Raw genomic sequence first — 57671 nt, forward strand, 5'->3', positions numbered from 1 at the left:
TGTCTTTTACTCAAAACTTTGTTCATCTTTTTTGAGCTTTTTTAGACTCAGACCCTTACTATATCAGGATTTCATCGTTATTTACCTATAGCTCTAACGAAATTAATTAATTAAACTTATCAACCTAAGTACGGAAGACCCCAATAATTTTGTTGAATGTATTGTTGCTTAGTGGGGTGGTGCGTTAGCGATAGCGTAACGCACCCTACAAATGTCAAACAAACAATTCTGGGACTCTACTTTTTAATTCGGCGTTTAATCTGGGTAACTCTTCCCGCATTTTTAAATACCAGTCTCGACGTTGACGGTAATGTTGGGAAAGTAAGCGATTGTTTTTTACCCAATTGTATGCGTTTTGGGCAATGTTTTGTCGCCATTGGGTGTCGGAAATTAACTTTCTCAATTTGTCTTCAAATTCGGCGACAGAACGATAAATTAATCCGGTTTCTCCTTCAATAATTGAAGCTTCATAAACTGTTGGACTTGCTAAAACTGCTACTCCATGTCCGGCACATTCAATGAATTTGAGGTCGGATTTCATGCTGTTAAATCTGGTGGGGTTTAAGGGTAAGATGGCAATGTCACAAGTATGAAGAAGTTCTTGATACCGTTCGTAAGCACAGAAAGATTCAAATTTTTTGTGTGGTGTTTCTAAGGCATCAAAAAACTTTTGATCGTAGATGACTTGTACGCGAATACGATCGCCAAATTGCCCCAACACCCCATTGATCGCAGGCATAATTTCCGCCCAATCTTCTTCCCGATTCAAAGCACCAAAAAACAAAGTAACTGGCGCATCTACTTCATAATTTATGGCTGGCGGTAGATAAGCTAATTGATTCTGAAAAACCCCTACATTCGGATTTATTCCGCGCAAAAACTCTGCCAAAGGTTCGGTAGAAGTTTGTACACAATGACAAGCTTTGTAACTGAAAAATTGATTCTCTCCATGAACAGGCCAACGTAGCGGATCGTCGTCGATTTCTGCAACAATTAAGTATCCTCGGCGCAGCAATTCTTGCAATTTGGGAACATCAGTTGGACTTTGTAAATATGCTCTTTGCCAAATAAAAACTTTATCTTCTTCTGGTTTACCAGCGCCCAGATTAGCTGTTTTTACTGTAGCTAATGTTCGCACTCCGGGAATTGTAGCACTTAATTGGTCTGGTTCTAAAACTCGGACGCGATCGCACGCCAAAGGAGCCATTAAAATAGTTTGAATTAGCAAAGGTTTAGATGCAATCGGAGTTTTAGTGCTTCGCACTACATATTGTAAAGCTCCTGTTCTCTGAGCAAAATCGGTTGATTCCAAACCCAAACTATTAATAACTGGAGCCATTATTTGCTGGAACTTCTGAAAACTTTCCCCTTGTTGTCCTCTAGGTTGCACATCGTAAATTTGCAATCCCACATCAGCAAATAATTGCTTAATTGTATCCAAAGCAAAAAATCGTAAGTGAGTTTTATCTAACAAACCTTCATCTTCATAAGCCCAATTTCCGCGCAATAATCTTAGGATTAAACTCCAATGTTGTACGTTAGGAATACAAGCTAAAACTTGACCATCTGCTTTCAACCATTTTAAATGATTGCCCAGCACTGCCCAAGGATTAACCAGATGTTCTAACACATCGCCGTACACCAAACAATCTGCTATACCTTCGCCAATTTCATCGGCTATATTTAAGTTTTCTACACTTCCTATGATTACACGATCTAATCTTGTCGCTGCAATTTTCGCCGCCGTTTCATTTAACTCAATGCCAATATATTTACAATGAGGATTAATTCTTTTATACTGTTCTCCTAAAGCTCCTGCCCCACAACCAACTTCTATAATTACTTTGGCATCAGCTGGCAAAAGTCGGAGTAAATCAGGGTTAGCTCGATTGTAATAATCAGGTATGGATGCAGAACTAACAATTGTTGGTTGAATAGCTAAATTTGATGGCGCACTAACTTTAATTTCCTCAACTGCACTTTTGTTCCCTTGTTCCTCTGCGGGGATTTTTAACAATTTTTGAGTCCAAGCATTGCCGTAATGTTCAACTTCTAAAAAGTTCGCCTGTTGCGGAATAGATTTATAAATGCGAAAAGTCCGCATGATTCCCAGAGTAGCCGCACTTTCTAAAGGGCTAAAGAAACTGGAATCGCGATCGAGAAAATGCGGTTGCTGTACCCAATAATTCATTTGGGGGACATTGAGAAAATAACAACCAGAATGCGGGTTAGTAGCACGGCGAAAAATCACAGGTTGTCCCAGAATTTGCGCCTGCAATTCCGGTTGGTCTGACAAATTTTGAAAATTAGCAGTTAGCAATGGTGACAAATTACCATCTATGTAAATCTTTTTGCTGTTTCCTGGGGGAGAAAGTTCGTAACGATTTGGTTGGAGTAAGGCATTATCTCCCACTTGTTTGTTAAACCAATTAAGTTTGACAAATAACCAAGGGTCATGCAAAATTATGTCGTCTTCTAAAAAGCAAAAATAATCATAAGCACCAAGGCAATCACGCAGTAATGCTTGACACTCAAAACCAAGTAACATCGGTTCCGCATTGGTGCGGTAATGTTTGTATAAGTCGGCAGGTAAGGAAAGTTGGTCGAGGAGGTGCTGATTTTTAGTAGTACAAATCACAATATCTATGTTGTTTACTTGGGATTGATTCGCTGGTTTTGCTGCACCTTGAGCAATATCAAAGCTAGCTTGTGATTTACCAAACAATTTGTGTAGAGAAGAGATACAAGCGGTAAGTGCTTGTATCCGAGGTTGAGGATCTTTACCCTGTGAACCGTACCGACTGCCATCGCTAGGTTGGAAAAAGTGGGAAATCGTAAACAGAATTCGCATGAAATTTTGTTAAGTTCGTTTGAAGCCTGGATAATTGCAAATAAATTGTAAAGAATTTTCCGCTAAATTTGGCAATTATCCAAAATCAAGATGTCCTGTGGAAAGTTTAGCGAAATCCTAGAATGGGATCGGATAGGGGCTTGGTTTAACTTGCTGCGGGCTGTAACTTGGCAAAAAATTGTTAAAAATTTACTTACCGAGTCGCAGGTAGTCGAGTTAGGATCGTATAAAGGTGAGAGTAACGTAGTGATCGCAGCCGTTTTACCTGCAAAAGAGCTCAAACCAAGGCATCTGCTAAGTTTGATTCAGACTGTGTAGACTTAGTTCTTGTGGATGCTACCCACATGATGAATCTGTCAAAGCCGATTTGCTTAACTGGTATCCCAAAATCAATTTGGGCAGATTTCTGGATCTGCGATCGCGATCGATTAGCACGATCGGGAGTTTTCGCTGTTAAAAGGGTTGGTAAGGAGGGTACTTTAATAGCAAAATCATTTATGGATACACTAACAGCCAAGGAAAAAGTATAACTCGGAAATGATGACAACACTATTTAAAGCAGGCGAGGAAAAAATTCAACCTACAGAGATGCTGGAAATGATGACTCGTTACCAGCTAATGCCGCAATTTTTGCGAGGGTTGATTATCGATAGAGCGATCGCAGACATTCCATATACTGAGGAAGAAATGCTCTCAGCAGTTTCTCAAATTGAAGCTCAGTATCAACTCAATACCCCAGAAGCTAAAGCAGCTTGGCTGCAAAACCAAGGAATCACAGATGAACAGTTAAAAGAATTATCAGTGCGCCCCCTGCGAGTGGAAAAATTCAAACAAGCCAATTGGGGAAACAAGGTAGAAAATTATTTTCTCACCCGCAAGCCCTATCTCGACCAAGTAGTTTACTCCCTGATTCGGACTAAAGATTTGGGTTTGGCAAACGAAATTTATTTCCGCATTCAAGAAGGCGAACAATCCTTTGCGGAATTAGCGGAAAAATACTCCCAAGGGCCTGAAGCTAAAACTGGAGGCTTGCTGGGGCCAGTTCCTATTAAACAACCCCATCCCCTGATCGGTCAATTACTAGCCGTCAGCCAACCCGGTCAACTTTGGCCGCCTAGAGCTTTGGCAGAATGGTTTGTGATTATTAGACTAGAAAAAAATATGCCTGCCCAACTCGACGATGCGATGCGTCGCCGCTTAGTAGACGAGATGTTTGAGAACTGGCTTGGGGAACAAATTCAAGAAATGGGGGGGTTGCAAGTAGTAGATAATCACAAGGAAACAGGAGAAACAGAAGAAAATCAAGAAATTTCAGACGATCCAAACCCCAGTTCCCCTAACTAGTGAGGCATAAAAGTCATAGTAGGGGCGAAGCATTTCGGTACATATATTTGGCGATAACCAACAAATTATTGCCGGAATGCGATAGCCCCTACAAATCAAAAACAACAGTTTGTGACCGCGCCGAGTATAACTCAAAAGGCAAAACTTTCTTGCCGCCTTCTGCCTTTCCTGAATCAAATATGCCGCTTTAGGCAAATAGACCCATGAGTGCATAATATTAGCAAAAAAACCCAATCAAAAATCTAAAACCGAAAATCTAAAATTCATACCATGACCCAAGCAGTTTCTCGATCGCAAATTCAAACATTTCTCGCCCAGACAGAACCGTTTAATCAACTGTCCCAAACCAGATTACAAAACCTATCTGCCGAATGCCAATTATTGCGGTATCGCATTGGGCAACCAATTATACAAAAAGAAGTACCAGCTACTCAAGTAGCAATAGTTTACATGGGACAAGTGCGGGTGTTAGCCTATGACCAACGGGTTCAAACCCCCGTCAGCTTGTACATGGCAGGGCCAGGGAAAGTGCTAGGTTGGGCGGCACTAGTGCGAGGGGAAGGATGTGAGACAGCGATCGCATCAGACGAAGTGATCTGCATCACCATTCCCAGTTCAGTATTTTCATCCTTCATCAATCAAGAACCAATCCTGCGCCAAGCTTATCGCGAACAACCAAGCATCAGCGAAGTATTTGAACTGCTAAGTTTAGAATTACAACGTCGGGCGATAGCCACAGTAAACCTGAAAGAACTTACCGCAGAAGTTTTTCCCCACGCCAAAGTTGTCAACCTCCCCAACGGTCAAGCTACCTTGCCAGAGTTCGATCGCGATATGTTGTGGATGGTTAGCAGTGGCATGATAGGCGCATTCTCCAACGGTAGCCGTTTTCCCATCCAGGAAGTAGGCAGTTGGGTACCCGTCAAAGGCAAACAAGGCGGTAGGTTATTGGGAGTACCCATTTCTGCCTTACCACAGGCAGCAAAAACAACACAAATAATAGAAGCAGCCAGAGAAACACAGACAGAGGCACAACCAACAGATTCCCACTCACCAGCTACCAGTCCCCACTCACCCTACGATCAAATCCCCTACGCCTCGGAAACACCCGCCAAAACTGAACCAGTCATAGTCTCAGAACGTCCCTTTCAATTTTTTAAAGGACGTGGCCCAGTGGAAGCGCCCTTAGCTTGCTTTAAAATGCTAGCTAAGTATTTGGGCGTGACTTTCCGGCGAGACATCATCCATAAAATTATTGATAACCAAAATAAAACCAAAGGCGGACTAACACTCATGACCTGTGGTGGTATAGCCGAAATGATGGGCATTAGCGCCCAGTTAGTTCAAGTCCAAGCCGCCGCCGTTCCCAGGTTAAGAGCACCAGCATTGATTCAATGGCAAGATAGCTTTGCCATACTCTACAAAATTAGTGAAAAAGAATTGGTGCTGGCAGTTCCCGAAGCAGGAATCCGCCGCCGCACTCCCAGAGAATTTGCCGAAACTTGGGGCGCAGAAGGACAAGTATTATTACTACAATCCCGTCCCGAAGGACAAAGGGAAAAATTCAGTCTGCGCTGGTTTTTACCTGCAATTAAAAAACATAAAAAAGTCCTGATAGAAGTATTTATCGCTTCTTTCTTGGTACAACTGTTTGCTTTGGCGAATCCTTTAGCCACTCAGGTAATTATTGACCAAGTAATTAAGGATCGCAGCGATAGCATTCTGCATAGTGTGGGGTTATTGCTGTTAGTCGTGGCAGTTTTTGAAGCATTACTGACATATATCAGGACGACTTTATTTGTTGATACTACCAACCGAATTGATATAAGTTTGGGTTCAGAAGTAATTGACCACATGTTGAAATTACCTCTGCACTACTTTGATAACCGTCGGGTAGGGGAACTAGCCGGACGGGTAAACGAGTTGGAAAATATTCGACAATTCTTAACAGGAACGGCGTTAACTGTGGTGTTAGATGCGCTGTTCTCAGTGTTTTACATTGCCTTCATGTTGGTGTACAGCGTACCACTGACTTTGGTAGCTTTATCAACAATTCCGTTATTTGCCATTTTGACTTTAACAGTTGCACCGATCGTCCAACGTCAATTACGCACCAAAGCCGAACGCCACGCCGACACTCAATCATATTTAGTGGAAGTGTTATCGGGGATTCAAACCGTTAAAGCCCAAACAATTGAGTTAAAATCCCGGTGGAATTGGCAAGAAAAATACGCCCGTTATGTGTCAGCAGGGTTTAAAACCGTATTAACTTTTAGTACCGCCAGTTCTCTTTCTGGCTTCTTTAATAAATTGTCTGGGTTATTGCTGTTGTGGGTAGGTGCTGCGATGGTAATTGCTAACCCACCGCAATTGACTTTAGGACAATTGATCGCTTTCCGCATCATTGCAGGGTATGTCACCAGTCCTTTGTTACGTTTAGTGCAGTTGTGGCAAAACTTCCAAGAAACAGCCTTGTCTATTGAACGACTCAGCGACATCTTGGATGCTCATCCCGAAGCGGATGAATCTAACACTACTAATATTGCCATGCCACCAATTCAAGGCGGTGTCACCTACGATAATTTGTCGTTCCGGTTTAATCCTAATGGCCCATTGCAACTGGTGAATGTTAATTTAGATTTTGAACCAGGAACTTTTGTGGGCATTGTGGGTCAAAGTGGTTCCGGTAAGAGCACTTTGATGAAATTGCTGCAACGGCTGTATGAGCCAACAGCGGGCAGAATTCTGGTAGATGGTTACGATATTGCTAAAGTGGAGTTGTATTCCTTACGTCGTCAGATAGGGATGGTGTTGCAGGATACGTTGTTGTTTAATGGCACAATCCGGGAAAACATTTGTTTAACTAACCCAGAAGCAACGGATGAGGAAATTATCGAAGCAGCTAAAATTGCTGTTGCCCATGATTTTATTATGTCTTTGTCTAATGGGTATAACACAGTAGTCGGTGAACGGGGTTCCTCGCTTTCCGGGGGACAAAGACAAAGGTTAGCTATAGCACGGACTGTGTTGCAAAACCCCAGAATGCTAATTCTGGACGAAGCTACCAGCGCCCTCGACTACCACTCGGAACGCTTAGTTTGTGAAAACTTAAAAACGGCATTTAAAGATCGCACAGTCTTCTTTATTACTCACCGCTTGAGTACTGTCAGAAGTGCAGATTTAATACTCATGATGGATCAAGGTGCAGTTGCTGAACAGGGAACTCACAAAGAACTGATGGCGCTGAAAGGACGTTACTATTGCCTCTACCAGCAACAGGAATCAGAAATAATGTAAGTCGAATGTCATTAGTCATTCGTTATTACCAAGAACCAATGACTAATGACAAGTGACAAATGACTATCAAAAAATTCCAAATCTAAAATTTAAAATTCACAAGGAGACTAATAGCAAATGACCAATAAACAAACAACCGAACATCATGGCAACGGTAATGGCAATGGCAATGGTAATGGCAATGGTAATGGTAATGGTAATGGGAATGGTAATGGCAAGCATAATGTTGCTACTCAAGTGAAGGAAATGGAGACAGTTTGGGAACCGAAAGCACAACCAATAATTAGAACTCCTTTACCTTTTCGCCCAGATGACCAACCTGTTATTTTAGAAAGACCATCTTGGTGGTCACACGCTTTTGTGTGGATGATTATTGGTGTGACTGGTGCGGGTTTATTGTGGGCTGGTTTTGCACCGCTGGATCAAAGTGTGCCAGCACAGGGTAAGTTGGAAGCAGAGGGAGCAGCTAAAGAATTACGTGCGCCTAATGGTGGGGTAGTTAGAGAGATTTTGGTTAAAGATGGCGATCGCGTCACAAAAGGTCAAGTATTATTAGTACTGGACTCCTTAGCACCCAAAGCCGACTTAGATGCCCTACTCAGACAACGGGAAATGTTGCTCCGGGAAAATCAGTTTTACAATGGACAATTTAATGGACAATTAGCTAGCTCGAATATCACCAACTCTAGCTCCGAATTCCAAGAATTATTAAAGTCAAAAGCAGCTTTGCTATCAGAAAATGAATACCTCACAGCATTGGCAAATGGCAGAGGTACACCAACAAGAGCCAACGGTGATGCGTTTTCCACTAACCAACAAGAACTTTTAGCAGCTAGTCGCGCTGAATCTCAATCTCGTGAGGAAGCAGCTAGATTGCAAATTCAAGGATTACAAGCACAATTAGCTCAGGTGCAAACTCAATTGAATGCAGCCCAGTCACAAATTCCTAAGCTTAATGAGCAAATCCAAACTTCGAGAGAGCGGGTACAGGCGGCGCAAAGGCAATTAGCAACGGCTCAACAGCAGTTACCAAATGCAGAAAATCGGGTGAAAAATGCTAGGGAGTTGTTGGCTTCAGATGAAGCATTAATGGAAAAAATTAGACCTGTGGTACAGTCGGGGGCTTTGTCGGATTTGCAAGGTAGACGGCAAATGCAACAGATATTAACTCGCAAAAATGAAGTAGTAAGTAGTGAAGCGGAAGTGCTATCACGCAAGGATCAAATTGATAGCATTTCTGGGGAAATTGCTGAGCGGCAAAATGAAATTACCCTGCGGGAAACTGAATTAATGAGAACGGAGGCGGAAGCTAAGCGTTTGAGAGAAGAGCAACAACGCATAAATGCAGAAATTGACAGAGCGAACAAACAATGGCAAAATGCTGTTGCTTTTTCCGAAAAAGACGTGCGGACAAAAATTGCTGACAACCACAAACGAATCGCAGAAATTGATAGTCAGTTAGCTAGATTACGCTTGGAAAATAAGAAAAAGCTAGATGAAATTGAGGCACAAGTTGCTAAGGCAAGACAAGCTGTAGAATTCCAAGAAATTAAAGCACCTGTGGATGGTGTAGTATTTAATTTGAAACCCACAGGCCCCGGATATGTGGTGCGACAAATAGACACGGAACCTGTGCTGTCAATTGTTCCTGACGATCAATTGGTGGCAAAAGTTTACCTCACAAACCGGGATATCGGACAGGTTGTTGATAGATTGACTAAGGAGAAAGATGGTTTAACAGTAGAGGTGAATGTGGAGTCTCTCCCATCTACTGAATTTGGTACTTTGCAAGGGAAATTGACTTCTGCTTCTCTGGGATCAGATGTTTTACCACCTACTCAAGAACGTCCTTTCTATTCATTCCCTGCCACAATTAAGTTAACAAATCAAATGTTAAAAATTAATGGCAAGGAATTTCGCGTCCAGTCCGGTATGGCGGTGAATGCTAGCATTAAGGTGCGGAAGAGAACTTTACTGTCTATCTTTACTGAGTTGTTCCAAAAACAAGTTGATAATTTGGAAACTGTGCGTTAAAGGTTATGGGGGAGATGCGATCGCACAATCTCTGCCGCTGTATTTCTTTAGATTATGGAATTTAATCATCAGTGGACTATAGTTAAACTTTGCTCCGCTGATGATTCTTTGTTTAGTTACAAGTTTGATTACCAGATTAGTTAACTCTTTTAAGTGTAAAATGGTTAATTAATCGAATTAAGGTTGCTGAAAATGACAGAAAATATCCGTAAGTATTGGAAGATATGGATGCTAGGGATATTTCCATTAGCATATTGTCTCCTAGCTTTTTTACCAATACCTCAAGGAATACAAATAGGGCTAGATCCATCTTGGCGATATGCTCTTAGTCGTGCCTCAGAAGATCAACTGATTTTTGGACGAGATATTGTATTTACTTATGGTCGGCTAGGATATTTAATTACTGGTGCGGCGACAAATTCCAACTTTTTTCATATACTATCTTTTAAAGTTTTAGTATACTTTGTATTATGGACTTTAGTAATTATAAAAATTTTTAAAGAACCCAGATTTTTGGGAAAACTCCTAATTATTTGCAGCCTGTTATCTGCATATTTATTTTCATATATATTTCTCCTCGATCCCAGCTATCAAATTTTATACATAATCATAATTATGCTGTCATTTTATGACAGTAAATCAATTAGACAGTGGTCTTGGGGATTAGGAATAGTTGCTAGTATTTGCCTGAGTATTAAGTTAAATTTAGGGGTAGTTGTACTAGGTTCTCTATTTTTCTTGCTCTTGGGTGATATTTATTTAAGTATAAAAGCAAAAAAACCAAATATTAATACTATATTATTGTCTTTTTTAGATTCAGCTTTAATCACTATTTCTGGACAATTTGTAATTGGCAAACCTGACTCTATAGAGGGAATAAAAAAAATAGTGATTTGTCTGTTGCTCTCAGCAATTAGCGGTATATTTACTTGGTGGTGTGTAAAGATTGGCAGTAAAGATTTAGAAAAAACTCAGGCAGTCAAGCTAAAAAACATCATATTAAATCCCAAAATTGCAGGCTGGTGCATATTTTATCTAGTCTACAGTTTGGCGTTAATATTTATGTTATTTTATTTTTCTCATCCATTAATAGACTATTTGAAGGGGAGTTTAGAAATTTCTTCTGGCTACTCTGAAGCAATGACTGTAGTCAGCCCTTTAAAAAGAGAACTCATAATTGGAATTTCTGAAGTTATTTTAGTGTTGACAGTTTTAATTTTAATAGCACGGGAAAGTTCTTTAGTTTTTTCTCTTTGTTTAGCATTTATTCTCTGGATGACTTTTAAACATGGGTTTATTCGTCAGGATGGGCATACTCTTTTCTTAATAAGTTCCACGCCTCTGATAGTTGCTATATCTCTTACTAAAGCTAAAAAAATTAGTACTATTAGAAAAGGGGCTGTAGTCTACATATATCTGTTGGTCATTATGCTGATATATGGCTTCACTTCCACACCTTTTGGACATAAAGAATTTGCTCAAGGTACTAATAGGCTTGCGGCGTTGAATCCCTCGCAGGTAGCTGGTAATGTGTTAGCTTTCGCTAACTTAGGCAAACTGCGAGAAGAAGTTGATGCAAGAAATCAGGTTAACTTGTCTAAAGTAGAACTACCAGAAAGTATAAGAAAGGTAGTAAAAAATCAAGAGATAGATATTATTCCTTGGGAAATATCTTTAGTAGAAGCTAACCAACTTAATTGGAAACCAAGACCTGTATTTCAGTCCTATAATGCTTATACGACCTATCTCGATAACTTAAATTGGAACAGCTTATCAAGAAATCCCAGAGACTACATTTTTTATAATTTTGAAAGTATTGATAAGAGGCATCCTTTTTTTGACGAACCGAAAAGTTTTTTCTATGTTTTTTGTAATTACAAACCAGCGGATAATGTTCCTCAATTGATAGATCTGCCGGGGTTATCAAAATTGATCGTATTGACCAAGCTGAATTCCAGTAGGTGTTCTCCAAGTACTCAAACAAAAAATTTATCGGTTCGTTGGAATAGCGATCGGAAAATAGAAGTGGGTGATGGACAGGTGGTTCGTTTAGCCGTTAAATTTAAACATTCTGTTTTTGGTAAAATTTATAAAACTTTTTATAGAAACCCACCTGTAATGCTCAGTGTAACTGATGAAAATGGGGGTAAGCGTAGTTATAGAATTGTGCCAGGAAATGCCCAAAATGGAATATTGATCGGTCACTTACCCAAAGATAGTAATGATGCTTTATTGTTTTTGAAAGGACAGCTACCTATTGCCATAACGTCAATCAAATTTACTACACTTAACTCTTTAGTGTATAAACCAGATATAGATCTAAGTTTTACTTCATATAATATTGCTGAGTATAAGCTAAAAAAAGCTAAGGATTTTCCAACTAATGTGGTTTTTGTGAATGACACTACTAAAGTGTATGGATTTATGGATAGTCCATCGACAATAAACACCAATTTGAGACTCAAGCGACGTACAAGTGTAGTAGCAAATGGATGGGCTATCTTGCCAGAGGGTTCGGCTCTCCCGACAAAGGTGCTACTATCTTATGGCAATGAAAATACTTTTTTTGCTAGTGCGCCTGTAAATTTGCCCAGTCCTGATGTAGCTAAGGCTTTCAAGTCAAGTCGGTATAGTCAAGTTAGATGGAGTGTGAGATTTTCAGCCAAATCTCTGCCAATGGGAGAATCAGTCATCAAAGCTTGGGTGTATGATTCTCAAAAAAATCAGGTTTTTCAGTTGATCGGTGAGCCAAAAATAGTAGTAGAGTATTGAGACAAATTGCTTTGAATGACTGGAAAGCGTTAGAGATGAATAAGCGTCCCGAAATATGGTATTTGACTGGTTTGATTTTAACAATCATCCCGGCTTTCTTAATAGGAATATTAATTTACCAAAATAGTGTCAATATTCCATTTTGGGATGATTGGGAGATTAGCTTATTGTTAAATAAAGTTTATCCTGAGTTCAGATTAACTTTTGAAGATCTAATTTCCCAGCAAAATGAAGCTAGATATGTGTTTCCCAGATTTATTTTTATAGGGTTGACTTATTTTAATAATTGGAACTGGGATATCACCCATCAAATGTGGGTTAGTGTAGTATTAGCTTGCCTAGTTTCAATTAATGTATTTCGATTAATTAAATGGACAATAGGTGAAAGTTTATTTCAGGTAATATTCCTGACGATTCTCTGTAATTTATTAATTTTTTCACCAGTACAATATGAAAATTGGTTATGGGGACATCAATTAATTGTATTCATGCCAATTGCCTGTGTTACCAGTTGTTTAGTAGCAATTTATTCAGGGATAAACAGGAAAGCTAAGTTAGTAATATGTCTGATTTTATGTACGGTTAGTACTTATTCTTTTGGTAATGGAATGTTGAGTTGGATACTTGTATTTCCGGCTTTGGCTATTTCAAAAAATTGGCGATCGCCAGATATTATTCCAGAAAAATGGTTGTATATTCCTTGGATTGCTACCTTTACAGCTAATATGGCTGTATATTTTTATAATTACCAAAAACCACCGGGGATGCCTGGTATTAGTTATGGTCTATTGCATCCAAATGAAGCATTACTATACTTACTCTCTTTTTTAGGAGCTCCTTTGGCTTGGGGAACAGTTAAGTATGATGGGAACGTTGCAGTTTTAATTAGAAATAATATTTGGATAGGAACGATATTAATAATTTTATTGTTGGGAGTTTTTAGCTATTTTATTAAGCAGCGAAAAGACCCGACGGTAATTTATAGGATGACAGGTTGGCTAACAATTGGTTTTTATTGTGTAACTAGTGGATTAATTACTTCTTTAGGTAGGTCAGGTTTCGGGTTAGATACTTCTATTGCTTTTAGATACATGACTTTCTCTGTGTATCTTCCTTTGGCTTTAATCAATCTGGTTGCGATCGTCTATGATGATGCCAGAACAAAAGGGTTTTTGCTCTCAAAAAGCAAAAGAATTGCTCAAGCCGGAATTTTGATATTATTAGCCGGGTTTTTCTACTTTTACATTATCACTGCGGAACTTACAATTCCACGAATGTATACGACTAGACTCGATCGCTTACAAGCCAAAGCCTGCTATATTTTTCTCAATGTAACACCGGAAGAAAAGTGCATTAAAGAAAAAGTTTACCCCAATTTTGAAGGGCTAAAAAAGAGAGCTAAATTAGTTGATTTTCTGGGAATAATAGATGCAAAATTTATTAATAGTAAGAGGATACAAGATATTCATGGAACAGATAAGGCGGCTAATCAAGCATGGGGATATGGGTGGTTTGAGCAAGTAAATAAGGTAGATAATAATAATTATTTTGCTCGAGGATGGGCAATTTTACCAGAAAAAAAAGAACCCGCAGATGCGGTAATCTTAACTTATGAAAAAAGTCCGGGCGAAGACATAATATTTGCTGTGTTTGATAAGAGGGTAGAAAGACCAGATGTGGTTAAAGCTGTGAAGACAACTACTTATTTGATGTCTGGCTGGCAAAAAACTTTTCTGGCTAGTAGATTGCCAAAAGGGTTAGTGAAAATAAATGCCTGGGCATTTGACACTGAGAAAGCAAAAGCTTATAAAGTAGGTGGCACTCATCTGGTGAAAAATTAACTAGGCTGAAAATCAAGATGGCAGTTAGCTTTAGTATTAATCTAGCTATCTTGACCAAGTTATTCCTAAATTTAGCTTAAAGCCAAATACTTAAATTAAGATATGTGGACGCTGTTGGTTTAATCGCTGCTTTAGGTAATCAGCTAGCATTAAAAAGTTTTTATGAAGATGGAAAGTTAGATATTGTCAATGCGACAAGAAACAAAGTATACTTGATGGCTGGATGGGAAAAATCATTCCCGGCCAATAAATTACCAAAAGGCTTGGTAAATATTGAAGCTACGGCTTTTAATGGTGAAACAGGAAAAGCTTTTCCTCTAGGTAGTCAACAAATTAACAATGTATGAAAACTACTGCTACTGAAATACCTGATGTATTGCTGATTGAACCAAAAGTTTTTGGAGATAGCCGAGGTTTTTTCTTTGAAAGTTTCAACCAGCAGGCTTTTTCCGAAAAAACTGGTGTAGAAGTTAATTTCGTCCAAGATAATCACTCGCGTTCTAGTAAAAATGTGCTGCGGGGTTTGCATTATCAAATTGAACAAGCACAGGGAAAATTAGTCCGGGTAGTGTCGGGCGAAATTTTTGATGTGGCGGTGGATGTTAGAAAAAATTCACCGACTTTTGGACAATGGGTGGGTTATTTGTTAAGTGCGGAAAACAAGCAGCAGTTGTGGATTCCGGCTGGTTTTGCTCATGGTTTTTTGGTAGTCTCAGAAACAGCGGAAGTTTTATACAAAGCTACCGATTATTATGCACCACAGCATGAAAGGTCTATTTTATGGAACGATCCAGATTTAGCGATCGCATGGCCTCTAGATTCTGAACCGATTTTATCTGCAAAAGACATAGCTGGCAAACCCTTTAAAGACGCAGAAGTATACCCATGAAACGTATTTTAGTCACTGGAGTTAACGGTCAATTAGGAGAAGAATTAAGCGGTATTCTTCCCACTATTGGCGAAGTTATCGGAGTCGGAAGGGCAGAATTAGATTTAACTCAACCAGAGGCGATTCGTCAGGTAATTAATGAAGCGAAACCTGATGTAATAGTGAATTCTGCGGCATACACCGCTGTTGATAAAGCTGAAAGTGAACCAGAATTAGCGAATGCGATTAATGCGATCGCGCCTGGTATCATAGCAGAAGAATGTGAAAAGTTAGCAATTCCCTTAATTCACGTTTCCACTGATTACGTTTTTGATGGTAGCAAAGGTTCGCCTTATCAGGATACAGATCCAACTAATCCCTTGAGTGTTTACGGGAAAACTAAACTCGCTGGGGAAATCGCCATTCAAAACAGTTGCCAAAATTATATTATTGTGCGAACTGCTTGGGTTTATGGCGTAGGTGGCAAAGGTAACTTTGTCAAAACTATGCTGAGATTAGGGAAAGATAGACCAGAAATTCGGGTAGTTGCAGATCAAATTGGTAGTCCAACTTATACGTTAGATTTAGCCAATGCAATCACTCAATTAATTACCCTGTTTCAGCCAGAAATTGCGGGAATATATAGCTATACAAATAGTGGCGTTGCTAGTTGGTATGACTTTGCAGTTGCTATATTTGAGGAAGCAAAACTATTAGGATGGGATTTGCAAATTCAGCGAGTAGTTCCGATTACTACACCTGAATATCCCACTCCCGCGACTCGTCCTGCATATTCGGTGCTTGCTGGTGAGAAAATATCAAAAGTATTGGGAACTTTTGCCCCTCACTGGCGGCAAGGATTGAGAAAAATGTTAACTGAACTATACGCTCAATAAATTATGAAAGCACTAATTCTGTCCGGTGGTAAAGGAACAAGACTTAGACCTCTCACTTACACAGGTGCAAAACAACTTGTTCCAGTGGCAAATAAACCAATTCTTTGGTATGGAATCGAAGGAATCGTAGCAGCGGGAATTACAGATATTGGGATTATTATTAGCCCGGAAACTGGGGAAGAGGTAAAAGCGAAGACGGGAAATGGCGATCGCTTTGGTGCTAACATTACTTATATTTTACAAGAGCAACCTGCTGGTTTAGCTCATGCGGTAAAAATTGCCCAGCCATTTTTAGGAGATTCACCCTTTATTATGTATTTGGGTGACAACTTAATTCAAAGTGAGTTAAATCTGTTTCTCGATCGGTTTAAAGATAAACAAACAGATGCTTTAATTTTGTTGCGACAAGTTCCTAATCCCACCGCTTTTGGGGTGGCGCAAGTTGATGAAAATGGGCGAGTTCTGCATTTAGTAGAAAAACCGAAAGTTCCGCCTTCTAATTTAGCATTGGTGGGAATCTACTTTTTTGCTAACACAATTCATGATGCGATCGCTAATATTCAACCCTCCGCCCGGGGCGAATTAGAAATTACCGATGCCATTCAATACTTAATTAGCCAACAGAAACAAGTCGAAGCTTGTCAATTAGAAGGTTGGTGGTTAGATACCGGGAAAAAAGACGATTTACTCGAAGCAAACCGGATTATTCTGGATACAACTTGCCTGACTGCATCTGTTTTGGGTGAAGTAGATGAGAAAAGTCAAGTAATTGGTAGAGTGCAAATTGGCGCTGGTACTAAATTAGTTAATTGTACCGTTCGGGGGCCTGTGACGATCGGCAGCGATTGTTATTTAGAAAATTGTTTTGTTGGCCCTTACAGCAGCATTGGCAATAATGTTAACCTAATCGATGTAGAAATCGACCATAGTGTAATTTTACAAGGTGCAAAAGTAATCGAAATTCATCAACGAATTGTTGATAGTGTAATTGGACAACGAGTGCAATTAGTTGCTGCACCACAACGTCCAAAAGCCTTAAGATTTATGATCGGTGATGACAGTCAAATTGAGTTGACATGATCTACCTTTTGGCAATTAACTATTATTCCAGCCAGTTAATTGCCAAGTTAATTAACTCAATTTCTCCTAACCAAGTTGTTGAATACCAAATTATTATTGTCAACAATTCTCCAGATGAGCAATCTATTCAGGATTTAAAAACTGACAAAGTTGTGATTCTGGAATCAGGAGAAAATCTGGGTTTTGGCAAAGCTTGTAACTTAGGATTAAATTGGATTTATCAGCAAAATCAAAAAGCGATCGTTTGGCTGATAAATCCAGATGCTTATTTATTACCCGAAGCATTAGAAAAAGTTCCAGCACTTTTCCAAAACCATCCCGAACTCTCTATTTTGGGTACAATTATTTACACCACAACTGGCGAAATTTGGTTTGCTGGCGGTGAATTTATCCCTAAGAATGGTGCGATTATTCCTAAAACAATTGACAATCAAAATTCAAATATTCCGTATTTAAAAACCGATTGGGTTAGCGGTTGTAGCTTATTAATTAATCTCCAAAAATTTCCTGTTTGTCCGCAATTTGATCCAGAATATTTTCTCTATTACGAAGACTTTGATTTTTGCCAACGCTATGCCAAACAAGGACATTTAATTGCCATTACTAATCAGATTGGTGTAGTTCATCAACCTTCAGCAATTACAGGCAAAAATGCGTTTTTAAAATTCCAGCATAGTACTTACAGCTATTTGCTGACTATGGAAAAATATACAAGTAAAATAGTCCTATTATTAAGATTGGTTCGTTTGCTTTTAAATGCGATATACTTAATTCCACTCAAACCAAAAGTCGCCTTGGGGAAATTGGTTGGAATATCGCTTTATTTAAGGAGAGTGTTTTAACTTGTCAACCGAACTACTAATAAACTTAGCATTTTTAATGGCTAAACCAACGGGGATTAGTACCTACGCCTTTAATCTTTTTCCCCATTTAAAACCCCTCAATCCGACTTTGTTATCTAGCCGAAATATCCCAGATTATAACTGTTATCCAGTACCGTCGAACTTAACACCGGAACAAGGAACCAAAGGTAACTTTTCCCGCATTTTATGGACAGAATTGCAACTGCCAAAAATTTATCATAAATTGCAAGCTAAACTATTATTTTCGCCTTTACCAGAAGCACCAATTTATGCTGGTTGTCGATATGTTGTGACAGTTCATGATTTAATTCCGTTGCGCTTTCCCAGACGATTTTCGCCTTTAACTAATTACTATCGTTATCTTTTACCTTTGGTATTACAACAAGCACAACATATTATTTGTGATTCTGTTTCCACTGCTAACGATGTAATGAAATTTTTCCAAATCCCAGAACGGAAAGTTACACCTGTTTTGTTAGCCTATAATGAAGCGCACTTTCGATTTTTAGATTTGCCAAAGCGCAATTATTTTTTATATATTGGTAGACATGACCCTTATAAAAATATTAACCGCTTAATTACAGCTTTTGCTAACTTACCTAATAAAAATGACTATGAATTGTGGATAGCTGGTTCTGTTGATGAACGCTTTACTCCCACATTGAAAGCAGCAGTAACCCAGTTAGGAATCAGTAATCAAGTCAAGTTTTTAGAATACGTTGCTTATAGTGAATTACCGACAATAATTAATCAAGCAATTGCCTTAGTTTTTCCAAGTCTTTGGGAAGGTTTTGGACTTCCGGTATTAGAAGCAATGGCTTGTGGAACTCCAGTAATTACTTCCAATGTTTCATCTTTACCAGAAGCAGCGGGGGATGCGGCGATTTTAGTTAATCCTTATAATGTGGGAGAAATTACGGAAGCAATGCAAAGTTTGGCGAATGATGAAAGTTTGCGGATGCGTTTGCGGGAAGCTGGTTTTTTGAGATGCAAGTTATTTAGTTGGGAGAAAACGGGAGAAGCTACGGCGGCGGTGTTGCGAAATTTTCTTTAAAATTATTATGGGTGGGTTGTTAATCGGTAAGATTGATATTATCAAGCATAGCTACTCTGATAAAGTGAACTGCCAAACATATTTAATATGCAAAAACAGACCTTTGATTTTGAGACGGCAACTATTTCTGTTGTCAAAAAAGGTGAAGAAATTACTCACGAAATAAAACGCAGTCGTCAACAAGCAGAATTTTTTACTGAAGACTTGGGGAATGGGGTAATTTTGGAAATGGTTGCGATTCCTGGTGGCACATTCCTGATGGGTTCGCCAACTGATGAACCAGAATCGTTAAATGATGAAAAGCCACAGCATTCCGTGACGATAAAACCCTTTTTTATGGGTAAGTTTCCGGTTACGCAAGCTCAATGGCAAACAGTCGCAGGTTTTCCCAAAGTCAAAGTCGATCTCGATCCTGACCCATCTGAATTCAAAGGTGCAAATCGTCCGGTAGAGCAAGTCTCCTGGTATCAAGCGGTGGAGTTTTGCGATCGACTGTCCCAGAAAACCGGGCGAAATTATCGGTTGCCCAGTGAGGCAGAGTGGGAATATGCCTGTCGTGCGGGAACTACAACGCCTTTTCATTTTGGCGAAACGATTATAACCGATTTAGCCAATTACGACGGCAACCATGTCTACGCTTCAGGTTCTCAGGGAATTTATCGAGATCAAACTATAGAAGTTGGCAGTTTTCCCGCTAATGCTTTTGGGCTTTACGATATGCACGGCAATGTTTGGGAATGGTGTGCTGACCATTGGCATGAAAATTATGAAGGCGCACCGTTAGATGGGAGTGTATGGTTAGTTAGTGCTGAAAGCTTATTTAGGCGGCTGCGGGGTGGTTCGTGGGTCAACAATCCTGGAAACTGCCGATCGGCTTGTCGCAACCACTTCCTTCCGGTCTACGATAACGACATCAATATCGGTTTTCGGATTGTCTGTGGTGCGGAGTGGACTTAGTACCCCTTTATACTTTTACCCTTTTCCCTCTTTTCTTTTCCCTGCGGGAAGCACTTAAAAAATTTTTTTGAACATAAAACCTTTTAGGCACAAGTTTACGATCCCCCATTATCCCCCTTACAAAGGGGGACTTTGAAGCTGATTTGAATCTTGAATCCGGTTCCCCCCTTGTGTTTTGGGGGGTTAGGGGGGATCTAATCTCTGGCAAAAATCAGAGAATTTGAATATATTTCCCCCCTTATTAAGGGGGGTTAGGGGGGATCAAACCCTCAATTTCCTCACACACCGCCTCAAAATTATTCAACACCTGATCGTTGGTAAATCTCACCACTTTTAACCCATATCCTTGTAATATTTGTGTTCTTTCACGGTCATATTCCTGACCTTCATCAGTAAAATGGCTTTCTCCATCAACTTCAATTACTAACTTCAATGCAGCGCAGTAAAAATCAACAATGAAGTTATCAATTGGTCGCTGACGCAAAACTCGAAATTTAAAGGTTCTGAGGTAATTTTGCCAAAGCTTTTTTCTGCGGGTGTTGAGTTTTTACGAAGTTCTTTTGCTCTTGCTATTAGTTGACGGTTGTAGGGTAGGTGAAAATCGGTGTTATTGAGGTTTTGGTGATGTGATGATGGCATTTGATCCCCCCTAGCCCCCCTTAATAAGGGGGGGACAGGAATTTTGTTTATATGTTGAGTGATTTACCTTAAAGTTTTTTATTGTCGCTATATTATAATGAATTTTTACGGTTTTTGTTGTGGTAAAGGCTGGTTTTTTTTATACCATTCAGAGAAGTTTTCGCCGCGAAATTGGAAGCGGAAAATTACTTTGCGATCGCTAGGATCATCTACTTTTTGTTTTGCTTCCATTTCGCCACGACCTGCTGCCATAACTTTTGTTCTTAATTGTGATTTTGTGGGAAAATTCAGTTCATTGGAAAAGATGAATTTAGCGACAGAGAGCGATCGCATTAAGCTAAGTTCCAAGTTGGTATCATCATCTCCTTTTGAGCTAGTATGCCCTTCAATAACCACTCTTGCAATTTCTTTTTCAAAGTCTTTTTTGGAAAAAATGACACGACTGTAAACTGGAATAAATCGTTTGAGAAATATCTTTCCTGCGGGTTTTAGTTCCGCGCTATTTTCATCAAAAAGAATCTTATCCTGAATGCTTACATCGCCCGTTTCTGGGTTAACCTTTACATTAATGTTATTGCCTTTCATTTGCTCAACAACTGTACCAACTACAACTCGACGCGGTTCTTCTTTGTCTTTTAGTTGGACAAGAACTGTAACGAATAAAAGGGCAAAAATCATTAATAATCCTGACATTAAATCGCCAATTGATAGCAAAACGCTCGATTCTTCTTCGTCTAACTCTGGTTGATGATTTAATTCATTTAAATTAAACATAATTAATGTGTACCGTTGTTATTTTTCTGATTGTCAAAAATTTCTAGATAACGGTTTTGAAATTCTTTAAGTAAATCTCGTTCTATTTGTGCTTGAGTTTGCAGAGATTGTTCTAGTTCTTCACGAATGCCTATAAAAGTATTAACTGTTTGTTTGGCAATTTTAGTCAGCGCATCACGTTGTACACGCATTGCTTCAGAAGTTTGTTCTCCTAATTGTTGAAGATTGTTATTCTGTTCGGTAAAAATTTCATGAATGTTGTTTTGAAATTCCTGAACTAATTGCTGTTGGATTTCCAAGTGAGTGTTGAGAGATTTTTCCAACTCTTCCCGAATTTCTATGAAAGTAGCGGATGTTTTTTCTACATTAGCTCCTAAATCAGTGGCAAATTGCTGAAGTTTACTCAGAGTTTCGACTTGAAAATGCTCAATGGTAACGATCGACTCTGATAAACTCCGAGAAATGCCCCCTAATTCATTTTTCAGATCCATAACAGCTGCCGAAGCTTGTTTTGTGAGATAGGCGCTATTACTTAATTCAGTAATAATTGGTTTAATTAACTGTTCTCGTTGTTCCTCGATTAAGTGTTTCAATATTTCTTGACCTTGATCTGCCTTAATTTCTCGTAATGCTGTTAGTTCGACTTGAATTTCTTGAAATACAGGTTTGATGACGTTTCCTACTTCTTGTCCGATCGCTTTCGGGCTAAGTTGGCGCTGAATTTCTATCAGTTCCGCAAATTTAGTTCCCATTGTTTCCGCAGCATTAGCAAGTGCTTGAGAAGCTTGCAAATTTGCTTCAGGATTCATTCTCTCAAGCAGTCGCATCGGTGTTTCTAATATGGTAATTCTGTCTAATTCTTTTTTCAGGTTATCTCGATACTTTTTACGCATCCACTCTAAACAAGCTAAGACTAGTGTGAAAATGCTGGAAGCTCCCAATCCCATTAGTGAGGTAGAAAAAGCTGTTTTCATTCCTTCAAGTAGTTGAACACTTGACTTTAGTAAGTGTCCGCTATTTTCACCAATATCGCTTAAAGAAATGCCACTTAATCCTACTTGAATGCCGTAAAAGGTTCCCAAAACTCCGATCGCAATCAGTAAGCTTTGAATAAAACGCAAAGAACTGCGAGAAACTGGCTTTTCTAGAATTCCTGGATACTGTAAAAGTACAAAGCACCCGGACTTTATTTGTGCTTGAAAAGTATCTTCTAGTTCTCTCCCGACTAGATGTTTACTCAACCAGTTAAATATTTTTATTCGCCTATCTTTAGGAATGTTCTTAACATCTAAGTTAACTGTTTCTCTGCTAATTCCTTTGTTTTTTACTTCTTTTAAATATGCGATCGCTTCCCCTGTAATACTAATTTTCAATTTCTTTATGTACGTTACAGTAGAATAAAACTCAATTAAACAGGCAAACATCAACAGCAGCAAAGTTACCCAATGAAAGATACTGTTCTGCCAAATTACTCCTAAAAAGTTGCTAATCACTGATATTCTCCTCAGTTTGGTTACACTTTTATCAACTGCTTTAACTCTTCATCCGATAGCATTTCTTGAGCTACCCGCACTGGCAAATGTTCGGCATTCCAGCGATTGCCTATTGGTTGCCGAAGTCGCAAACTGTAAAGTGGTTCTTCGCTTTCGGTTGCTGTGTCTAATTCCAAATAAACTCGCTCTGGTGCATTGCGGAGTAGGCGCACCTGCAAGCGATTTTTTAAGTCTTTTAGGGAATTAGCCAAATTAGGAGAAAGTTCTCTTGATACTTTCCAAGCTTGATTAATTGCAGCAATTTCTGTGATTAACTCCTCAAAATTTGAAGTTAAAGTTTCCATATTTGGCTATTTGATATTAGTGATATTTTTGGGCAGATATTGATAGATAACCTCTCCTTACGGTTTGACGTATCTACTAGCAGACAACAGTCAAAGAATGTTATTTATTACCATCTGCACTTTATTATTATTTTATTTTTTATTTCTTTTCGCATCAGTGTTACTACTTAAATTAGTTTATTTTGAAACAGAATAAAATTGTTTTAATATTCTACCCTGCCACCTGCCACCCTGCGGCATCAATAGGTGCGTGAACTCTGATTCGGAACATAATAAAGTAATTAATGTAGAGACGTTGTATACAACGTCTCTACAATCTTAAAATTATGTTTATCCCAACACTTCATCTACACTAATAATAATTTCAGGAAAAGCGAGAATAGATAAATTTTCTCCTCGGACAAACCTTTGGATATTCTGATAACCATTGGGCGAAGGTTCCCGATACACTTCAATACATTGTTCATTAATATCTACTAACCAAACTTCTACAATTCCATTTTCGGCATACAGAGGTATTTTGATTTCTCTGTCGCTTTCCACCGTCGTATCTGCCACTTCCACTAATAACAGAATATCCTGTGGTTTGGGATGTCCTGACTCATAGAAATCAGCTTTTCGACGCAATAATGATATATCTGGTTGTGGTTCAGAAGTATCATTTAATTCTACTGGATTTTGGACTCCTACTGTTACCAACTGTGCCAAACGTAAAATAAATAACTCATTTAAACGACTGACATGGGCTGAATGTCTTCTATTAATTGGTGTCATTTCAACAATTTCTCCTCGAATCAATTCTACTCGATCGTCTTCTGTCAAAATCCCAGCTTCAATCATTTGGTGATACTGTGTTACTGTAAATTTTCGTCTTAGTAATTGCACAGACATTGCTACCTCCAAATCTTGCTGTTATGCAATTTATTCTAGAACTTCTAACACTACTTTGGGTGAAAGTTTATCTTTAAACCAGACAATTTTAGCGGGAGTATTACTGACTTTAACTCCGGCTTTTTCTAAATTCAATCTTTCCGAAACTGCCAAAATTAAATTATCACATTCAGCTTTTCTCGCTTGGGCAAATTTCTTTTGTAAATACTCAGGTCGCCAGTAACCAACTATTTCTAATAAATAAGTTCTACCATCGGGATGAACTAAGCGAAAATCTGGAATCATCACACTTCCGGGAATGGGAATTAAGTCAACTTCTCTTTCTAAAATCCAATCAGTTTTTAGAGACTCCCAACGATTAGCAAACCCAGCTTCTAACATACTATCGTAAGGTTTTCCGGGGGGATAATGAGTGACTAAACCGCAATCTGAATTAAGAGTAAATCTGCCAGTTTTTTCTTTGCCGCTGTAGATATCTTTTGTTTGTAAAGTGGCGCTGAGACTCCATTTTGTAACGTGCAAAAGTGCGGGGATGAGTTTTGCGATCGCCAATCCATATCTCGTGCTAGCTTTAAATAAACTAGTTGGCCCATCAATAGTAATAGTAAAACCGTGATCGGCATCACCTTCAATATAAGCCATTAATTGAAACAATTTCAGATAGCGAAACAGCAATTTATACTCGCCCGGAACATTACGATGAGCATTAATTATAATCTGACTAGCACGATAAAAAACTCCTTGAACTTGCGAAATATTATAACGATGTATAATATCTTCTGGTGCTGGAGGATCGAACTGAGTTAAAATCCGATTTTCCTGCAAATCTGCATATAAACCAGTGCGAATTTGTTGTGATGAAACCTCTTTATTTAACTCCCGACTTAGTTGCTCTGCTAAATTATTCAACACCCTTTGAGATGCTAAAGGATTAGGAATTGATTGTGCAGACAAAGTAAAAACTCGCTGACGTAATTCTTGCGGTTCCAGAGGACTAACAATTTCAAAAGTAGAAAAAGTACCCTTCAACAAATGAGCAAAACCCCGCTTTAAACGATAATCTGGACTATCGCCTTCCAACTCCAAAAGCTGCTTATCCAACTCACCCTGACTTTGACCCACATTCTCTGCAAAACAACTAATTATATCCGTCGCAATCTCCAAATTTTGATCGTCAATCTTCAGGCGTTTCGGGATTATCGACTCCCCATTTTGGCGATGAATCAGCAACTCGCTTGGTAACATTTTTCTTCTTAGATTTTCGACTTTCCTTAGAATAACTTATCTCTGATTTTCCCTGCTTCTTAACAGAATCATCAACCCCAACCTCCGCCGACTCAGCAACCTTATAAATTGGTTCAGAAGGCAAAAGTTCCAACTGAACAAACTTCTCCTTTTCCTCCCCTCTGCGTTCTCTGCGTCTGGGCGGTTCAAATTCTTCTCCTTTCCTCCTCTGAGAAACCCTTTCCTCACTAGTATCTTCCGTCACCACCTCATACAAAATTGCCCGCTTATTATTATCACCACCCTTTCGCAAAATTCGCCCCAATCTTTGAATATATTCCCTTGGCGAAGCAGTACCAGAAAGGATAATCGCAATACTAGCCGCAGGAACATCAACCCCTTCATTTAAAACGTGAGAAGCCACCAAACTTTTATATTCTCCCTGCTTAAACCGAGTCAAAATTTCGTGTCTTTCCTTAATCGGAGTTTGGTGAGTAATTGCCGGAATTAAAAACTCTTGAGAAATGCGATAAACTGTGGCATTATCTGTAGTAAATATCAAAATTCGTTCCGGGAAATGTTCGGCTAATAAATCAGCCAAAACGCGAATTTTTCCCTCTGTTCCGATCGCAATTTCCCTAGCTTCTCTATGAGCTAACATAGCACGTCTTCCGGCTGGCGATCGCGCACTCACCATCACAAATCTTTGCCAACCTTCCAAACTTGCCAATTGAATTTTTTCCGCTTTCAAAAAGTCATTGCGAACTTTCATCAATTCATTATATCTTTCCCTTTCCTGTTGCGATAACTTAACTTTAATCGGAATAATTTGATGGTCAGCAAGTGCTTTACCCGCCAATTCTTCAGGTGTTTTCCGGTAAACTTCTGCGCCAATTAAAACGTCTAATTCCTTATGTTTGCCGTCGGTTCTTTCGGGAGTTGCGGAAAGTCCTAAGCGGTAGGGTGCGATCGCAAATTCCGCAATCACCCGATAAAACTCCGTTGGTAAATGATGACATTCATCAAAAATTAACAAAGCATAGCGATTTCCTAAACTTTCCGCATTAATTGCCGCACTATCATAAGTAGCTACAAGAATTTGACTTTTATCCCTCGATCCACCTCCTAATAAACCAACTTCCGCATCAGGAAAAGCCGCGACTAAATGTGCGTACCATTGGTGCATTAAATCCAAAGTTGGTACTACAATTAACGTGCTGCGTGGCGTTGCTTGCATTGCTAATTGTGCCAAATAAGTTTTTCCCGCAGCAGTTGGCAGCACAACAACTCCCATTCTTCCTGCTAATTTCCAAGCCATCAATGCTTCACTTTGATGCGGGTAAGGTTCCATTTCTAAACTCGGAACTAATTGCAAAGGTACAAATTCTTTCGCCTCATCAATAAAGTCAATTCCTTCTGCTTGCAAAGCTTCAACCAACGGACGGTAATGAATAGCCGGAATGCGAAATTTTTCTACTCTCTCATCCCAAGTGGCGAATTCCACCCTGCTTTTGCCTCTCGGTGGTGGATGCAGAATTAAGGTGCCGCGATCGAAAGTTAAAGTAGGAGTACGAGGCATTGATTATCTAAAACTGTGATTCCCCTCGTTAATTTTAAGTGTTTACTTGGAATTTGTAAATAGTTTTGTCTGTGTTACCCTGTTATTTGTAATAGTTCCCATTTTTCTATGGCTTTATCCAAGGATACGCTTTCTGATAACAGTAGTCACAGTAATTTTTCTAACTTTACTATTACTGTAAAAAGGATTTTGGAACTTTTGGATTTAGAAGCAGAAGATGATTATGGAGTTTTGCAGCCAACAGACTACGCTTTTAAGACAGTAATGAATTTAGTTTTAGAAACTTATGAAATCATGGGTAATAACTTTCCTAAAGCTTGGGTTTATACAGATGAATTCGGCGGAATTACTCTCGAATGGTCTAACCGAGATAAAGATTGTGCTATTCACTTATTCTGTACCGCAAATTCTGATAAAAAAGCTCATATTTATCATCAAAGAGATAACGATTATGCTGTAGATTATGAGGTTTCATCATCAAGATTAATCTATTGGTTAAACTGGTTTAACGAAGCATGACAGAGGAGTTTGAACCATTACCAGATAATGCTATTGTTTATCGGGCATTACTTCGTAAACAATGGGTAGATTGGGAAACAGGCGAGATTAAATTTCAGGCTTATTTATTGAGGCAAAATGAACAGAGTCTTTCTGTAAATATTGCTAGTGCTTGTACTCCTGGGCAATGTGCAGCTAGATTCAGAAATTGTTACGGTGTCGCTAGCCTTCAAGTAGGTCGAATTCGAGAATTAGGTTTAAATGTTGTACCTGATTCAATATCTCATGCAAATATTATAGGTTTGCCAAACATGGAAGAAAATCCGGCGACAGCTAGGAGACTTGCAGATTTATTAGCAAAACAATCTCAACTTGAGTGGCGACCTTAAATTTTCACATATCCTCACGTCTTAAAGAAAGATTAGCAGGCCAAGGGCCATAATTGTCTACTGGAAAATTTAAAGGCGATCGTTCTTTCTTGGTTTCTGGCTTCTCTGTCTTGATATTTTCGTCAATCACCAATACTACTTGATGTTCTCCGGGGGTAATATCTGCTGGTAATTGTAGGGTAACTTTGCCATCTGCTGGTAGCAATAGTAGTAATAGTTTTCATTACAGTTCCTCCTGCGGTACATTTCAAATATACTAAAATTAGTCCTTAAATTGAGCATCTCTCATGGTACAGGATAACGAAATAGCTGTTGAATTTCATAATGTCGCTTATTTACTTAACGATCGCCCTTTAGTATCTAACCTTAATTTCACAGTCCAAAGGGGCGAAATTTTGATATTACTGGGACGTAGTGGTTGTGGGAAAACTACCACTATGAAATTAATTAATCGGTTGCTGACTCCTAGTAGTGGGGAAGTACGGGTAGAAGGAATTTCTACTAATGAATGGAACCCGATTAAATTGCGGCGAAGTATTGGTTATGTGATTCAAGAAACTGGTTTATTTCCGCATTTTACAATTGCTCAAAATGTGGGATTAGTTCCTAGTTTGGAGGGGTGGAAACGCGATCGCCTTTCCCAACGAGTCAATCAACTTTTACAACTAGTCGGACTCGACCCCAAACAATTTGCCGACAGATACCCTAACGAGTTATCCGGTGGTCAACGTCAGCGAGTTGGTGTCGCCCGTGCTCTCGCAGCTGACCCCCCATTATTATTAATGGATGAACCCTTCGGCGCACTCGATCCCATTACTAGAATTGAAATTCAAAAAGAGTTTCTTCAACTACAAAAACAGTTAGGTAAAACTGTGGTTTTTGTCACTCACGACATTCAAGAAGCTTTTTTATTAGCTTCGAGAATTGGCTTGATGGAATCAGGAAAAATGTTATTAATTGATACTGCTTCGGAGTTTCTCAAATCTGAACAAAAAGAAGTCAAACAATTTTTACAATGTTTACCTTTTTTCAATCAATCTCAATATGGAAGCTCTGATAGTATTTAATCACGATTGATTAAACTGATTGAGGAGAAATGTTCATTGATGTCAACACTTATGATAAGCTCATAATTTATTATCGTCAATCCAAAACAAACTTATATGGAGTTGGTGATAAATTTAACATGGGGAGCGATCGCACATCCAGGACTTACGCAACTGGCATAATTTGTAGGGTGCGTCAGAAACCCAAACCCTGATGTTATCGATCAAATATAAGATCTGACTCACCCTACAACAAGGGTTCAAATATGACACGCAGCTTTAGTCCTAACATCGTTTATCATCTAGGGTCAAATCTCGAAAATCGATATGAAAAAGCGGAACTTCATACTACTTTGCGTGCTCGGCTTTAGTTTAGCAATGTTAATTGCTAGCTGTAGCTTCAAACCAGATAACTTAATAGCCATTGGCTCAAAAAATTCTACCGAACAATTAGTTTTAGGAGAACTTCTTGCTCAACATATCGAAGCTAATACTAATTTAAAAGTTGCCAGGAAACTAAATCTGGGCGATACTTTCGTTGCTCACAACGCTTTAACTAATGGCGAAATTGACGCTTATGTAGAATATACTGGTACAGCTTTCACCGCCATTTTAAAAAATGAACCGATTAACAATCCCCAAGAAGTTTACCAGCTAACTAAACAAAAATATGAGCAGAAATTTAGTTTAGAAGTGATGCCTCCTTTGGGATTTAATAACACATTCGCCATTGTCATTCGTGGTGAAGATGCCAGAAAATTGCAAGTGCAAACTATTTCCCAAGTTGCGCCAAAAACACCACTGTGGCGGGCGGGTTTCGCTGACGAATTTCTCGAACGTAAAGATGGATTTCCCGGATTAGCTGAAACCTATAATCTACGTTTTGCCGAACCACCAAAAGCTATGGATTTGAAATTAATATATCCCGCTTTAAAAGACAAACAAGTAGATTTAGTTGCTGGTAATTCCACAGATGGGCAAATTGGGCGCTTCGACTTAGCTGTTTTAAAGGACGATCGCCTTTTCTTTCCCCCCTACCAAGCTGTACCCATAGTCCGACAGCAAACTTTGGAAAAACATCCCGAATTAAGAGAAGTACTTGAACAGCTAAGTGGAAAAATTTCTGCACAAGAAATGCAGCGTTTAAACTTTCAAGTAGAAGCGAAAGAACGCGATGTCCAACAAGTTGTGCAACAGTTTCTCCAATCTAAAGGGTTAATTAAAAAGTAACAAGGCAAAAGAAAAAACCTCCTCTTAATTACTTTTGCCTTCTGCCTAAATTCTGAAATCTTGAAAGAAGTATTCAGGTTTAGGCAACCTCTGCATCGGGATCGACAAACATAACTTGCTTTGCTTGGGCGGTAGGTACTAAAATCCAACCCGATCTAAATAATTTCTGATATGTCGCCCAACCTTTGGAACCCCCAGGTTCTCGATAGTCAGGAACAGAAAACTGCGGAAAAGCTGTATAGGGTCGCCAGTTTTCATGAGATGCTGTCCGCAAATGTAAAACTTTATTGCCGCCTGTACCAATTCCAGGCAACCAGCACATCTGTCCAGCCATAATAATCTCCTTTACTTTCAATTGTGGGAGGTGAAGCTGTAAGCAGGCTGTGTGAGGATGCGCTCCTTAGCTTCTGGTTCCAGCTAACCTACCTTATCTTGTGTAATTTGTCAACTATCGTGGCATATTTTTCCTTTGTACAACATCACCCGTAATGGGTAAGTTTACTCTTCTGCCAATATCCGCCTAAAGTAATAATTAAGTCTCCGATTAATTCAGTATGTTAGAGGCCGAAGGATTGGCGATCGAGTTGCGAATTACACTTGTACGCTTATTGTATTCAGCATCAGTTAGTACTGGTGTAGCGTTTGCAACAGAAATACCTTCTTTAAGATCAATCCAAGATTTACAACCACTGTATTCTGCACAGTAAGGTATTTCTTGGGGTTGGCCCAGTTTGTAAGTGCGTAAAAGTAAAATGTAAATTGGCTGACGTGGTTTCCATTTTAAGCGATCGCTCACAAATTGCTCATTCCAAACATGAAACGGCAACAGCGCTTTAATACTAGGTTCAAAGCTTACCATGAAAATATCAGTAACTTTTGCCCAAGCGCCAATCCGAATAGTTTCTGGATGCCAACCTGATGGTACTGGTGTTACTTGATCCGCATATTCCGGCTTTAATAAATCAGGGTTTTGATGTTCAAAAGTCGGGTAAAGCAATACTTCATTATGGGCAACTTTAAAATGATTCCCCTCTTCCCGAATTCCACCTTTACGAAGCAATAAAATAGTTTCTCCCGCTTCTAAAGCATCAACAGCAACCGCCCATTCTTTCAAGGCATGATTAATTATTGTTAATTCCATTGAGATTTTTTCCCATAGCAACTAAGGCTATTCTAGCGACTATAAATAATTTTCCACGCCGCATAAATTACACCTCCCACAATTACAAAACCCAGCATCATGGAAACAAAAGATACCACAGTAGTTAGCACCCAAATTCCTGTTAATGCTACCGCAGAAAAGGCGATCGCTTTACCCACTCGCCCCATTTTTGCTAACCTACCAACTGGTTTTTTTCCCTGCGTCTCGGCAGTTACAGATACACTTTGCGGCTGGATCTCGATCTCTGTTTCAATTTCTCTGAGTCGCCGTTCTATCTTGTCTTCCGGGGAATTGTTTTTATAATTCATCTGTATTGCCAAAATCTAAAAGTATCATCCTTCGTTGTTCACAAACCGAGAACCATATATCCTGTCTCTTGACAGATATTTTCATACCTTGTCAAGGTATAGCATTTCACTGTCGAGACGGCAAGAGCATTAAACAGTAAAATTAGACATAATTAGACAAAATTGGAGATAATCATGGAAAAAAGAAAGTTAGGGTCATCTGACATTGAAATTACACCTATTCTCATGGGAACTTGGCAAGCTGGTAAAGCTATGTGGGTGGGAATTGAAGATGCAGAAACAATTAAAGCAATTCGATCGGCCTTTGAAGCCGGAATTACTACAATTGATACTGCGGAAGTCTACGGGAACGGACATTCGGAACAAATAGTAGCACAAGCTTTATCAGATGTGCGAGATCAAGTAGTTTATGCCACCAAAGTTTTCTCCAATCATCTCAAGTATAATCAAGTAATAGAGGCGTGCGATCGATCTTTGCAAAACCTCAAAACCGATTATATCGACCTTTACCAAATTCATTGGCCTTCTGGTTCTTTTCACAGCGAAATTGTTCCAATTGAAGAAACAATGCGGGCAATGAATGACTTGAAACAACAAGGAAAAATTCGCTCAATTGGTGTTTCTAATTATCACCCATTAATCTAACTGAATTATTAACTTTTGCCAAGTAATCAGCCATTGTTTCTAACTGTGAATTTCTCTGAATAAAACCTACCTTTTCTAGAGGATAATTTGGATGAGTTCCCATAACTATTACCTCTTTACCCTGATATTTAATTGTGGCAATTATAGTTTTTCTTGGGCCTTGGAATTCCTCAAATGACACCTTTTCTAAAGGAAACTTACTAAAAAGTGCAGTGCCAAAATTATCAGAATCTTGAGAAAGTACAGAATAAGGAAGTAAATCTTTTAAAGCTGCTAATTCCTTTGCCCAAACTTTACTAACTTCTATAAAAACGGCAATATCCGGTTTTTCCTCCCTCACTAGCGAGATGACTTTGGAGGATTTTTTATTGTTATATAAGACATTAGATTGAAAAACTCGTAATTGTCCGGTTGTGGTTTCTGTTGCGCTCGCACTTTCAGGCAAATACCAAGGGACAATTTCCATTAAGTTCAGTAAAATACAGCTAAGGCTAATCACCAACCAAAGCTTGTTTTGCGTCAACAAAAAAAAGAAAAATGTCCAAAATCCAATGACCAAATACTGCGCCTTAAAATCAGCAGTCAAATCTAAAATATAGTTAAACTTGCCCAAATATCCAGTAAGAGTAAGGAAGGTAATCAGAATAGTTACCAGAATAAAGCTACCGGAAATCAAATCATTAAATTTGTATTTGCCAATCATAAGAAATCAGTATTAATTTCTGCTTCAACTAGCTTAACTCCAAAGACTTCAGCAAAAGCGATCGCCACTTTTTGCCGCACCTCCTCTACACTAATATCAGGAATAAATTGGGCTAAACTGCCCACAGGTTTATCCGCAATTCCACAAGGTATAATCCTGGTAAAACCAGTCAAATCAGGACAAACATTTAAAGCAAAACCGTGCATTGTGATCCAGCGACTTACTTTAACACCGATCGCCGCCACTTTGCATCCTGACAGCCAAACTCCTGTATAACCCGGAAGTCTTTCCCCCGGCAAATCATAACTTGCCAACACCCGAATTAACACCTCCTCCAGTTGGCGTAAATACCAATGTAAATCTTGGCGGTAATATCGCAAATTCAAAATTGGATAACCAACCAGCTGACCTGGACAATGATATGTTACCTCACCGCCACGCTCAATGCGGTACACCTGATAATCACTATTGTCAAGATCAAATTTAAGAAACTCTCTTTTTGCGCCTGTCCCCAATGTGTAAACTGGGTAATGCTCCAACAAAATTAACAAATCTTCTAAATTTGGTTGTTCTCGACGTTCTGCAACTAGCGATCGCTGCCACTCCCAGGCAACCTGATAATCCACTAATCCCTGATTAAAAACCCAACAAAGACGAGGTTTTGCGTCACTACTCAAAAGCAGTCTTTCATTATTACTCAAAGTCATCACCAAAATCAAGAGTAAATTGAACAAAAATCCCAAAAAAATCTGACAAATAAATCAAGAAATGTCAACAGATGCAAAAGATTTTAAACTTAGGGCAAATTACTATGTACTCCAGAATACAAAATGCTACTGTTTTATATATAAGGATTTTTGAAATAGGAGGAAGCCTAATTAAAGTAAAAATGCCCATTTACAAGAGCTCAGCTAAATTGATAAATTGGTAAGCCAAACTTTGAGCCTCAAGGTGGGCGGGGTAGAACAGCGCCATGTAGCAGAGATTTTAGGCGCTTCAAATACCAGAAACAGATTTTTAGGCGAGTAACCCCGAAAAAATTCGGCAATATATCCAGCTGATCTCTAGATAACAGATATCAGCATTTTCGCACCTAAAAACAGATAAAAAATTTCCCTTGGGAAAGTAGGACTCTCTGACCAACTTTCCTTCTACCCAAAGATAGATGCAGGCGAAAGGTAAGCCTGTACAGCATAAAGAATTAAGCGGGAGAATGTGATATGAAGCTCGTTATTCACGGCAAAAACATTGAAATCACAGATGCAATTCGTGAGTATGTACATCAAAAATTGGAAAAAGCAACCAGTCATTATCTAAATGTAACAAATGAGATTGACGTACATCTTTCAGTTGCCCGCAATCCTCGAATTAATGACAGGCAGATTGCTGAAGTTACAGTTTATGCCAACGGTACAGTAATTCGTGCAGAAGAAGGTAGTGAAACCCTATATGCAAGCATTGATTTAGTCGCTGATAAAATTGCCCGTAAACTGCGGAAATACAAAGAGAAACGCCTAGATAAGAAAACCCAAACTAAAACAGTTGAAGTTGTCGAACAACAGCCTGTTACACCGGATTTAATAGGCGATCGCACTCCCGAACTACCAAGCGAAGTAGTGCGTACCAAATATTTTGCCATGCCGCCAATGACCATTAGCGAAGCATTGGAACAGTTGCAACTAGTAGATCACGACTTCTATATGTTCTGCAATGCAGAAACAGGCGAAATCAACGTTATCTACGAACGCAATCACGGTGGCTACGGCGTAATCCAACCCCGCCGCAATAACGGTCATACTGGACATAAAAACGGCAAAACTGCCCAAAGCACCCCCGTTCCCGAAAAGACACAAGCCAAGTAATTGAGGGACTCTTGGGACAAGGGGACAAGGAGAAAATTTAATTCTCCCCATCCCCCCATCTCCCTATCTCCTCAAGCGCGACGTTTCATGGGAAAAATGGGCTTGACTAACACTTGTTGATAAAGTTCTTCCAATTGCAGGATGTTGCGGCCCAAAGTGTATCTTTCCACGATTCTGGCTCTGGCATTTCGACCTAAACTAGAAGTGAAATCCTTGTGGTCACGTAATAGAGGTAACAAAGTTTGTAACTCTGTTTTGACTCGCTGAGGGTTAACAACTATGCCAGCGCCCCCTTCTAAAACTTCGCCATCTGCGCCGACATCTGTAGCGATACAAGCTACACCACAAGACATCGCTTCCAAAAGAGATAGGGAAAGACCTTCTGCTAAGGAAGGGAGAATGAATACATCTGAGCCCCGCAGAATGTCGATTCGGCGCTGTTCATCTGCGACAAATCCCAACCAAATAATGCCAGATTCAGAATCATAAAACGGTTCTAAAGATGTCCTTAAAGGCCCATCGCCCACAATCAGTAATTTGCAATCTGACCCCATGTTGGCTTTTTGCCAAGCTCGAAGTAAAGCTTCCACATTTTTTTCTGGGGCTATTCGGCCTTGATAAACAAAAATACGTCTAGCATTAAACTGAGATTTCAGGTGAGAAGTTCCGGGTGAGTATTTGTTCTCGTCTACGCCGTTGGGGATTACAGCTACCTGTGAAGGGGAAACTCCCATACGAGCGAGTAATTCCCGTTGGATCTCAGAAAATACAATTACGCGATCGTAGTTTGCTAAAAAAGGTGAATATAGTTGATAAGCCAAATATTGAGTTCCCGATTTAAGTTTGGCTCCTTTACGAGCATAAGGAGTATGGAAAGTTGCCACTAAGGGTAGATTTAGCTCCTGACAGATTTCTGGAAGTACAAAATCTAAAGGAGACAGGGTAAGAGATGCGTGTACTATGTCTGGTCGTAACTCCCGCAGCGATTCAATCAAAATTTTTCTTGATTGTAATGTGGGGATAGTGTAAACCTGGGACTTGTATAAAAAGGGCAGGGAAACTTCTCGATATTGCGGCCATTTGTCTGAGTCGGATTCTTCTTCTGCAAAGTGCAGGAAACTAATCTTATGCTTACTCATTAAAGCATTAGTAATTTCCCGACTGTAGGTGACGTTGCCGCAAAAGGGTGTTTTTTTTCCCAACCAAGCGATGTGAAGCTGACTCATTCAGGTTTTGCCAACTGCTAATTGCCACTAGCTAAGTACGACATTTGTTAACTCAAAAGTCAAGAGTTTGTTAGGGATGACCTATAAATTCTGACTTGTGAACTTTGGTAGTTGGTAGTTGGTAGTTGGTAGTTGGAAAAACCCATTACCTATTACCCATTACCTATTACCCAATGACGTTGTTAGCACTCTTTGTTAAATTGTGTGTTTGTGTGAGAGCTAGTGTTGCAACTATACCAGGTAAATAGACCTCCTGCGATCGCAGCGGCAGCCAAAGTCAGAAAAACAGCTTTTAAACCAAAAAAAGTTTCTGCCACACCAGCTAAAGCCAAAGGTAAACTCATGGCAATATTAATGGCGTTGTTCTGCAATCCAAACACTTTACCACGCATTTCCGGGGGAGTTTCCTTCTGAATCGTGGTTTGCATTGGTACAGCTACCAAAGCGCCAAAAGTTCCCATAATCATCACTAGTAATAACACCAGCCACAAATCATGGGGAAGTAAAGCTAAACCAGTTAAAGCCGCTGCGACTCCCACCGAACCGAATAAACTCAAAACTGTGTGGGATAATCTTTGACCAAAGTGCCCCAACAGTGCAGAACCTAATCCAATCCCTACTCCGCCAGCCGACATTAAAAAGCCGAACTGCGAAGGTTTTAAGCCAGGAATTAATTCGGCAAGACGCACTGCTAAAACTGATAGGGCGGCAAATACAGAAAATAAGATAATTAATTGTAAAAGGGCGCTCTTGACTCGCTTTTCATGGCTGAGATATCGCCATCCTTCCTGTAAATCTGCGAGAACGTGGGGTGCTTCGTGGTCTTTAGGGTTGACTTTTTCCTGGGTTTTCAGCAAGATTAGCAGTAAACCTGCTACGCAATAAGACCCACCAACCAACAACTCCTTACCAATATTTCCCTCGCCACCCAAGTTTAACCATATAGTATCAGCCAGTGCTAACAGTGGTTCCCCCACTGCAAAACCAATCACTACCAGCGCCATCATTGTTGTTGTGTACAGCGAGTTAGCTGATAGTAAATGACGACGTTCGACAATCATCGGAATGGCAGCTTGTTCTGCGGGAGCGAAAAACTGGGTTAAGGTAGAAACCAGGAAAGTCACCACTAATAAGATACAAAAACCTGCTGGTAAACTAGCTACAGAGATCCAATCGTCCGAGAACCAGAGCAAAGCGGGTAAAGCCAGTACCAAGACACCGCGAAACAGATTGGTGGATACTAATACTGTACGCTTCGACCAGCGATCGACAAACACACCCGCCAAAGAACTAAACAACACAGCCGGAATCGTAAAAGCCATCATAATCGCTGATACCCAAGCACTGATTGTCTGACTCCCTACTTGAAATTGAGTATCTATCAGCGCAATCATCAGCACCAAATAAACCTTATCCGCCAGTTGCGAAAAAACTTGACCGCTCCAAAGTGCCAGAAAATTACGATTTTTCAGAACTGGAATAAAACCAACAGCTGATTCTTCCTCTTCCTCGATTTCCGTAGTTTTTGGCGCAACTTGAGCCTCAGTCACCGCCACAGCATTACCCGGAGAAACTGACGGAATTAAACCATTATTTCCCAAAGCCACAATTTGCTGACTAGAGTTTAAGGACTTACCAGAGGAGGGAATTAGAGTTTCGGACGCTAAGAAGTCCTTTAAGTCTCCCTTTGTTTGCATCTGAGTCTCTTCTTTCCCATTCTGAGATTTCCCATTTCCATTTTGCTGTTCCAGCTTGCCCGATTGTGGTTTAGCTGGCGACGAAGTAGGGTAAGTTGGCATTATTAATGTTTCTCTATCAGAATCAAACCATTCCATGATTTACCAAGAGGAAGTGGACAGGGAGTTTAAATATGTATCCATTAAAACAGCCGATCGAATCAGCCGTCCAAAATGATATTGGCTATACTGGCGTAACACCTTTTCTATACATAGCCAGTTCAGTTGTCCAAAAAAACCGTCAGCTACATTTTCGGCAACTGGCGGTAGTTGAGGATTTGCTAATTGCTGAAATAAAGACAAATCGCTAGCTGAGAGTTGAGCATCTATTTTCGGTATCTCCTTTTCTTGAATAAAAGCTGTAGGAACTTGGGAATCTTTGAATTTTGAATTTTGAATTTTGAATTTTAAATTTTCTCTGCCTTCGGCCCTAACCCTCGCTAACGCTAGTAAATTGACTATACCTCCTGCAGCGTTACTAAAACCGACTCGCCATTCCGAAGTTTGCCAGTCTGGTGTCAAAGGTTGCCCAGTTAGGCAGCAAAGACGGACTTGGGGAGCGATTCCGGCAAGAGCTAAAGTATGAAATACGGCATGAGCAAGATAGGCTAAGACAATTAAAGACCGATTGACGGTCATTTTGGGGATTTGCTCAATCCGTCTCAGGTGTTCTGTCAATAAACAAAACAGTTCTTCCTGGGGTTGTTCGCTCAAGGCGTGACAGAGTACTAGTTCTGCCAGGTATTGACTAGCTGAGAGTTTCAGCAAATTATCACCTAGCTTAGGATAGGTTTTTACAGTTTCTGCTTGGGTTATTTTATCTAGCGATCGTCCCGATGCAATCAATAATTCATTCACCACAAACAACTCACTCCTCCCACCTAACTTTGAGTGATGCTTCCGCGCCCCGGGTGCTACTGCCTGAATTAAACCAAACTCCCTTGTCAAAATTGTCAACAAGCGGTCTGTCTCACCCAAAGGCATACTTTTAAGATTTATACCAGTTGCTTTATACGTTCTACTCATTAAATCTAGGGATTAGGGACTAGGGACTGGGGACTGGGTACTGGGGACTGGGGACTGAGGAGGTGGGGAGGTGAGGAGTGGCGGGAGTGTTGAAAGTGTTGGAAGAAAATACTTTCAACACTCCTCTTACTTTCCCTACTCCTCCATCTCCCCATCTCCCCATCTCCCCATCCCCCCATCTCCCTATTCTTTTTCCTCTTCTTCCAGGTTATCGCGTTGCCGGAGCAAATTGACACCGCGAGAAGTTCCCAAGCGAGTTGCTCCTGCCATAATTAGGTCAACTGCTTGCTCTAAAGTACGAATGCCCCCTGATGCTTTAATGCCTGCATTACCTTTAGTGATTTCTTTGAGCAGTCTCACATCGGCAACAGTGGCACCAGCGTACCACCCTGTACTTGTTTTCAAGTATGCTGCCCCCGCATCCATACATACCTCTGCCGATAGTCGTTTTTCGGCATCTGTCAATAGGGCGGTTTCTAAAATCACCTTAACTGCTTGACCTGTTTCTTCACAAATTTCGGCAATTTCTCGGTGTACTGCCTCTGTTTTACCACTTTTTAGCCATCCGAGATTAATTACCACGTCTAATTCGGTAGCGCCATTTTCTACTGCTTCCTGCGCTTCATAGAGTTTGACTGCGGATGTGGTAGCACCCGACGGAAAACCTATGACTGTACAAACTTTGGGCGCTTTGTTCTGAAGCAGTTCCGCTGCTTGGCGCACATGAGTCGGATATACGCAAACTGCGGCAAAGTGATATCTTTCTGCTTCTTCACACCACTGTTGTACTTGCTCTTTTGTGGCGGTGGGATTTAGCAGTGCATGATCGATAAATGGCGCAATGTCAATTTCTGGCTCAACTCTCGCCATCTCTGTTTTTCCCCTGACTATCCTTCGGTTTACTTTTATCACAAAATGACGGCAATTTAAGGAAAGGCAGGGGGTAAAAAAGTTTTGAGTTTTGAATAAATTTAAAACTAAAGTTTGTTGTCAGCGCTTTAGCGCTATTAGCACTAAAGTGCTGACAACGAACTTAGAATGAGCTTAGGCTGAGGCGGTTTGCAGTTTTTGGGAATCTCGTTTTCTGGGTTCTACAATTCGGGGGTCTACTTGGTATTTTTCCGCTGCTTGTGTCATGGTTAATTCTAGTGATTTTTCATCTCCTAATGGTTTTTTTTCTGTGGGTTTAGTTGGATTATTTCCTAAAGCTTTTCTGATTTGGGATGCGATCGCTTTCGCCAACAAAGGCGGTACGGAATTTCCTACTTGTCTAAAACCATGCCATTTTGTTGCATGAAATCGGAACCAGTCAGGGTAAGAATGCAGTCTCGCTGCTTCTCTAACTGTAATACATCTCGGACTAAATGGGTGAATTGGTCGGGGGGATGTAAATGCTCCTTGATTACTCGCTGTTCCGGCTCTTAATGTGTTACAAATTCCTTCGGGATGCAGCTTGTAAAAACGGCTAACTTGTTCAATTTTGCCGTGACTGGTTTTTTCAAATCTTTGCATTGCTTCTTCTGAATGTTTGGTACGCAAACTGGCAGTAATCATTGTAGAATCGAATTCTCTTGGGTAACTGTAGTTATCTTCTTCTACTACCAAGCTGCGAAGTTTAGCGGCGTATTCGCTGGGAATACCATATTTGGTAATTACCCAATCTTGAGTTAGTAATTCTGGGTGATTTAGCACTTCTGGTAAGTCTCCGATCGCTTCCCAAACTGTGGAAACTAAAGGTAAGGTCGAAGTAGTAGTTTGTTTGGTTTTTCCGGCTCTTTTGGAGTTGGTTGCGGTGATTGGTTCGGGATATTTCGGTAAGGGTAAACCTTGGCGACAACCTAACAAAAATACTCGCGATCGCGCTTGTGGTACTCCATAATGAGCCGCATTCATAACTTGATATTTCTCTGTTACTTGATAGCCATTCCCTTGAAATTCTTGAATAATTTCTCCCAACAATTCTTGGTGTTTCCCTATAGTCAATCCTCGAACATTTTCTAGTACGAAATATTTAGGTTTTAGTTCTAATACTAATCTGACGAACTGTTTTAACAAAGCATTGCGCGGATCTCCTAAGTCTCGTTTACCAATTAAAGAAAATCCTTGACAAGGAGAACCACCAAATACTACGTCAATTTCCCGATCGCCAATTTGCGAAACTTCCCTAATTTCTGCGCCAGTTATATTGTTAATATCCCGGCATAAAGTAGTCCAAAAAGGAAAGTTATACTCGTGTGTGGCGCAATGAATTGGATCTATTTCTACAGCAGCTAATACATCAAATCCTGCTTGTTCAAAACCAAGCGTCATCCCACCAGCACCTGCAAATAAGTCTACACCAATAGGCCGTTCTTTGCTATTCATGCCCTGTTCTACTCAATGTTTTATGGTGTGTTTTAATCTTAGCTATGATTCTGTTTATCCGAATCACGAAAGCGCATCGCTACTGGGTAAAGAATGTTAATTTTGGGCGATCGCTAAATTTGCCATTGCACCCTGAATTTGGATCGAGCGATGCAATTAATTTTACTTTCAGAATAAGTTGTTAAGCAGCTTATTCTTCCTACTTTTAACCCAGTATTGAGAATAATACAGCAAAATTTTCGGCTATGGCTGGATTTTTCTAGACAAGTTACAACAGGTATCCTGTAATGTGAGTTTTTGTAATCTGTTTAGGAAATTTTGTTACTTAAATTTAGGTAAAAGCTTGGTATCAAATCCCCATGAATACCCTTAATTAAGGTTAACACTTGAGAGGCGGGGTGGCGGCGAGTCGGAAAGATTTTAATCAATGGTGATGGGGCGCACTTAATATGCAAGCAGTTACGGGAAAGATGAATAAAAGCGATCGATCTTTGTCATTCTCTCGCTGATTTGAGTTTAGAAACGCCACGCTACGCGATCGCTTACTGCGACTGTGTTTTCTGACTTGGTTGAAATGGTGTATACTTCCCGCCTAAAGCCTGAACGATCGCCTTCGTATTAGCAACCATCATTTTTATATAAGTGTCTCCATCGCTACCAACTGCACCGATAGAGTCAGAATAAAGTTGATTAGGTGCTAATTTAACTCCCGCTTCCTGCGCCACAGTTTTAATTAAAGCTGGATTAATTGTCGTTTCGGCAAAAATCGCTGGTACTCTTGATTTTTTTAAAGAATCTACCAGTTGTTTGACTGTTTGGGCGCTAGGTTGTTCTTCCGTACTAATCCCAATTAAAGTGCCAAAAATGTCCAATCCATACGCACGTCCATAATATTGAAAAGCATCGTGACTGGTGACTAATTTGCGTTTTTCTGCGGGAATTGTGTTAATTTGTTGGGTAATCCAAGCGTCCAACTGTTGCAATTCTTGGGTTAAGTTTTGGGCATTTTGGGTAAATTCTTGTTTGTCTTCCGGTGATAATGCAATCAAAGCATCGCAAATTTCATTTACCATCAGAATCACATTTTTTACATTACCCCAAACGTGAGGATCTGGGACTACTTCCCCTTTACCTTTGTCTAACTGTAAAGGTTTGACTACTTCCCCCGCTGCTAATTTTCGCGCCTGAATACCGGAAGCATTCATTAACTTAATTAATCCCGGTTCTAAATTATAGCCGTTGTAAATTATTAATTTGGCTTTTTCTAATGCTACACTGTCAGCCGGAACTGGTTCATAAACGTGAGGATCTGCACCAGGTTGCAAAATTCCCTTTAACTCAATTTCGTCTCCTCCTACTTCCTCTGTCAAGTCAGCGAGAATGGTGCTAGTGGCGACAACGTTGGGTTTACCGTTTGTCTGCGTTTGGGAACGGTTAGCGCCTTGGGGGTTACAACTAAGTAAGCCAAAAGCTAGGAGGGATAAGGAAAGGGCTAATGCTTTGGCGGTAAGCTTAACCTGCGTTCTGTTAGCGGTGTGAATAATTAATCCCATTTATCTTTGCTATTCAATCCTTTTATAGATGTTTTCATAATTGTCTCATTTTTATACTATGCTCAGAGAAGTACGATCGAATCGAGATATGAGAACAATTAGCTTACCCACCGATGAACACTGGACGCAGCAAATTTGCCATGTTAGGGATATTCCCAGGATTACGGTCGATCGCTTGGGAGTCAAGTATCGCACGGTAGAGGCATTGCGCGACGTTAGTTTTACCTTGAATTGTGGTAGAGTTACAGGTATTATTGGCCCGAATGGTGCGGGAAAAAGTACCTTGTTAAAAGGGATGTTGGGGTTAATTCCGGTTAGTAGCGGTACAGCAATTTATCAAAATCAACCTTTGATGGATCAGTTAGCAAAAGTTGCCTATGTACCGCAGCGATCGCAAATAGACTGGACTTACCCAGCGACAGTTTGGGATGTAGTCATGATGGGTAGAGTCAGAAAAACGGGATGGTTTCGCCGCTTTTCTAATGTTAGTCGCCAAATTGCCCAAACAGCATTAGAAAGAGTGGGAATGAGTGCTTTTCGCGATCGACCCATTGGACAACTTTCAGGAGGTCAACAACAAAGGGTATTCTTAGCTAGGGCGTTAGCGCAAGAAGCAGAAATTTTCTGTTTTGATGAACCCTTTGCTGGCATAGATCAAAAAACGGAAGCGGCGCTATTTGAAATTTTCCGCGAACTAGCTAACGAAGGCAAAATTGTCTTAGTTGTGAATCACGATCTAGGTGAGTCGATTACTCATTTTGATGATTTAATTTTATTAAACCAAGAATTAATTGCCGCAGGTTCTAGAGAAAAAGTATTTACCCAAGAAAATCTTTATCGCGCTTATGGAGGACAAGTAATCTTTTTTCAAGGAAAAGCAGCTTAAGCATCTAACCTAAAATTAAGCTTTGGATATTTTTTAACCACAGATATCCACAGATGAACACAGATGTTTTTGGAAATTAATTTGTCTGGTGCTAAATACCTTTCTTTCTCTTTCCTTCGCGTTCTTTGCGTCCTTTGCGGTTTAATAATAAATAATCTATGCTCGAAGCCTTAATTGAACCATTACAATATAGCTTCATGCAACGATCGCTAATTATCGCCATATTAGTTGGCTTAATTTGTGCGGTTGTTGGTAGTTATTTAATGGTACAAAGACTAGCTTTGCTAGGAGATGCCATTAGTCATTCCGTGTTACCGGGATTAGCGATCGCCTTTATGTTAGGTGCTAATATTTTTATTGGCGCTTTTATTGCCGGAGTTATTAGTACGATGGCGATCGCTTTTATCAAAACTCGATCGCCCATCAAAGAAGATGCCGCAATGGGGATAGTATTCTCCGCTTTTTTCGCCCTTGGTATAACCTTAATTACCATCATCCAAAAAAGCAACAAAATCGACCTCAATCACTTTTTATTTGGCAATATCTTAGGAGTTACCTTTGATGAAGTTTGGGACACCGCAATTATTGCCGCTATCATCTTATTTGTGGTAGGATTACTTTACAAAGAACTACTCTTTTACACCTTCGATCCGCTAGGCGCACAAGCCGCAGGTTTACCAGTAAATCTCCTCAACTTTGGTTTAATGTTACTCATCGCTTTAACCATAGTTGCTAGTATGAAAGCAGTGGGAGTAATTTTAGTTTTAGCATTATTAATTACTCCCGGTGCGACGGCATATTTATTAGTCAAACGCCTGCATCAAGTCATGATTTTAGGTGCGGGAATAGGGATTTTTTCCAGTATTTCGGGAATGTATCTCAGCTATTTTTATAATTTACCTTCTGGGCCTGCCATTGTCTTAGTCGCATCAGGATTTTTTATCTTAGCATTACTCTTTAGCCCCAGTTACGGCATCTTCACTCAGAAAGATTTAAAGTTGGGACAATCATCCTTATGGCGAGAATTGAAACAACTATTTCGTTAACAAGTCTCTAAATTTTAACATCTAAAATCCCCTGACAGTCTTTAATCACAAGTTTGGCAGGTAAATAAACAACCCAAATAGTTGCAGGTGGGATTCACCCACCCTATTTGGTTTTAAAGCTTATTCAAAGCTTTCTTTGTTTGAGAAAGTAAACCAACCCCAGCGATTAAACCTAAACCCAATAGCGTCGAAGATTCAGGAATTTTTCTCGGTGTTTCAATGGTGTAATCATAGATTACTTTCACATTACTTTTAGCGTAGGTACGAATTCCAGAGACGATATTGCCGGAACCTGTAACCGATGATTTAGCTTTAGCTGAAAAGGAAAAATCTACAGTACCATTACCGACGAATGCTGCTAAAGAGTTAGTATCTGTTAAAGTTGTGCTGTCAATTTTTTGCTCTTGGATTCCCTCAATTTTTTGACCAGAAGTTCCTCCAAAATCTGTATTCCCGTCAAATTTGGCTACATTATACTCTGTAACTTGTTCGGGACTTAACTCGAACAGAGTCTGATTATTTGGCATAGCCAATGTTAATAAACCGGAGAGGTTTACTGTGATTTGTTGAGGCTGCGTATCTTCGTTTTCAAATCGGGCATCTCCAATCATGCTGCCAGTGAACTCTAACGTTACACTGTTTAGCTTACCTAGAGATGTATCAAACTTTTGGATACTAATGGCTGCATTTGTGATGTCTGTTGGTGTTTTTTCGTATGCAGCAGTATAGGTGAGGGTTGCTGCATTAGCAATTGTGGTAGTCGCGAGAATACCAGTAAATGTACTAGCCCTAGTTATCGCTGATAAAACTTTTGCTTTCATTACCTTGTTAGCCCTCAAATCAAATAAAGTATATTGCGGTTTTTTTGGATTTTTTTTAAAGATTTGATGAAGCTAAGCAATTAAAGTTGCTGTAAAGCTTATGCCATAAAGATTTGAGCTTTTTATTGTTTGTACGTAAATTCCACACCTCGTAATTTACTGTTATAAGTAATGTTAATCCGATCCGTCAACACAATACTCTATTATATGCAAGTGTTGGATTAAACAAAAAACGCGAAGAATTATCCAAAAAATTCTCCGCGTTTACTAATTCTTGATGCCGTGATTATTTTACAAATCAAGAATCATTTTCACCATTGGTTCACCTAAAATACGTTCTGCCCGGAAACCTAATCTCTCACTGATGCGTTGCATTGCCATATTATCAGTGAGAATATCCGCAGTCACTCGGTTTAACTTTTCATCACGGGCTATTTGTAATAGTCGCCGCAGAAATTCTGTACCTAAACCTTTATGTTGATATTTGTCAGCAATTAACATGGAAAATTCGGCTTCATCTGTACCATGTAATTTGCTTAATCTGCCGATGCCGATGATTTGGGTTTGTCCAGTTTCGGGGTTATTGTATTCTGCTACTAATGCCATTTGGCGATCGTAATCAATAAAACAAATCCGCGATAATCTTTCGTGAGTTGTTCGCTGACTCAGTTTTACCAAATGTGCGTAACGTAGATAAACTGACTCTTCGGAAACCATTTTATGATAATCGACCACCAAAGGTTCATCTTCGGGACGGATGGGACGAATAGTAACTTCTGTGCCATCTTTCATCGTCCAAGGTGCAACATATTGGGTGGGATAGGGGCGAATAGCTGGTTTTGGCAGTTTATCTTCGCTAATTTCAGAGTCGTGCAGAACTACGCGAGCGTCAAGAGCAATTAACCTGTCTGGCGATGCTAGTAGCGGGTTAATGTCAATTTCCTTAATCCAAGGTTGTTCGACTACTAACAAGCTGAATTGTACTAATAACTGTTCCAATCTGGCTAAGTCAACTGGTGGACGACCGCGAACTCCTTTCAGGGCGGTGTAGATTTTGGTTTGTTCGATCATCCGCCTTGCTAAGGTAGAATTCAAAGGCGGTAATGCTAAAGCCCGGTCTTTGAAAACTTCTACTAGTTGTCCACCTGTACCAAACAGTAACACGGGGCCAAATTGTGGGTCTACGCTGCTACCAATGATAATTTCGTAACCTTCGAGGTTTAACATTGGTTGCACAGTTACGCCTAAGAAGTGTTGGGCACCGACTTTTTCGGCTACTGCTGACTGAATACCACGATAAGCACCTCTGACTGTTTCGGCATCTTTTAGTAGTAACCTGACTCCGCCTACGTCTGTTTTGTGGGTTATGGTTTCGGAATAGAGTTTAAGAACTACTGGATAACCAATTTTTTCGGCAAGACTAACTGCTTCCTCTTCGGTAGTGGCTATTTCGGTGGGAACTGTGGGAATGTTGTAGCTGGCGAGTAGTTGTTTAGATTCGTATTCGGTGAGGATGGTTCTACCAGTTTGTTTGACTGAGTTAATTATGGATTTTGCTAGGATACGATCGCACGCCTTTTCCCCACAATTGTCTGGTAATATCGGAGTCTCATATATACCCCGCAAATTATAACTGTACTGCCACATCAAGTTAAATACGTGAGCAGCTGTGTCAGGATAAGGAAAAGTGTAAATGCTGGCGCGGTTGAGAATAGCTTCCCCTGCTGCTACTTCTTGCCCACCCATCCAACTAGCTAAAATTGGTTTGCCCTTAACTGGGGTTGTCTTCAGTTGTTCTACCACATCCTGGGCGGTTTTTGTCGGGTCAGACATAGCTTGAGGTGTGAGAACTATTAACATTCCATCACTGTTCGGGTCTTTTAGAGCAATTTCTAGAGATTTGCTGTACCGTTCTGGGTCTGCATCTCCTAAAATATCGATCGGATTGTGAGTACTAGCTGATGCTGGCAAAATTGGTTTAAGTTTCTCAACGGTTTCCGAAGAAAGTTCCGCCAGTTCTCCCCCACCTGTAATTAAAGCATCAGTAGCTAATACTCCTGGGCCCCCGGCGTTGGTGAGAATAGTTAAGCGTTTACCTTTGGGACGTGGTTGTTTGGCTAAAACTTCTGCCATATTAAACAAGTCGTCAATGGTGTTGACTCGTAAGACTCCACTGCGACGGAAAGCGGCGTTTAATACTTCATCGCTACCTGTAAGTGAACCAGTGTGAGAGGCGGCGGCTTTGGCGGCGGCTTCAGTTTGTCCGACTTTAATCACTATAATTGGTTTACTTAAGGCAACTTCTCTGGCTGCGGAAAGGAACGATCGCGCATCTCCGATCGACTCCATATAGATTACAATGCTCTGAGTATGGGGGTCATCGCCCAAATAATAAATTAAGTCGCCCCAACCTACATCTAGCATGGAACCAATGGAAACGAAGGCACTAAAACCGACGTTTTCTTGGAAACTCCAATCTAAAATTCCGGTACAAAGTGCGCCACTTTGACTGATGAAGCCAACATTTCCCGGTAAGGCCATTTTACTGGCAAAGGTGGCATTTAATCCCGAAACTGGATTCATTACGCCCAGGCAGTTTGGCCCAATAATTCGCATTCTACCGCGACGGGCTTGTTCGAGTACTTGCCGTTCTAATTCTACTCCCTGTGCGCCAATTTCTTTAAAGCCTGCGGAAATTACGATCGCACCCTGAACTCCCGCATCCACGCATTCGCTAATTACTCCTGGTACAGTGGGAGCAGGTGTAACTATTACCGCTAAATCTACTTTTTCAGGAACTTCTCCGATGCTGGGATAAGCTTTAATTCCTAATACGCTGGGGCGTTTTGGGTTAACCGGAAAAACTGTACCACCAAAGGGACTACTAATTAAATTCCACAGTATTGTCCGTCCGACACTACCTAATTTTTCTGTTGCGCCAATTACGGCAACATTTTTTGGCGCAAAAATTGCATCTAATGGTTGATGTTCATATCTCAACACATCATGTGCTGGGTCGGTAGTTGGTTTTATATAAGTTTGCATTGAGCGTTCCTCTTGATCAACTCATTTCTTTGAGTCGCCGCCTCTTCTCCAATTTAACTATTTTGTTTTCCCCTTGTCGGTTGGATAGAATACTTTACTAATAAGTTAACAAATCAAATAAAAACGCCACATTTTAGTAGCGTTTAAGTTGATCCATTATACAATTTTCAAACAGGATTTCTTGAATTTTTAGGGAATTTCTTTATGTTTGCTGATTAGCTAACTCTCGGTTTGCTGGCAAATTTTTGTAATCAGCAGCAAATTTTACAATTGCTAAATGACAACTTTTCCATTCCCCTCTTACTGATACACCCAACATTTCACAATATCCACCACGTCTTCCAGTTAATTTGTAGTAATGACAACACCTACAGGTTGAGGCTGTGCTGTTTGACGCTTTCATAGAGGACATTTCCTGTTTATTTTTATTAGCAATTTATTGTGCCGATTTGAGTAAATTATGCAAGAGTTTTTTTCAGATCACGCATAATTAGTTGAGTTTGTACGCAAAAAATTGCATTTGTTTATATAACTTTACAATAAGCTATGAACAAATGTATTGCTGTTTACAATCTTGGGGAAAATAGCTTTTAATTAATTTTTCATACAGCAAAACTATTGCAGCTGTCGGTGTTCTAGAATACTATTTGTGCTTTAGCAGGGAAATTGGGAAATAGTTTCTCTTCCTGGTACATAAGCTGCTTTTGGTTCTCAACCTGCTCACAGGAAAACAGCGATCGGGAAGAACAGATATAATTGTTGAAATTGGACGGGGCAAGGGTAGCGATCGATCTAATAGATTTCCGCTACCTCCAGTAGATCAGATTTTGGCTAGAGGAATAAATTTGTGCGTCTCACTAAAAAGAACTTACCAGATTTATCAACTTCAGGATAATTTTTGTAAAAATCCCTTTTTTCTTTGATTTTTATATAGATATACTTTTATACAGACAGGAAAGAAAAGGCAAACCTTTGCTACATTCGGGAGCTAGCTGGACTCAAGATTGTTAGTGAACATATCAACCGAAAACTGAAGGTGTTTAAAATACAACTTGATTGCAGGTCTAGACAACTGTGAACTCACTCTACCTGGAAGCAAAGCTTTCGCCTCAATCCGGTAATTTTCTTTCAATAAATTCTAAATATACACAGCTGGAACTATCATGAAAGACTTTACTGATTTGGTTCAAAAAACTTTTTACTTTGGAGTTGGAGTAGCTAGCTTGGCTGCTGAGGAGACGACTAAAAACCTCAAAGAACTGGGAGAGCAAGCGCAAAAACTAGCAAATGAATTGATCGATGAAGGTAAAATTGCGTGTGAAAAAATTTCCCAAGATTTTGACAATGTAGTTGGGAGAGAGAATATCGGCAGCCAGCAACAAAATGTTAGTCCTCAACCCAGCGAAAAACTAAAGAAAAAGCTCCTGACTCTTGTAAAGGGTGATTTAGATACAGGGTTGCGGCTAGTCAATGCAGAAAAACTGAAAAATCCTGGTAGGTCAGAAGACTGGTATTGGGAGAAAGTCATTTACAGCTACGAACGCGATCTCGATTAATCGCTATCCCAGCGCCGATCGTCTTCAAGTCCTTCGAGAATCATTGCCGCGATATGCCTATGGCAGGCTACGCCAACGCATCTTGTTCACTAGCAGGCAAGGTTTTTAATTTGGCGATTGCTAAAGAGTACGCTGGGCGATACGCAAGAGAGCACCCTGCGCGATCGCATTTGAAGAGAAATAGTCAGTAAACAGAAGAAATGCGATCTCTAAAGATGAATGATTTGAGATGTTCCCTTTGATTAAAATGAAAACAGACAAAGGCAAGGGTAACTTTCCATGATTAGTTAGGAGCTTATGATGAGCGTGCTGGTTTCTGATGAAATTTTGCAAGCAGCCAATATGTCGGAGTCTGACTTAAAGCTAGAGTTGGCAATCTTACTATATCAACAGCAAAAACTTGGACTCAGTAAAGCACGAGAATTGGCAGAAATGCCCTTGATTGAATTTCAGCGAGAGTTAGCACAGCGGCAAATCCCAGTATTTGATGATATGGCAGGATTTGAGTCAGAAATTGCTCAACTTAGAGCTTTGGGGGATTTGTGAGGGTTGTTTGTAATACTTCACCTATTACTAATCTAGCTGCGATCGATCGACTTGATTTGCTCCATCAACTTTTCGGTGAAATTGTCATTCCTCAAGCTGTCTACAATGAACTGACGGTATTACCAAATCCAGTTCCGGGAACGGTGGAAGTGCAAACGCTATCATGGTTTCGGGTGCAGCAGGTTGGAGATCGATCGCAGGTTGCAGAATTTCGGCGCAAGGTTGACTTTGGGGAAGCAGAAGCGTTGGCGCTGGCATTAGAGGTATCAGCAGAACGGGTGTTGATTGATGATGCCGCAGGAAGAGCGATCGCTCTGGAGTTGGGGTTGACAATTACAGGGGTTTTGGGAGTGTTATTAATGGCAAAGCAGCGACAGTTAATAGCAGACGTGCGATCGTTGATGGATAGTCTGATGACACAGGCGGGGTTTTGGATCGGTGATGAACTCTATCAAAGGGTGTTGCAGCAAGCAGGGGAGTAGATTTCTATTTGGCGATCGCTAAAGAGCACGCTGCGCGATCGCTCATAGATAGTTAAATCGCGGGTACGGGTCTTCAAATCTGGGATGGATCGGTTGCTGGAGGATGTAACCCCGTTTGAATCCAAAATCGTCTGGTTGCTCGGATAGAATCATTCTCTGGATAGCGTGTATCGTTTAAATCAAGGCGGATGCAGGTTGCTCGACCGATCGGTGTAATCCCTTGAATCACTACTCCGTTATCTAGCCAAATAAAATGTTCCTCCCACTTTTGCTGACGAGGATTGAAAATCGGGACAATTTCCTGGGTTTCTGGATCGACGCTAGCCACAAAGTTATACCGTCTCTCATTACAACGACGACAGGCAAGTGCAAGATTATTGATTTCGTCGGAGCCGCCCAGAGATTTCGGGATAATATGATCGATCGTGAACCGATTTGCGCTCAAGCGTTCTGGCGAATGACAGTATTCACACAAATAGTTAGCTCGTTGGCGTATGGCAAGCTTTGCTACATCATTGATTGGCATTTTGGGCAGCAAGCATAGCGTTAATATGAGTAAAAATCCGATCCAACTCTCCAATTGTGTCTAATTCTGCAACTTCATCTGGAGTAAGTTGATCCGCTTTCTTTTTTTCTAGCAAACTTTCCATTCGGTTTTGAAGAGATTCACTGAATTTGAATAGCGCCCAATCTCCCACTTTTTCCATCTGAATTTCATGAATTAGTGAGGACGGCTTACCCAGAGTTGTAACCATGTTTACCCCTGTCAGAATGGAATGGATAGACGTTGAACATCTGCGCTTTAACGAGATTATAGCTTTCTTGGCAGTGGCAATGAGATTACCGAATTGAGGGCGTTATCCAACGGGACAGCGATCGCCTAATATAGCGATCGCTGATTTTTTCCCATACCGCAAAGGCTAATTAAGGTGAAATTAGTAGTAACAATCCAGTTTTTCCAGAAGTTGTTAGGATCGCCAGTGGTTTTGGAATTTTTGATTGTATTCCCTGTGCTAGAGCTATCAAAGAATTTTTGGTAGAACGGGGAGTTCAGGGAAAGCATATCAAGCTGGATACTGGTTCACAAGATCCCCTCTACGGACGTATTTATGATGATAGTGTAGGTGAACTGATTTCCACTACTGGACACCATGAAGCAGTTGTAGTTGAAATTGAGGGAGAGGAAATTGTGATTGACAACATTCACCCTGAAGGAATTCCTCGCTCGGTTTGGATGCAAAATCTTTATTCGCCTATTCTGGAAGTTGGGAGAGAATTTCAGATAACAGAACAGATGTTTTAGAGTTAACTTTTTGGGAGTTGGATATGGATAGTTTCTATGATTTATTAAAAAAGATTGAAAAAAGACCTGCCATGTATTTAGGCAGACATTCTATTTTCAGTCTTCAAGCATTTTTGGATGGATACTATTTTGCTAGGCGCGAACTTGGCGTACCTTTGACGGAACAGGAGGCTGAATTTCAAGAGTTTTTGCAATGGATACGTCAGAAATTTCAGGTGGAAACGGGACAATTATGGGCAAGTATTTTGCTTTTCCATTCCGCTGATGAACGCAGTGCAGTCGATCGCTTTTTTAGGTTATTTGCAGAGTTTGTTAATCAGGAAAAAGTTAGAAAATTTGATGAGAAACGGGTTGAGAGTGGCAGGATGTTGTGAGATATCTAAAATAGCGATCGCACTCATTGAAAGAAGCGATCGCACTTGAAGAGAAACAGTCAGTAAACGGAAGAAATGCGTAGGCGTAGCCCGTCGTAAACATCGCTCAGGATACAATGATGAAGTAAGCGATCGCACAATTGCTATTGAACGGCTGGCAATAACCTTTGCAACACAACAAAGTTTATTGCCAGCTGCTCCAATAGGTTTGTTAGACAGGTGTAGGTGTAGGTATAGGCCCATTATGAGGCACAGGGGAAGGCGGATTAACTGGTGTGTCATCAGCCTGAAGCATCAAGTATCGATTGGGATAGTATTTAGCAACCCACATTTGCGCTAGCTGTGCGCGTGTGATGGATTTCAAGTAGAATTTAATCGGAACACCCAAATTACCAGCAAGGGCTTTATTAACATAGTCTTCAAACGCTGTCATTAAGGTATCTGTATCCAGCAGTTTATTTTTTCTTTCGTCAATGGGGGCTAGTCCAGTTACGACAGATTTGATCTCAGCATCGCGAATAGCCAACATTTGTCCACCAGTTCTAGCAGACTGAGCCCTCTCAGCTACAGAAGCCTGTTCGCTGTTAGTAGCATTAGCTGCTACTGCCAATTTATCCATCATTTTTGCAGGATCAAAGTCAGCAAATTTTTGGACACCCATTTGGATCTCATTGGACTTAATAACAGGAATTGATCCCATCGTAATAATGCTTACAGTAGAGGTCAAAGACTGAGAGCTTAGTAAACTTTTCACATCGTTGGCAAAGGACGCATCTATTCCAAAACCACCAGATGCACTAGCAAACCAGTTTCCAGTTTCCATCTGTGCCTGCAATGATGCTGCAACAGTACTCACATTCTGTTTTGATTGAGAACTTGACGATTTAAGAACATGAACCATGCCAATAAAACTGGAGCCATATGTGACACCTGACAACAGATGCAACTTTGCCTCATCTGTAGTACCTTCTTCCTTGGCGATAGTCTGAAAATTTTTCACATCATCAATTTTAATTCTTTTGTCTTTTGGGATATCTCCTTCATCACAAAGAGAATTCCACGCTCTGATAGCCTTATCAACATCAAGCACAAAGGGAGCAAGAAGTGCAGCATCCTTATGGGTACAGGTTACTGTTATAATAAGCGTCCCTTCAAGATCATTTGTTGCTTTCTGGGTTGCCATCTGTGTGCCAACAGCAGTTGTTATATCTGCTGACCTTTTCGTCCCCAGGAAGCTGGTCATTGCGCTTACAAACGCTTTAGCCTGGTTGATTGTGATTTCAGCATTTTGCTTTTGTTGCTCAAACGAGAAATACTGTGCATTCATTCGTAACGAATCAGAAGAGAGAGGCATCTTCTTTATCTGTGTTTTATTATAGTCAATAGGGCTTTCGATACTAGTCGAAATAGCACCAATTGCACCTTTTTTCTCAGCTATTGTTTTCACGCTCTCAGCTCGTTTGGTTGCGTATACCTTGGCAGAGTCAAGAACAGCCTTATCAGCCTCGACCCGTGCCTTGTCGAGGTCACTAGTATCAATACCAAGATTGATCATTTCAGAAATGGTCAAGTCAAGGCTTCTCCGTACCTCAATGCTCGAATTCATGGCATTTTCCAATTCATCAATTGGTCGTTGCAACTCTGATATTTCAATAAGAGCTTTCATCTTTTTTTCAGGAACCAAGTTTCCTAGTGTTAATGATGGATCGTAAGGGATAGACTGTGGCATGGTTTTTATTAACCTCTTATGTAGGGCTTGCTGAAAAACTCATTGAACCTTGAATTTAATTTTGTTCTTTTAGCCTAGTTTTAACAACCGAAATTAAGTAACTTAGCAACTAATTTAATAATCTTCTATCTTCAAGCCTCAAATCATTCTAAAATCGTTATTATGGACGTTATCTGGATCAACATCACGCTTTGTTTATTAAGTACCTGCACAAAATTATTTATACATCCGATTTCTGGTTTTCTATGTGTTTTAAAGGCTTCAGGTTAACCTAATGTGTAATTAGATCGATCGCACTCATTAACCAGTATCTCCAGAGCAGCGATCGACCTAAAAAAACAAAATCCCAAGCAACAAAAAAGTGCGATCGCCTTCCACATCTAAAGAAAGATCGATTGCCTACGGCACGCTGCGCGAACGCACTTTCATCATCCAAACTACAAACCACGCAAAATTACAAACTGCATTGGCTCAAGTTCGAGTTTTACAAATAACGAAGGATTGTTAGGATCGGGATGGCTTAAAATCGGAACCGTACCTTCTTTGCCGTAAAGGAATTTCATTTCACCTCCCTTCTTTTGCAGGTTACTATCAACCATGACAAAATCTGCCCGATGTTCGGTAATCGATGTATTGTAGGCTATCAAAATCTCTTCGTAACCGAGAATTCGAGAAAATGCCAGGGTACAAGGGTGTCCTTGAGGTAAGCCAAAATCACGACCATTACCAGAAATTTCTCGGAAGTACATTCGACCAAACCGCAAAGGTTCTGTGTGTCGATAAATCTGCGCGATTTTGGCAATTTCTTGGTAAATATTGCATTGCTGATTTAGATAATTAACCTGGGGATTTTCTAAATCAAACATCGCTTCCCGAATTAATTCATCATCATAACCTTCACCAGAAAAACCTTGCTCAGTTCCGTAGTAAATACAAGTCATTCCTATCGCACAAAGCAGATAACCTATCCCTGCAATTACTTGTTTATCAGGTGCATCAGTGGCAAATCGCCGTTTGGGATTTGAGCCAATCTGATCGTGATTATCAACAAAAGTTACTCGATATCGTCCCAGTTCTCCTCGATTCAATGCTGAATTTCTGAGCGATTCATATCGATCAATTAAATCACTAGGCTTTTTTAGACCTTTAATAACATTTGGTAAAGTCCAGTAAAGGGGAAAATCTAGGACTGATGAAAGACCAAAATAAACGGTTCTATCACCTACTGTCGTAGCAGTATTAGCACCAATATAACGGTCTACTATGGTATCTTGAGCAATTAATTCACCAAACAGGAAAAACCACTTTTTGCCCAAGCTGTAGGCATATTCTCGTACTGCCGAAGAAAAGCGAGATATCGCCAATTCACCCATGTGTTTTACTGCATCCATGCGAAATCCGTCGATGTCTGCTTCTCGAATCCAGTAGCAGTGAGATTTGATCAAAATTTCTTGCAGTTCTCTACCTGCTCGATCTTCATCATTATTGAAGTCTTTCAGTGACAAAAAATCACCGCGCTGACATTCAGGATAAGCATCCCAATTCCGAACTTGACCCCGGCGATGATAATAATCTGGGTTTCTTAGTTCCTGGGGAATTGGTCGGTCTTGTTGTCGCCAATCTCCGAGAGGAAATTGCCAATCTTGGTAATAATAATAGTCTTGGTTATTAGGGTAATACCAGTTATCTCCTGAGTGATTGACAACGACATCGAGGAAAACTCGTATTCCTTTATCGTGGGCTGCATTTACTAAATCGATTAAATCCTCTTTAGTACCAAAGCGGGGGTCTATATTTAGATAGTTTTGAATTGAATATCCGTGATATTTGTCCGAGTTTGGATTAGGAGCATCGTTGTTTTCAAAAATGGGACTTAACCAAATGGCGGTGCAGCCTAAGTTTTGAATGTAATCTAAGTGATTTTTAACTCCTTTGAGTTTGCCACCACAAAATTTTTTCAGTTGAGCTTGTTTTCCGCTACCAGTAGAACGAGAAGATGTATTAACGGGGATGCGGTTTAAATCATCGTGAAAGCGATCTACTAATAGGAAGTAAACGAACTCTTCTCGCCATTCCCGATCGCAATTCCAATAGCGTTTCCCAGGAATCGGACTTAAATCTATTTCTTTAATTGAAGTTGGATAATTCATGGTTTTATGAAAAAATTAAACTAATTCGATCGCACTCATCAAAAAAAAGCTAGTAAAATCCTGTTTTGAAAAGTTGCCTGCACCTGTCTAGTATGCAAATTCAGTTCGGTCTAAACAACCGAAATTTAGGAATTTAAGAACGAAGTTAAAGTCAGAAAAAGTTTCTTAACTACGGTAATAATGCGATCCAAACCAGAAGAATGAATCGATCCAGCATGAGTCTGCTAAAACAGAATAACGGAACTGTGGTCTTGATAGGCGATCGCACCCATTAAATCGCAACCACTTTGCCATTCTTTCCCTTAACTTCAGCCCTTCACAATACCGAAGTTAAGGAAAGTCCGTTAAATTACTTAACTTTACAAACAGAAAAAGGCGAGTAATATGGGAATAGGTAGGTAAATTCCCATATTCACACCTTGATCTCTGATTTGGTTTTAGTCTGAAGTAGGGCATCGCATCTGTGTTTCTACCCAGAGTTCTTTAAGAAATTTTTTGAATGGGTGCAATTTTTAAGATAACCACCTTTTTGAGTTGTAGATAACCTGGTAGATTTCGGCGCTTAAGCCATGTTTGCAGCGAAAAATGTAAGTTATCTCCTGTTTGCTAGCGCATTTTAACTGATGCACTACAGACGAGCAATGTTGCCGATCGATAAAACATTCATTTATAAATTCAAGAGGTTTCCGATGATACTTCAAAAACGGGGCCGTAAACGTGGTGTAATCCTCACGCAACAAGGATTGCAGAAACTCGAAAATGCTAAATCCGAATCTGAAATGAATGATAATTTTGATAAACGTTATACCCGTGAAGCTTTAGGTTTTCGCACAGGTTTAGATCCAGACACTATAGCAAAGGTATTTGCCTTTGAAGTGGGAGTTGATAAAAAAACCCTCAAGTGCTGTTTCCAAACTTTTAACCTGCAACTTGAATCTGATGATTATCAGTTTGCCAAGCCAGATTTCGATTTTCAAATAGATAATAGAGAAATTCCAACTGCAAATTTGACAGTTCAAAATTGTGTAGATTGGGGTGAAGCTCCCGATGTCTCAGAGTTTTACGGGCGTACAGATGAACTGGCAACGCTTGAGCAATGGATTGTCAAAGATCGCTCTCGCCTAGTCACCCTCTTAGGTATGACAGGAATGGGTAAAACTTACTTATCGGTGAAGTTAGCTCAA

Annotated in this window: 52 protein-coding genes and 2 pseudogenes (1 of these 54 running past the window's edge); 27 read left to right on the forward strand and 27 right to left on the reverse strand. The window is 40.1% G+C overall.

Annotation, left to right across the window (positions count from 1 at the left end; genetic code table 11):
- Positions 1-214: 214 nt before the first annotated feature.
- Positions 215-2851: a methyltransferase domain-containing protein gene (locus tag ACE1CC_RS34490; RefSeq protein ID WP_413274952.1), complete on the reverse strand. Its 2637-nt coding sequence runs from the start codon at positions 2849-2851 to the stop codon at positions 215-217.
- A gap of 344 nt (positions 2852-3195) precedes the next feature.
- On the opposite strand from ACE1CC_RS34490, the gene ACE1CC_RS34495 reads away from it, so the two are divergent.
- The 13 genes from ACE1CC_RS34495 (at position 3196) to ACE1CC_RS34555 (ending at position 19857) form a co-directional block, all read left to right on the forward strand.
- Positions 3196-3381, forward strand: a complete 186-nt coding sequence (locus ACE1CC_RS34495; RefSeq protein WP_413274953.1) for a hypothetical protein — start codon at positions 3196-3198, stop codon at positions 3379-3381.
- A gap of 10 nt (positions 3382-3391) precedes the next feature.
- Positions 3392-4195 carry a peptidylprolyl isomerase gene (locus ACE1CC_RS34500; RefSeq protein ID WP_413275026.1) on the forward strand — a complete coding sequence of 268 codons (804 nt, stop codon included), beginning with the start codon at positions 3392-3394 and terminating at the stop codon, positions 4193-4195.
- Between the two features lie 270 nt (positions 4196-4465).
- Positions 4466-7492 carry a peptidase domain-containing ABC transporter gene (locus ACE1CC_RS34505; RefSeq protein WP_413274954.1) on the forward strand — a complete coding sequence of 1009 codons (3027 nt, stop codon included), beginning with the start codon at positions 4466-4468 and terminating at the stop codon, positions 7490-7492.
- 117 nt (positions 7493-7609) lie between these two features.
- Positions 7610-9526, forward strand: coding sequence for an HlyD family efflux transporter periplasmic adaptor subunit (locus ACE1CC_RS34510; RefSeq protein ID WP_413274955.1), 1917 nt, complete (start codon positions 7610-7612; stop codon positions 9524-9526).
- A 192-nt stretch (positions 9527-9718) separates the two neighbouring features.
- Positions 9719-12298: a hypothetical protein gene (locus tag ACE1CC_RS34515; RefSeq protein ID WP_413274956.1), complete on the forward strand. Its 2580-nt coding sequence runs from the start codon at positions 9719-9721 to the stop codon at positions 12296-12298.
- An 11-nt stretch (positions 12299-12309) separates the two neighbouring features.
- Positions 12310-14139, forward strand: coding sequence for a hypothetical protein (locus ACE1CC_RS34520; protein ID WP_413274957.1), 1830 nt, complete (start codon positions 12310-12312; stop codon positions 14137-14139).
- Positions 14140-14243: 104 nt separating this feature from the next.
- The gene (locus ACE1CC_RS34525; RefSeq protein WP_413274958.1) at positions 14244-14486 is read left to right on the forward strand and encodes a hypothetical protein; all 243 of its coding nucleotides are present in this window, start codon (positions 14244-14246) and stop codon (positions 14484-14486) included.
- Complete coding sequence (gene rfbC / locus ACE1CC_RS34530) at positions 14483-15028, forward strand: dTDP-4-dehydrorhamnose 3,5-epimerase (RefSeq protein ID WP_413274959.1); 546 nt, start codon at positions 14483-14485, stop codon at positions 15026-15028. Before ACE1CC_RS34525 ends, rfbC begins: the two co-directional genes overlap by 4 nt.
- Positions 15025-15903: a dTDP-4-dehydrorhamnose reductase gene (gene rfbD, locus ACE1CC_RS34535; RefSeq protein ID WP_413274960.1), complete on the forward strand. Its 879-nt coding sequence runs from the start codon at positions 15025-15027 to the stop codon at positions 15901-15903. The genes rfbC and rfbD overlap by 4 nt, the downstream gene beginning before the upstream one ends.
- Positions 15904-15906: 3 nt before the next feature.
- Positions 15907-16983, forward strand: coding sequence for a glucose-1-phosphate thymidylyltransferase (locus tag ACE1CC_RS34540; RefSeq protein ID WP_413274961.1), 1077 nt, complete (start codon positions 15907-15909; stop codon positions 16981-16983).
- Positions 16980-17825 carry a glycosyltransferase family 2 protein gene (locus ACE1CC_RS34545; protein WP_413274962.1) on the forward strand — a complete coding sequence of 282 codons (846 nt, stop codon included), beginning with the start codon at positions 16980-16982 and terminating at the stop codon, positions 17823-17825. The genes ACE1CC_RS34540 and ACE1CC_RS34545 overlap by 4 nt, the downstream gene beginning before the upstream one ends.
- A gap of 1 nt (position 17826) precedes the next feature.
- Positions 17827-18900: a glycosyltransferase family 4 protein gene (locus tag ACE1CC_RS34550; RefSeq protein WP_413274963.1), complete on the forward strand. Its 1074-nt coding sequence runs from the start codon at positions 17827-17829 to the stop codon at positions 18898-18900.
- Positions 18901-18987: 87 nt separating this feature from the next.
- The gene (locus ACE1CC_RS34555) at positions 18988-19857 is read left to right on the forward strand and encodes a formylglycine-generating enzyme family protein (RefSeq protein WP_413274964.1); all 870 of its coding nucleotides are present in this window, start codon (positions 18988-18990) and stop codon (positions 19855-19857) included.
- Positions 19858-20098: 241 nt separating this feature from the next.
- Here the strand turns inward: ACE1CC_RS34555 and ACE1CC_RS37050 are convergent.
- The 7 genes and pseudogenes from ACE1CC_RS37050 to ACE1CC_RS34595 form a co-directional block, all read right to left on the reverse strand.
- Positions 20099-20496, reverse strand: a pseudogene (locus ACE1CC_RS37050) (endonuclease domain-containing protein).
- 105 nt (positions 20497-20601) lie between these two features.
- Positions 20602-21270, reverse strand: coding sequence for an OmpA/MotB family protein (locus tag ACE1CC_RS34570; protein ID WP_413274966.1), 669 nt, complete (start codon positions 21268-21270; stop codon positions 20602-20604).
- Between the two features lie 2 nt (positions 21271-21272).
- The gene (locus tag ACE1CC_RS34575) at positions 21273-22763 is read right to left on the reverse strand and encodes a hypothetical protein (protein ID WP_413274967.1); all 1491 of its coding nucleotides are present in this window, start codon (positions 22761-22763) and stop codon (positions 21273-21275) included.
- A gap of 20 nt (positions 22764-22783) precedes the next feature.
- Positions 22784-23107: a hypothetical protein gene (locus tag ACE1CC_RS34580; RefSeq protein ID WP_413274968.1), complete on the reverse strand. Its 324-nt coding sequence runs from the start codon at positions 23105-23107 to the stop codon at positions 22784-22786.
- A gap of 330 nt (positions 23108-23437) precedes the next feature.
- On the reverse strand, positions 23438-23998 hold the full coding sequence (locus ACE1CC_RS34585; protein ID WP_413274969.1) for a Uma2 family endonuclease: 561 nt from the start codon (positions 23996-23998) through the stop codon (positions 23438-23440).
- Between the two features lie 30 nt (positions 23999-24028).
- Positions 24029-25243, reverse strand: coding sequence for a DUF790 family protein (locus ACE1CC_RS34590; protein ID WP_413274970.1), 1215 nt, complete (start codon positions 25241-25243; stop codon positions 24029-24031).
- A complete protein-coding gene (locus ACE1CC_RS34595; protein ID WP_413274971.1) occupies positions 25173-26801 on the reverse strand; it encodes a DEAD/DEAH box helicase in 1629 nt (542 codons plus the stop codon). Before ACE1CC_RS34595 ends, ACE1CC_RS34590 begins: the two co-directional genes overlap by 71 nt.
- Before the next feature lie 108 nt (positions 26802-26909).
- Between ACE1CC_RS34595 and ACE1CC_RS34600 the strand changes: the two genes are divergently transcribed.
- Together ACE1CC_RS34600 and ACE1CC_RS34605 are read left to right on the forward strand one after the other, a co-directional pair.
- Positions 26910-27320, forward strand: coding sequence for a hypothetical protein (locus ACE1CC_RS34600; RefSeq protein WP_413274972.1), 411 nt, complete (start codon positions 26910-26912; stop codon positions 27318-27320).
- The gene (locus tag ACE1CC_RS34605) at positions 27317-27688 is read left to right on the forward strand and encodes a hypothetical protein (protein ID WP_413274973.1); all 372 of its coding nucleotides are present in this window, start codon (positions 27317-27319) and stop codon (positions 27686-27688) included. The genes ACE1CC_RS34600 and ACE1CC_RS34605 overlap by 4 nt, the downstream gene beginning before the upstream one ends.
- Before the next feature lie 4 nt (positions 27689-27692).
- Here the strand turns inward: ACE1CC_RS34605 and ACE1CC_RS34610 are convergent, their stop codons facing one another.
- On the reverse strand, positions 27693-27893 hold the full coding sequence (locus ACE1CC_RS34610; RefSeq protein WP_413274974.1) for a hypothetical protein: 201 nt from the start codon (positions 27891-27893) through the stop codon (positions 27693-27695).
- A gap of 82 nt (positions 27894-27975) precedes the next feature.
- Between ACE1CC_RS34610 and ACE1CC_RS34615 the strand changes: the two genes are divergently transcribed.
- Positions 27976-28755, forward strand: a complete 780-nt coding sequence (locus tag ACE1CC_RS34615; protein WP_413274975.1) for an ATP-binding cassette domain-containing protein — start codon at positions 27976-27978, stop codon at positions 28753-28755.
- Between the two features lie 306 nt (positions 28756-29061).
- A complete protein-coding gene (locus tag ACE1CC_RS34620; protein WP_413274976.1) occupies positions 29062-29964 on the forward strand; it encodes a glycine betaine ABC transporter substrate-binding protein in 903 nt (300 codons plus the stop codon).
- Positions 29965-30043: 79 nt separating this feature from the next.
- Here ACE1CC_RS34620 and ACE1CC_RS34625 read toward each other — a convergent pair whose 3' ends face one another.
- From ACE1CC_RS34625 to ACE1CC_RS34635, 3 genes are all read right to left on the reverse strand, one after another.
- A complete protein-coding gene (locus ACE1CC_RS34625) occupies positions 30044-30298 on the reverse strand; it encodes a hypothetical protein (protein WP_413274977.1) in 255 nt (84 codons plus the stop codon).
- A gap of 210 nt (positions 30299-30508) precedes the next feature.
- Positions 30509-31105, reverse strand: coding sequence for a DUF1802 family protein (locus ACE1CC_RS34630; RefSeq protein WP_413274978.1), 597 nt, complete (start codon positions 31103-31105; stop codon positions 30509-30511).
- Between the two features lie 32 nt (positions 31106-31137).
- The gene (locus ACE1CC_RS34635) at positions 31138-31434 is read right to left on the reverse strand and encodes a hypothetical protein (RefSeq protein WP_413274979.1); all 297 of its coding nucleotides are present in this window, start codon (positions 31432-31434) and stop codon (positions 31138-31140) included.
- A gap of 174 nt (positions 31435-31608) precedes the next feature.
- Here ACE1CC_RS34635 and ACE1CC_RS34640 point away from each other — a divergent pair.
- Positions 31609-32064: pseudogene (locus ACE1CC_RS34640) on the forward strand (aldo/keto reductase); the annotation flags it as partial.
- Here the strand turns inward: ACE1CC_RS34640 and ACE1CC_RS34645 are convergent.
- Together ACE1CC_RS34645 and lipB are read right to left on the reverse strand one after the other, a co-directional pair.
- Positions 32057-32782 carry an endonuclease/exonuclease/phosphatase family protein gene (locus ACE1CC_RS34645; RefSeq protein WP_413274980.1) on the reverse strand — a complete coding sequence of 242 codons (726 nt, stop codon included), beginning with the start codon at positions 32780-32782 and terminating at the stop codon, positions 32057-32059. The pseudogene ACE1CC_RS34640 and the gene ACE1CC_RS34645 sit on opposite strands and share 8 nt — an antisense overlap.
- Positions 32779-33489, reverse strand: a complete 711-nt coding sequence (gene lipB, locus ACE1CC_RS34650) for a lipoyl(octanoyl) transferase LipB (RefSeq protein WP_413274981.1) — start codon at positions 33487-33489, stop codon at positions 32779-32781. The genes ACE1CC_RS34645 and lipB overlap by 4 nt, the downstream gene beginning before the upstream one ends.
- A gap of 513 nt (positions 33490-34002) precedes the next feature.
- Here lipB and hpf point away from each other — a divergent pair.
- Positions 34003-34644 (forward strand): ribosome hibernation-promoting factor, HPF/YfiA family, encoded by a 642-nt coding sequence (hpf, locus tag ACE1CC_RS34655; protein WP_413274982.1) that lies wholly within the window; start codon positions 34003-34005, stop codon positions 34642-34644.
- 71 nt (positions 34645-34715) lie between these two features.
- On the opposite strand, the gene ACE1CC_RS34660 is transcribed toward hpf, so the two are convergent.
- The 6 genes from ACE1CC_RS34660 to ACE1CC_RS34685 form a co-directional block, all read right to left on the reverse strand.
- A complete protein-coding gene (locus ACE1CC_RS34660; RefSeq protein WP_413274983.1) occupies positions 34716-35870 on the reverse strand; it encodes a glycosyltransferase family 4 protein in 1155 nt (384 codons plus the stop codon).
- Between the two features lie 182 nt (positions 35871-36052).
- Complete coding sequence (locus ACE1CC_RS34665; protein WP_413274984.1) at positions 36053-37669, reverse strand: MFS transporter; 1617 nt, start codon at positions 37667-37669, stop codon at positions 36053-36055.
- Between the two features lie 39 nt (positions 37670-37708).
- The gene (gene recO / locus ACE1CC_RS34670; protein ID WP_413274985.1) at positions 37709-38632 is read right to left on the reverse strand and encodes a DNA repair protein RecO; all 924 of its coding nucleotides are present in this window, start codon (positions 38630-38632) and stop codon (positions 37709-37711) included.
- 183 nt (positions 38633-38815) lie between these two features.
- Positions 38816-39502 (reverse strand): deoxyribose-phosphate aldolase, encoded by a 687-nt coding sequence (gene deoC / locus ACE1CC_RS34675; RefSeq protein WP_413274986.1) that lies wholly within the window; start codon positions 39500-39502, stop codon positions 38816-38818.
- 174 nt (positions 39503-39676) lie between these two features.
- Positions 39677-40996: a DNA cytosine methyltransferase gene (locus ACE1CC_RS34680; RefSeq protein WP_413274987.1), complete on the reverse strand. Its 1320-nt coding sequence runs from the start codon at positions 40994-40996 to the stop codon at positions 39677-39679.
- 542 nt (positions 40997-41538) lie between these two features.
- Positions 41539-42549 (reverse strand): metal ABC transporter substrate-binding protein, encoded by a 1011-nt coding sequence (locus ACE1CC_RS34685; RefSeq protein ID WP_413274988.1) that lies wholly within the window; start codon positions 42547-42549, stop codon positions 41539-41541.
- A gap of 88 nt (positions 42550-42637) precedes the next feature.
- On the opposite strand from ACE1CC_RS34685, the gene ACE1CC_RS34690 reads away from it, so the two are divergent.
- Positions 42638-43435, forward strand: coding sequence for a metal ABC transporter ATP-binding protein (locus ACE1CC_RS34690; RefSeq protein ID WP_413275027.1), 798 nt, complete (start codon positions 42638-42640; stop codon positions 43433-43435).
- Positions 43436-43593: 158 nt separating this feature from the next.
- Positions 43594-44481: a metal ABC transporter permease gene (locus ACE1CC_RS34695; protein WP_413274989.1), complete on the forward strand. Its 888-nt coding sequence runs from the start codon at positions 43594-43596 to the stop codon at positions 44479-44481.
- Positions 44482-44594: 113 nt separating this feature from the next.
- On the opposite strand, the gene ACE1CC_RS34700 is transcribed toward ACE1CC_RS34695, so the two are convergent.
- The 3 genes from ACE1CC_RS34700 to ACE1CC_RS34710 all read right to left on the reverse strand — a co-directional run bounded on the left by ACE1CC_RS34700 (position 44595) and on the right by ACE1CC_RS34710 (position 48750).
- Complete coding sequence (locus ACE1CC_RS34700) at positions 44595-45302, reverse strand: choice-of-anchor E domain-containing protein (protein WP_413274990.1); 708 nt, start codon at positions 45300-45302, stop codon at positions 44595-44597.
- Positions 45303-45593: 291 nt separating this feature from the next.
- Positions 45594-48347: a bifunctional acetate--CoA ligase family protein/GNAT family N-acetyltransferase gene (locus tag ACE1CC_RS34705; protein ID WP_413274991.1), complete on the reverse strand. Its 2754-nt coding sequence runs from the start codon at positions 48345-48347 to the stop codon at positions 45594-45596.
- A gap of 202 nt (positions 48348-48549) precedes the next feature.
- Positions 48550-48750 (reverse strand): hypothetical protein, encoded by a 201-nt coding sequence (locus ACE1CC_RS34710; protein WP_413274992.1) that lies wholly within the window; start codon positions 48748-48750, stop codon positions 48550-48552.
- A 760-nt stretch (positions 48751-49510) separates the two neighbouring features.
- Here ACE1CC_RS34710 and ACE1CC_RS34715 point away from each other — a divergent pair.
- From ACE1CC_RS34715 to ACE1CC_RS34725, 3 genes are all read left to right on the forward strand, one after another.
- A complete protein-coding gene (locus tag ACE1CC_RS34715; protein ID WP_413274993.1) occupies positions 49511-49903 on the forward strand; it encodes a hypothetical protein in 393 nt (130 codons plus the stop codon).
- A gap of 297 nt (positions 49904-50200) precedes the next feature.
- On the forward strand, positions 50201-50449 hold the full coding sequence (locus ACE1CC_RS34720; RefSeq protein WP_413274994.1) for a UPF0175 family protein: 249 nt from the start codon (positions 50201-50203) through the stop codon (positions 50447-50449).
- Entirely contained in the window at positions 50446-50931 is a 486-nt protein-coding gene (locus tag ACE1CC_RS34725) for a DUF3368 domain-containing protein (protein WP_413274995.1), read from the forward strand. The genes ACE1CC_RS34720 and ACE1CC_RS34725 overlap by 4 nt, the downstream gene beginning before the upstream one ends.
- A 73-nt stretch (positions 50932-51004) precedes the next feature.
- Here ACE1CC_RS34725 and ACE1CC_RS34730 read toward each other — a convergent pair whose 3' ends face one another.
- Positions 51005-51457: an HNH endonuclease gene (locus ACE1CC_RS34730; protein WP_413274996.1), complete on the reverse strand. Its 453-nt coding sequence runs from the start codon at positions 51455-51457 to the stop codon at positions 51005-51007.
- Positions 51444-51686, reverse strand: coding sequence for a hypothetical protein (locus ACE1CC_RS34735; protein WP_073595551.1), 243 nt, complete (start codon positions 51684-51686; stop codon positions 51444-51446). Before ACE1CC_RS34735 ends, ACE1CC_RS34730 begins: the two co-directional genes overlap by 14 nt.
- Before the next feature lie 218 nt (positions 51687-51904).
- On the opposite strand from ACE1CC_RS34735, the gene ACE1CC_RS34740 reads away from it, so the two are divergent.
- On the forward strand, positions 51905-52234 hold the full coding sequence (locus tag ACE1CC_RS34740) for a papain fold toxin domain-containing protein (protein WP_413275028.1): 330 nt from the start codon (positions 51905-51907) through the stop codon (positions 52232-52234).
- Between the two features lie 23 nt (positions 52235-52257).
- Positions 52258-52608 carry a hypothetical protein gene (locus ACE1CC_RS34745; RefSeq protein WP_413274997.1) on the forward strand — a complete coding sequence of 117 codons (351 nt, stop codon included), beginning with the start codon at positions 52258-52260 and terminating at the stop codon, positions 52606-52608.
- 211 nt (positions 52609-52819) lie between these two features.
- Here the strand turns inward: ACE1CC_RS34745 and ACE1CC_RS34750 are convergent, their stop codons facing one another.
- Both ACE1CC_RS34750 and ACE1CC_RS34755 read right to left on the reverse strand, forming a co-directional pair.
- Positions 52820-54337, reverse strand: coding sequence for a hypothetical protein (locus ACE1CC_RS34750; protein WP_413274998.1), 1518 nt, complete (start codon positions 54335-54337; stop codon positions 52820-52822).
- A gap of 437 nt (positions 54338-54774) precedes the next feature.
- Positions 54775-56487, reverse strand: a complete 1713-nt coding sequence (locus ACE1CC_RS34755) for an alpha-amylase family glycosyl hydrolase (protein WP_413274999.1) — start codon at positions 56485-56487, stop codon at positions 54775-54777.
- 689 nt (positions 56488-57176) lie between these two features.
- Here ACE1CC_RS34755 and ACE1CC_RS34760 point away from each other — a divergent pair.
- Positions 57177-57671, forward strand: the 5' end (the start) of a protein-coding gene (locus ACE1CC_RS34760) for an NB-ARC domain-containing protein (protein WP_413275000.1). It continues 927 nt past the right edge of the window; the window shows 495 of its 1422 coding nt (coding positions 1-495); its start codon is at positions 57177-57179; the stop codon falls past the right edge of the window.

The organism is Floridaenema aerugineum BLCC-F46 (genome assembly GCF_041929345.1).
In the GTDB taxonomy this organism is placed as follows: domain Bacteria; phylum Cyanobacteriota; class Cyanobacteriia; order Cyanobacteriales; family Aerosakkonemataceae; genus Floridanema; species Floridanema aerugineum.

Coding starts and splice junctions, on each gene's coding strand:
- ACE1CC_RS34490 (WP_413274952.1), bottom strand. CDS start 2,851: ATGCGAATTCTGTTTACGATTTCCCACTTTTTCCAACCTAGCGATGGC.
- ACE1CC_RS34495 (WP_413274953.1), top strand. CDS start 3,196: ATGATGAATCTGTCAAAGCCGATTTGCTTAACTGGTATCCCAAAATCA.
- ACE1CC_RS34500 (WP_413275026.1), top strand. CDS start 3,392: ATGACAACACTATTTAAAGCAGGCGAGGAAAAAATTCAACCTACAGAG.
- ACE1CC_RS34505 (WP_413274954.1), top strand. CDS start 4,466: ATGACCCAAGCAGTTTCTCGATCGCAAATTCAAACATTTCTCGCCCAG.
- ACE1CC_RS34510 (WP_413274955.1), top strand. CDS start 7,610: ATGACCAATAAACAAACAACCGAACATCATGGCAACGGTAATGGCAAT.
- ACE1CC_RS34515 (WP_413274956.1), top strand. CDS start 9,719: ATGACAGAAAATATCCGTAAGTATTGGAAGATATGGATGCTAGGGATA.
- rfbC (WP_413274959.1), top strand. CDS start 14,483: ATGAAAACTACTGCTACTGAAATACCTGATGTATTGCTGATTGAACCA.
- rfbD (WP_413274960.1), top strand. CDS start 15,025: ATGAAACGTATTTTAGTCACTGGAGTTAACGGTCAATTAGGAGAAGAA.
- ACE1CC_RS34540 (WP_413274961.1), top strand. CDS start 15,907: ATGAAAGCACTAATTCTGTCCGGTGGTAAAGGAACAAGACTTAGACCT.
- ACE1CC_RS34545 (WP_413274962.1), top strand. CDS start 16,980: ATGATCTACCTTTTGGCAATTAACTATTATTCCAGCCAGTTAATTGCC.
- ACE1CC_RS34555 (WP_413274964.1), top strand. CDS start 18,988: ATGCAAAAACAGACCTTTGATTTTGAGACGGCAACTATTTCTGTTGTC.
- ACE1CC_RS34570 (WP_413274966.1), bottom strand. CDS start 21,270: ATGTTTAATTTAAATGAATTAAATCATCAACCAGAGTTAGACGAAGAA.
- ACE1CC_RS34580 (WP_413274968.1), bottom strand. CDS start 23,107: ATGGAAACTTTAACTTCAAATTTTGAGGAGTTAATCACAGAAATTGCT.
- ACE1CC_RS34585 (WP_413274969.1), bottom strand. CDS start 23,998: ATGTCTGTGCAATTACTAAGACGAAAATTTACAGTAACACAGTATCAC.
- ACE1CC_RS34590 (WP_413274970.1), bottom strand. CDS start 25,243: ATGTTACCAAGCGAGTTGCTGATTCATCGCCAAAATGGGGAGTCGATA.
- ACE1CC_RS34595 (WP_413274971.1), bottom strand. CDS start 26,801: ATGCCTCGTACTCCTACTTTAACTTTCGATCGCGGCACCTTAATTCTG.
- ACE1CC_RS34600 (WP_413274972.1), top strand. CDS start 26,910: ATGGCTTTATCCAAGGATACGCTTTCTGATAACAGTAGTCACAGTAAT.
- ACE1CC_RS34605 (WP_413274973.1), top strand. CDS start 27,317: ATGACAGAGGAGTTTGAACCATTACCAGATAATGCTATTGTTTATCGG.
- ACE1CC_RS34615 (WP_413274975.1), top strand. CDS start 27,976: ATGGTACAGGATAACGAAATAGCTGTTGAATTTCATAATGTCGCTTAT.
- ACE1CC_RS34620 (WP_413274976.1), top strand. CDS start 29,062: ATGAAAAAGCGGAACTTCATACTACTTTGCGTGCTCGGCTTTAGTTTA.
- ACE1CC_RS34625 (WP_413274977.1), bottom strand. CDS start 30,298: ATGGCTGGACAGATGTGCTGGTTGCCTGGAATTGGTACAGGCGGCAAT.
- ACE1CC_RS34630 (WP_413274978.1), bottom strand. CDS start 31,105: ATGGAATTAACAATAATTAATCATGCCTTGAAAGAATGGGCGGTTGCT.
- ACE1CC_RS34635 (WP_413274979.1), bottom strand. CDS start 31,434: ATGAATTATAAAAACAATTCCCCGGAAGACAAGATAGAACGGCGACTC.
- ACE1CC_RS34645 (WP_413274980.1), bottom strand. CDS start 32,782: ATGATTGGCAAATACAAATTTAATGATTTGATTTCCGGTAGCTTTATT.
- lipB (WP_413274981.1), bottom strand. CDS start 33,489: ATGACTTTGAGTAATAATGAAAGACTGCTTTTGAGTAGTGACGCAAAA.
- hpf (WP_413274982.1), top strand. CDS start 34,003: ATGAAGCTCGTTATTCACGGCAAAAACATTGAAATCACAGATGCAATT.
- ACE1CC_RS34660 (WP_413274983.1), bottom strand. CDS start 35,870: ATGAGTCAGCTTCACATCGCTTGGTTGGGAAAAAAAACACCCTTTTGC.
- ACE1CC_RS34665 (WP_413274984.1), bottom strand. CDS start 37,669: ATGCCAACTTACCCTACTTCGTCGCCAGCTAAACCACAATCGGGCAAG.
- recO (WP_413274985.1), bottom strand. CDS start 38,632: ATGAGTAGAACGTATAAAGCAACTGGTATAAATCTTAAAAGTATGCCT.
- deoC (WP_413274986.1), bottom strand. CDS start 39,502: ATGGCGAGAGTTGAGCCAGAAATTGACATTGCGCCATTTATCGATCAT.
- ACE1CC_RS34680 (WP_413274987.1), bottom strand. CDS start 40,996: ATGAATAGCAAAGAACGGCCTATTGGTGTAGACTTATTTGCAGGTGCT.
- ACE1CC_RS34685 (WP_413274988.1), bottom strand. CDS start 42,549: ATGGGATTAATTATTCACACCGCTAACAGAACGCAGGTTAAGCTTACC.
- ACE1CC_RS34690 (WP_413275027.1), top strand. CDS start 42,638: ATGAGAACAATTAGCTTACCCACCGATGAACACTGGACGCAGCAAATT.
- ACE1CC_RS34695 (WP_413274989.1), top strand. CDS start 43,594: ATGCTCGAAGCCTTAATTGAACCATTACAATATAGCTTCATGCAACGA.
- ACE1CC_RS34700 (WP_413274990.1), bottom strand. CDS start 45,302: ATGAAAGCAAAAGTTTTATCAGCGATAACTAGGGCTAGTACATTTACT.
- ACE1CC_RS34705 (WP_413274991.1), bottom strand. CDS start 48,347: ATGCAAACTTATATAAAACCAACTACCGACCCAGCACATGATGTGTTG.
- ACE1CC_RS34710 (WP_413274992.1), bottom strand. CDS start 48,750: ATGAAAGCGTCAAACAGCACAGCCTCAACCTGTAGGTGTTGTCATTAC.
- ACE1CC_RS34715 (WP_413274993.1), top strand. CDS start 49,511: ATGAAAGACTTTACTGATTTGGTTCAAAAAACTTTTTACTTTGGAGTT.
- ACE1CC_RS34720 (WP_413274994.1), top strand. CDS start 50,201: ATGATGAGCGTGCTGGTTTCTGATGAAATTTTGCAAGCAGCCAATATG.
- ACE1CC_RS34730 (WP_413274996.1), bottom strand. CDS start 51,457: ATGCCAATCAATGATGTAGCAAAGCTTGCCATACGCCAACGAGCTAAC.
- ACE1CC_RS34735 (WP_073595551.1), bottom strand. CDS start 51,686: ATGGTTACAACTCTGGGTAAGCCGTCCTCACTAATTCATGAAATTCAG.
- ACE1CC_RS34745 (WP_413274997.1), top strand. CDS start 52,258: ATGGATAGTTTCTATGATTTATTAAAAAAGATTGAAAAAAGACCTGCC.
- ACE1CC_RS34750 (WP_413274998.1), bottom strand. CDS start 54,337: ATGCCACAGTCTATCCCTTACGATCCATCATTAACACTAGGAAACTTG.
- ACE1CC_RS34755 (WP_413274999.1), bottom strand. CDS start 56,487: ATGAATTATCCAACTTCAATTAAAGAAATAGATTTAAGTCCGATTCCT.